The 57120-nt window shown below is 61.0% G+C and carries 52 protein-coding genes, 1 tRNA gene and 1 pseudogene (1 of these 54 cut by a window edge); 33 read left to right on the top strand and 21 right to left on the bottom strand.

The window, feature by feature from the left end:
* The 4 genes from C8K58_RS27575 to C8K58_RS27560 all read right to left on the bottom strand — a co-directional run.
* Positions 1–102, bottom strand: the 5' portion of a protein-coding gene (locus C8K58_RS27575; RefSeq protein WP_065926085.1) for an NAD(P)-dependent oxidoreductase. 267 nt of this gene lie to the left of the window's left edge; only the first 102 of its 369 coding nucleotides appear in the window; its start codon is at positions 100–102; its stop codon lies off the left edge, out of view.
* 54 nt (positions 103–156) lie between these two features.
* Complete coding sequence (locus C8K58_RS27570) at positions 157–1692, bottom strand: amidase (protein WP_108574691.1); 1536 nt, start codon at positions 1690–1692, stop codon at positions 157–159.
* 213 nt (positions 1693–1905) lie between these two features.
* Positions 1906–2538 (bottom strand): ANTAR domain-containing response regulator, encoded by a 633-nt coding sequence (locus tag C8K58_RS27565; protein ID WP_090404594.1) that lies wholly within the window; start codon positions 2536–2538, stop codon positions 1906–1908.
* A complete protein-coding gene (locus C8K58_RS27560; protein WP_108574690.1) occupies positions 2535–3683 on the bottom strand; it encodes a transporter substrate-binding domain-containing protein in 1149 nt (382 codons plus the stop codon). Before C8K58_RS27560 ends, C8K58_RS27565 begins: the two co-directional genes overlap by 4 nt.
* A 650-nt stretch (positions 3684–4333) precedes the next feature.
* Here C8K58_RS27560 and urtA point away from each other — a divergent pair.
* The 11 genes from urtA to C8K58_RS27505 all read left to right on the top strand — a co-directional run bounded on the left by urtA (position 4334) and on the right by C8K58_RS27505 (position 14301).
* A complete protein-coding gene (urtA, locus tag C8K58_RS27555; protein ID WP_065926081.1) occupies positions 4334–5515 on the top strand; it encodes an urea ABC transporter substrate-binding protein in 1182 nt (393 codons plus the stop codon).
* A 79-nt stretch (positions 5516–5594) separates the two neighbouring features.
* Entirely contained in the window at positions 5595–6497 is a 903-nt protein-coding gene (gene urtB / locus C8K58_RS27550; protein WP_027603389.1) for an urea ABC transporter permease subunit UrtB, read from the top strand.
* Between the two features lies 1 nt (position 6498).
* Positions 6499–7647 carry an urea ABC transporter permease subunit UrtC gene (urtC, locus tag C8K58_RS27545; RefSeq protein ID WP_108574689.1) on the top strand — a complete coding sequence of 383 codons (1149 nt, stop codon included), beginning with the start codon at positions 6499–6501 and terminating at the stop codon, positions 7645–7647.
* Entirely contained in the window at positions 7644–8381 is a 738-nt protein-coding gene (urtD, locus tag C8K58_RS27540) for an urea ABC transporter ATP-binding protein UrtD (RefSeq protein WP_027603387.1), read from the top strand. Before urtC ends, urtD begins: the two co-directional genes overlap by 4 nt.
* Before the next feature lie 2 nt (positions 8382–8383).
* Positions 8384–9073, top strand: coding sequence for an urea ABC transporter ATP-binding subunit UrtE (gene urtE, locus C8K58_RS27535; RefSeq protein WP_027603386.1), 690 nt, complete (start codon positions 8384–8386; stop codon positions 9071–9073).
* A gap of 23 nt (positions 9074–9096) precedes the next feature.
* Positions 9097–9537: an urease accessory protein UreE gene (gene ureE, locus C8K58_RS27530; RefSeq protein ID WP_065947803.1), complete on the top strand. Its 441-nt coding sequence runs from the start codon at positions 9097–9099 to the stop codon at positions 9535–9537.
* Positions 9534–10289: an urease accessory protein UreF gene (locus tag C8K58_RS27525; RefSeq protein WP_108574688.1), complete on the top strand. Its 756-nt coding sequence runs from the start codon at positions 9534–9536 to the stop codon at positions 10287–10289. Before ureE ends, C8K58_RS27525 begins: the two co-directional genes overlap by 4 nt.
* Positions 10290–10334: 45 nt before the next feature.
* The gene (locus tag C8K58_RS27520; RefSeq protein ID WP_027603383.1) at positions 10335–11030 is read left to right on the top strand and encodes an urease subunit beta; all 696 of its coding nucleotides are present in this window, start codon (positions 10335–10337) and stop codon (positions 11028–11030) included.
* A gap of 3 nt (positions 11031–11033) precedes the next feature.
* Positions 11034–12746, top strand: a complete 1713-nt coding sequence (ureC, locus tag C8K58_RS27515) for an urease subunit alpha (RefSeq protein ID WP_092359216.1) — start codon at positions 11034–11036, stop codon at positions 12744–12746.
* Between the two features lie 26 nt (positions 12747–12772).
* On the top strand, positions 12773–13426 hold the full coding sequence (gene ureG, locus C8K58_RS27510; RefSeq protein ID WP_027603381.1) for an urease accessory protein UreG: 654 nt from the start codon (positions 12773–12775) through the stop codon (positions 13424–13426).
* Positions 13423–14301, top strand: coding sequence for an urease accessory protein UreD (locus tag C8K58_RS27505; protein WP_081744358.1), 879 nt, complete (start codon positions 13423–13425; stop codon positions 14299–14301). Before ureG ends, C8K58_RS27505 begins: the two co-directional genes overlap by 4 nt.
* A gap of 131 nt (positions 14302–14432) precedes the next feature.
* Here C8K58_RS27505 and C8K58_RS27500 read toward each other — a convergent pair whose 3' ends face one another.
* A complete protein-coding gene (locus C8K58_RS27500; RefSeq protein ID WP_218190479.1) occupies positions 14433–15287 on the bottom strand; it encodes an MBL fold metallo-hydrolase in 855 nt (284 codons plus the stop codon).
* Positions 15280–15840, bottom strand: a complete 561-nt coding sequence (locus C8K58_RS27495; protein WP_092359220.1) for a sugar ABC transporter — start codon at positions 15838–15840, stop codon at positions 15280–15282. Before C8K58_RS27495 ends, C8K58_RS27500 begins: the two co-directional genes overlap by 8 nt.
* Before the next feature lie 157 nt (positions 15841–15997).
* Between C8K58_RS27495 and C8K58_RS27490 the strand changes: the two genes are divergently transcribed.
* Positions 15998–16900 (top strand): LysR substrate-binding domain-containing protein, encoded by a 903-nt coding sequence (locus C8K58_RS27490; RefSeq protein WP_065947806.1) that lies wholly within the window; start codon positions 15998–16000, stop codon positions 16898–16900.
* A gap of 94 nt (positions 16901–16994) precedes the next feature.
* On the opposite strand, the gene C8K58_RS27485 is transcribed toward C8K58_RS27490, so the two are convergent.
* Entirely contained in the window at positions 16995–18020 is a 1026-nt protein-coding gene (locus C8K58_RS27485) for a LacI family DNA-binding transcriptional regulator (RefSeq protein WP_027603379.1), read from the bottom strand.
* A 199-nt stretch (positions 18021–18219) separates the two neighbouring features.
* Here C8K58_RS27485 and C8K58_RS32825 point away from each other — a divergent pair, with 199 nt between their 5' ends.
* From C8K58_RS32825 to C8K58_RS27460, 5 genes are all read left to right on the top strand, one after another.
* A complete protein-coding gene (locus tag C8K58_RS32825; RefSeq protein WP_256221047.1) occupies positions 18220–18348 on the top strand; it encodes a hypothetical protein in 129 nt (42 codons plus the stop codon).
* A 13-nt stretch (positions 18349–18361) separates the two neighbouring features.
* Complete coding sequence (locus tag C8K58_RS27475; protein ID WP_108574687.1) at positions 18362–19390, top strand: Gfo/Idh/MocA family oxidoreductase; 1029 nt, start codon at positions 18362–18364, stop codon at positions 19388–19390.
* A complete protein-coding gene (locus tag C8K58_RS27470) occupies positions 19387–20346 on the top strand; it encodes a sugar phosphate isomerase/epimerase (RefSeq protein ID WP_108574686.1) in 960 nt (319 codons plus the stop codon). The genes C8K58_RS27475 and C8K58_RS27470 overlap by 4 nt, the downstream gene beginning before the upstream one ends.
* Before the next feature lie 96 nt (positions 20347–20442).
* Positions 20443–21861, top strand: coding sequence for a sugar porter family MFS transporter (locus C8K58_RS27465; protein WP_051429288.1), 1419 nt, complete (start codon positions 20443–20445; stop codon positions 21859–21861).
* A 116-nt stretch (positions 21862–21977) separates the two neighbouring features.
* Positions 21978–22727 carry a nitroreductase gene (locus C8K58_RS27460; protein WP_108574685.1) on the top strand — a complete coding sequence of 250 codons (750 nt, stop codon included), beginning with the start codon at positions 21978–21980 and terminating at the stop codon, positions 22725–22727.
* Between the two features lie 90 nt (positions 22728–22817).
* Here C8K58_RS27460 and C8K58_RS32820 read toward each other — a convergent pair whose 3' ends face one another.
* Positions 22818–22943, bottom strand: coding sequence for a hypothetical protein (locus C8K58_RS32820; protein WP_256592556.1), 126 nt, complete (start codon positions 22941–22943; stop codon positions 22818–22820).
* On the opposite strand from C8K58_RS32820, the gene C8K58_RS27450 reads away from it, so the two are divergent.
* Complete coding sequence (locus C8K58_RS27450) at positions 22942–23724, top strand: IclR family transcriptional regulator (RefSeq protein WP_098479905.1); 783 nt, start codon at positions 22942–22944, stop codon at positions 23722–23724. The genes C8K58_RS32820 and C8K58_RS27450 overlap by 2 nt on opposite strands.
* On the opposite strand, the gene C8K58_RS27445 is transcribed toward C8K58_RS27450, so the two are convergent.
* On the bottom strand, positions 23721–25199 hold the full coding sequence (locus C8K58_RS27445; protein ID WP_098479906.1) for a class I adenylate-forming enzyme family protein: 1479 nt from the start codon (positions 25197–25199) through the stop codon (positions 23721–23723). The two genes, C8K58_RS27450 and C8K58_RS27445, sit on opposite strands and share 4 nt — an antisense overlap.
* A gap of 2 nt (positions 25200–25201) precedes the next feature.
* A complete protein-coding gene (locus C8K58_RS27440; RefSeq protein WP_098479907.1) occupies positions 25202–26224 on the bottom strand; it encodes an alcohol dehydrogenase catalytic domain-containing protein in 1023 nt (340 codons plus the stop codon).
* A gap of 148 nt (positions 26225–26372) precedes the next feature.
* Between C8K58_RS27440 and C8K58_RS27435 the strand changes: the two genes are divergently transcribed.
* From C8K58_RS27435 to C8K58_RS27380, 12 genes are all read left to right on the top strand, one after another.
* Entirely contained in the window at positions 26373–27086 is a 714-nt protein-coding gene (locus tag C8K58_RS27435) for an enoyl-CoA hydratase/isomerase family protein (protein ID WP_098479908.1), read from the top strand.
* A gap of 107 nt (positions 27087–27193) precedes the next feature.
* Positions 27194–29719 carry a TonB-dependent siderophore receptor gene (locus C8K58_RS27430; protein ID WP_108574684.1) on the top strand — a complete coding sequence of 842 codons (2526 nt, stop codon included), beginning with the start codon at positions 27194–27196 and terminating at the stop codon, positions 29717–29719.
* Positions 29719–31032, top strand: coding sequence for an MFS transporter (locus C8K58_RS27425; protein WP_222935656.1), 1314 nt, complete (start codon positions 29719–29721; stop codon positions 31030–31032). The genes C8K58_RS27430 and C8K58_RS27425 overlap by 1 nt, the downstream gene beginning before the upstream one ends.
* A gap of 20 nt (positions 31033–31052) precedes the next feature.
* Positions 31053–32237 (top strand): acyl-CoA dehydrogenase family protein, encoded by a 1185-nt coding sequence (locus C8K58_RS27420; protein ID WP_098479911.1) that lies wholly within the window; start codon positions 31053–31055, stop codon positions 32235–32237.
* A gap of 9 nt (positions 32238–32246) precedes the next feature.
* Positions 32247–33569, top strand: coding sequence for an amidohydrolase (locus tag C8K58_RS27415; RefSeq protein WP_108574683.1), 1323 nt, complete (start codon positions 32247–32249; stop codon positions 33567–33569).
* 126 nt (positions 33570–33695) lie between these two features.
* A complete protein-coding gene (locus C8K58_RS27410) occupies positions 33696–34616 on the top strand; it encodes an ABC transporter substrate-binding protein (protein ID WP_027603372.1) in 921 nt (306 codons plus the stop codon).
* On the top strand, positions 34613–35725 hold the full coding sequence (locus C8K58_RS27405) for a phosphotransferase (RefSeq protein ID WP_098479914.1): 1113 nt from the start codon (positions 34613–34615) through the stop codon (positions 35723–35725). Before C8K58_RS27410 ends, C8K58_RS27405 begins: the two co-directional genes overlap by 4 nt.
* A complete protein-coding gene (locus C8K58_RS27400) occupies positions 35722–36594 on the top strand; it encodes a sulfurtransferase (protein WP_098479915.1) in 873 nt (290 codons plus the stop codon). The genes C8K58_RS27405 and C8K58_RS27400 overlap by 4 nt, the downstream gene beginning before the upstream one ends.
* A gap of 127 nt (positions 36595–36721) precedes the next feature.
* Positions 36722–38869 (top strand): TonB-dependent siderophore receptor, encoded by a 2148-nt coding sequence (locus C8K58_RS27395; RefSeq protein ID WP_108574682.1) that lies wholly within the window; start codon positions 36722–36724, stop codon positions 38867–38869.
* Positions 38870–38944: 75 nt separating this feature from the next.
* Positions 38945–39538: a nicotinamide riboside transporter PnuC gene (gene pnuC, locus C8K58_RS27390; protein WP_092359234.1), complete on the top strand. Its 594-nt coding sequence runs from the start codon at positions 38945–38947 to the stop codon at positions 39536–39538.
* A gap of 114 nt (positions 39539–39652) precedes the next feature.
* A complete protein-coding gene (locus tag C8K58_RS27385; RefSeq protein ID WP_108574681.1) occupies positions 39653–41026 on the top strand; it encodes an LLM class flavin-dependent oxidoreductase in 1374 nt (457 codons plus the stop codon).
* A gap of 81 nt (positions 41027–41107) precedes the next feature.
* Entirely contained in the window at positions 41108–41842 is a 735-nt protein-coding gene (locus C8K58_RS27380; protein WP_027603366.1) for a UTRA domain-containing protein, read from the top strand.
* A 128-nt stretch (positions 41843–41970) separates the two neighbouring features.
* Here the strand turns inward: C8K58_RS27380 and C8K58_RS33230 are convergent.
* The 6 genes and pseudogenes from C8K58_RS33230 to C8K58_RS27350 all read right to left on the bottom strand — a co-directional run.
* Positions 41971–42492: pseudogene (locus tag C8K58_RS33230) on the bottom strand (methyl-accepting chemotaxis protein); the annotation flags it as partial.
* A 1802-nt stretch (positions 42493–44294) separates the two neighbouring features.
* Positions 44295–44370: transfer RNA gene (locus C8K58_RS27370), tRNA-Gly, on the bottom strand.
* A gap of 60 nt (positions 44371–44430) precedes the next feature.
* The gene (pgsA, locus tag C8K58_RS27365; protein ID WP_027603207.1) at positions 44431–44991 is read right to left on the bottom strand and encodes a CDP-diacylglycerol--glycerol-3-phosphate 3-phosphatidyltransferase; all 561 of its coding nucleotides are present in this window, start codon (positions 44989–44991) and stop codon (positions 44431–44433) included.
* Positions 44992–45023: 32 nt separating this feature from the next.
* Positions 45024–46847, bottom strand: a complete 1824-nt coding sequence (uvrC, locus tag C8K58_RS27360; protein ID WP_027603206.1) for an excinuclease ABC subunit UvrC — start codon at positions 46845–46847, stop codon at positions 45024–45026.
* Position 46848: 1 nt separating this feature from the next.
* A complete protein-coding gene (gene uvrY / locus C8K58_RS27355) occupies positions 46849–47490 on the bottom strand; it encodes a UvrY/SirA/GacA family response regulator transcription factor (RefSeq protein ID WP_003190387.1) in 642 nt (213 codons plus the stop codon).
* Between the two features lie 151 nt (positions 47491–47641).
* Positions 47642–48007 carry a helix-turn-helix domain-containing protein gene (locus C8K58_RS27350; RefSeq protein WP_027603205.1) on the bottom strand — a complete coding sequence of 122 codons (366 nt, stop codon included), beginning with the start codon at positions 48005–48007 and terminating at the stop codon, positions 47642–47644.
* A gap of 81 nt (positions 48008–48088) precedes the next feature.
* Here C8K58_RS27350 and C8K58_RS27345 point away from each other — a divergent pair, with 81 nt between their 5' ends.
* Positions 48089–48328 (top strand): DNA-binding protein, encoded by a 240-nt coding sequence (locus tag C8K58_RS27345; RefSeq protein WP_065947535.1) that lies wholly within the window; start codon positions 48089–48091, stop codon positions 48326–48328.
* Between the two features lie 35 nt (positions 48329–48363).
* Here the strand turns inward: C8K58_RS27345 and C8K58_RS27340 are convergent, their stop codons facing one another.
* The gene (locus C8K58_RS27340; RefSeq protein WP_027603203.1) at positions 48364–48795 is read right to left on the bottom strand and encodes a GNAT family N-acetyltransferase; all 432 of its coding nucleotides are present in this window, start codon (positions 48793–48795) and stop codon (positions 48364–48366) included.
* Entirely contained in the window at positions 48795–49544 is a 750-nt protein-coding gene (locus C8K58_RS27335; protein WP_027603202.1) for a carbon-nitrogen hydrolase family protein, read from the bottom strand. The genes C8K58_RS27340 and C8K58_RS27335 overlap by 1 nt, the downstream gene beginning before the upstream one ends.
* A 622-nt stretch (positions 49545–50166) precedes the next feature.
* Here C8K58_RS27335 and C8K58_RS27330 point away from each other — a divergent pair.
* Complete coding sequence (locus tag C8K58_RS27330; RefSeq protein WP_108574680.1) at positions 50167–51231, top strand: 3-deoxy-7-phosphoheptulonate synthase; 1065 nt, start codon at positions 50167–50169, stop codon at positions 51229–51231.
* Positions 51232–51402: 171 nt separating this feature from the next.
* Complete coding sequence (gene dkgB, locus C8K58_RS27325) at positions 51403–52221, top strand: 2,5-didehydrogluconate reductase DkgB (protein ID WP_108574679.1); 819 nt, start codon at positions 51403–51405, stop codon at positions 52219–52221.
* Here dkgB and C8K58_RS27320 read toward each other — a convergent pair.
* From C8K58_RS27320 to C8K58_RS27310, 3 genes are all read right to left on the bottom strand, one after another.
* On the bottom strand, positions 52218–52640 hold the full coding sequence (locus C8K58_RS27320) for a chemotaxis protein CheY (protein ID WP_098479920.1): 423 nt from the start codon (positions 52638–52640) through the stop codon (positions 52218–52220). The two genes, dkgB and C8K58_RS27320, sit on opposite strands and share 4 nt — an antisense overlap.
* Positions 52641–52774: 134 nt before the next feature.
* On the bottom strand, positions 52775–56389 hold the full coding sequence (locus C8K58_RS27315; protein WP_108574678.1) for a transporter substrate-binding domain-containing protein: 3615 nt from the start codon (positions 56387–56389) through the stop codon (positions 52775–52777).
* Position 56390: 1 nt separating this feature from the next.
* A complete protein-coding gene (locus tag C8K58_RS27310) occupies positions 56391–57020 on the bottom strand; it encodes a response regulator transcription factor (RefSeq protein ID WP_027603197.1) in 630 nt (209 codons plus the stop codon).
* Between the last annotated feature and the right edge of the window lie 100 nt (positions 57021–57120).

The raw sequence follows: 57120 nt of genomic DNA, 5'->3' as shown, positions 1-57120 counted from the left end.
GCATTCAGTCCAGTGAAAGCGCGGATGGTCGATACCGGCAGCGCGGCGACTCAGCCCCTGCACACGCCAGCCTTCTGCCAGCAGGCGTTGCGCGCTGGCCATTCCAGGCCCAGTCGCCAGCGAACGTATTCGCCAGCGCCTGGGCAGGCCATCGGTTTACAGCGCCGGGGGTTTAGGGAATACGCCACGGGCGTGTTCGTAGGCCTGGGCAACGCGCAGTGCGAGGGCGTCCTGGAAGCGCGGAGCAACGATCATCATGGCGACCGGCAAACCGTCCGCAAGCCCCGCCGGGATCGATGTCGCGGGGTGCCCCGTGAGGTCAAACGGCGCGGTATTGGCGAGCATGTCCAGTGCACTGTGCACGTACTCCTCGACGGGGGCGTCCGCGGCGGTCAACGGCGTGGCTACGAAGGGCATGGTGGGCATCACCAACACGTCAAAATCCTTGAATGCCTCGTCGTACTGGCGCGTCAACTCCGGTACCAGCATCCGCGCCTTGGCGTAGTAGGCGCCATGCAGGTTTTTCAGGCTGTAGTGACCGGTCAACGCAACCGCTCGCACGCTACTGGACAACGCATCGGCGTGTTCGCGGCGTTTTTCGCCGAAGTAACTCATGATGTCCGGGTCGTAATAACCGTCGACGTTCATGCCGTAACCATTGCCCTGCAGCATCTGATACGCCGCGCCGTCAGTGGCAATCACGTTCCACAGATCCAACGCCACGCCGGCGTGCCACGGCGCGCTTGCTTCGCCGACGCTGGCGCCCAGGCTTTCAAGCTGGGCAACCGCCGCCTTGACCAGGGCGTCCACCTGCGGCTCGGACATTCCCGGGATCGCAAAACCTTCTCGCAGCAAGCCGATTTTCAAGCCGGCCACGCCCTGCTCCAGCGTCGCGAGGCAGTTGACCGCTGGCGGATTTTTCTGCCGGGAATCAAGCCCATCGGCCCCCGCAATGACATCGAGCATCGCTGCCACATCGCGTACGTTATTGGCCATCGGGCCCACATGGTCGATGGTCCGCTCAATCGGAAAAGCGCCGGTGTAAGGCACCAGGCCGTAAGTCGGCTTGTGCCCGACGATGCCGCTCCAGGCCGACGGCATCCGGATCGAACCGCCCTGATCGCCGCCGATGGCCATGTCGACTTGGCCAAGCGCCACCAGCACCGCACTGCCGCTGGACGAGCCGCCTGCGTTGCGCGTCAGGTCCCAGGGGTTTTTAACCGGGCCGCTGGCGGAGGTAAAACTTGCCCCGGAAAAACACAAGTCTTCACACACCGACTTGCCCACCACCGTGGCCCCGGCCGCCAGCAAGCGTTTGACCACAGTGGCGTCTTCGGACGGGATATAACCGTCCAGGCTCAATGAGCCGTTAGCCATGGGCACGCCAGCCACCGACACATTGTCCTTGATGACCACCGTCCTGCCGGCCAACGGGCCTTGCGCCGCGCCGACGATTCGGGTTTTCACGTACCAGGCGCCGTGCAGGTTGTCTGCCTCGGCGGCTTTGTTGTATTCGCGTTCAGGCGGTTGCTGCGCGACGTTGGCAGCGTAGAGCGCATCGATGGCTTCGTAGGAATTCAACGTTTCATCGGCCAGGTTGAGGAAGGCCTCCATCTGGCGATCTGTCAGGTGATAACCGTGGTCTTCGGCGGCAATCAGAAAGTCGGCTTTGCCGGGGCGTTTTACGGACATGGTGTTCTCCAAATGACGTTAAGAACCACCCGATCTCGGGCGATCATTGACGCGCGCCACCCGTGCCCACTGCACAGGTTACGGCTCGCTCCGGAGGACTCCATTGTCCACGCCGGTCGCCACGCGGTGATCCATACCTGCCAAGGGAGGCGTATGGCAAACGTCCACGCAGAAGAGGATCAAGCCCTCACAAGCTTGATGCTCAAAGGCTGTTCAGGAACAGGCTTGTCGGAACAACTCATGGGCCTTGACCAGCGCTTCGGCGATTTTTTCCACCGGTTCGCGCTTGGCCATGGCTTGGTCTCGCAAGGCGTTGTAGGCATCGGTCTCCGACATGCCCTTGGTTTCGATAAGGATTATTTTCGCCTGCTGCACGGTGCGCATGACCGCCATGCGCCCTTCCAGGCGCTTGACGTGTCGTTCCCGTTCGCGGGCCTTGCGTGACTGACTCAGCGTGATCGCCAAAGCGGTCAGCAACCCGAACGACTTCACGGGCGAAGGAATGACAGAGCAAGCGTTCAACTGCACCAATGCCTCGACGATGATCGGGTTCTCATAGGCAATCACCGGAATGATCGGCGGCGTGCTGGCGTGGAGCAGCCATGGCGTGTTGGTCGACAGGCTTTCCGGCGACACCGCCAACACGATCACGTCCGCCTCGGCGCTCAAGCGCTCCGGGATCGGCCATTGCACACGCACCTGACAACCGATGCGCTGCAACTGCTCGATCAGGTTGCGTCCATCCTCGTCATCCGGGTGCATTACCAATACGCTGACGTCGCGCAGGTCCTTGATGCCTGTCGCGCTGTCGTTGCGCAGGCGTTTCTTGGCGGCGCGCAAGGTCATGGACGTCTCCCCACCGAGCCGGACCATTCATTGAAATTGGGTGCAATGGCGTAAGGGTCAGGCTTGAGTGCACTCTGGCTTTCGTAAAGGATGTCGAATTGGCCCTCGACGTTGGCCCGGCCGATCCGCGAAAACAGGTACGTGTGGTGATTGTTGGCATCGACCCGAATGCGTCCTTGTGGCGCTTCGAATTCCAGCCCGCGCATGGCCTGCAGCACATCCTCCACTTGCGTGCTGCCAGCTCGAACGATCGCCTTGGCCAGCAAGTGCACCTGAAAGTACGCCGCCTCCCAGCAACGGTCAGTGACCTGGTGTTGACCAAACAACTCCCGGTATTGGGCGATGCATTGGCGGTTGGTCGGCGTGTCCACCGACTGAAAATACGTAGCCGCCGAAATATGTCCCGCCCCCAGGTGAATCCCCATTTGCTGGATGTCGGTTTCGCTGGTCGTCAGGCTGGCAATCGGCATCACCGAGGGGTCAAAGCCTGCGTCGGCGTAGGCCTGGTACAAATGCCCCATGGTTTCGCCGACGACCGTCGAGAAAATAAACGAGGGCTGGAGCTCCCTGGCCTTGACCATCAGCTTGGCAAAATCTTCCGGACGCGCGTTTTTCAGCGGCAGATAATACTCGCCCAGCTTGGTACCGCCACGCTCGTACAACAGGTCGCTCATCAAGCGATTGGTTTCGTACGGGTAGACGTACTCGGAACCGATCATCAACACGCGATTGCCGAAGTTGTCGAGCATGTAATTGCCCAGCGGCAGGGCATTGTGATTCGGTGTGGCGCCGGTGTAGATGATGTTGCGCGAATACTCGAAACCTTCGTAATACACCGGGTACAGCAACAGGGCGTCGTAGCGCTCGACAATCGGCAGTGCCGCCTTGCGTGCAGCCGAAGTGTAGCAACCAAAGAAAAACCGCAGGTGTTCTTCGCGGATCAGCGATTCGATGTGCATGGCGTACAGCGCAGGCGTTGAATCGGGGTTACGGGTGATCAACTGCAGCGGGCGACCATCGACCCCGCCTGCCGCATTGATCTGCGCAATTGCGAACTGCGCGCCGCGCATCGTCGAGCCCTCGGCAGCCGCCGTGACACCGGTATCGGAAAACAGACCGCCTATGCGGATCGACTGGTCAACCATGCCTATCAACCTTGTTCAACGTGAGAAAAGACACCCGCTCGTGGATGGGGGTCTGGAGGCCTGTGCAAATAATGATTGAGCGAGACGCCGTATAACAAAATGGCTGCTCTCAGGCGGGTTGTGCCTGGGGCTGGCGCGACAACACTGTCAGGGCCAGTCATGCGAGGGGCCTTCCACACCTGCCGAGGATGGGCGTGTGACAAGGGACCCTGCGAGGGTGTTGCCTGTCGCTCATGCAGATAGTGGGCCACACGCCATGGACGAGCTGCACCCGCGGCGCCGGCCGGTTTCAATCCTTGCCGTGGAGCCCATCCATGCCGCCCACACGCTCACGGTATTGGTGCATTCAGGGTGCATTCGCGCCAAAGCAGCGCAGGCCAGTGACACGCGGCAATAGATGCAGGCGTCACTCGCACGCCCCTTCGACTGCCCGGAAAACGCCCTGATCGCAATTGGCACTGCCCTTGCTATAACTCTCCAGAGACATCGCGCCAGCTGTTTGCCCTACGCCCCCTTGGCAAGTAGGGAAGCACCTCGCGTACGACTGGATCGGACACAGCTGTCCCGCCAGATTCGGCACAAGAAGCCTGATTTCCCGACTATTGATTTAGCCGGGATGTCGGGCTTTTTTTATTCCTGGAGAGAAGTGAATGCACAACGACAAACGCCGTTTGATCAAGCATGCCCTGTTGCTGGGCGCCTTCAGCCTGTTGCCGTTTTCCCTGGTCAGCCAGGTGCAGGCAGCCGAGACCGTGAAGGTCGGTATCATCCACTCGCTGACCGGCACCATGGCCATCAGTGAGGCCTCGGTGGTGGATGCGGAAAAACTCGCCATCGACGAAATCAACGCCAGCGGTGGCGTGCTCGGCAAGACCATCGAACCGATCGTCGAGGACGGTGCCAGCGATTGGCCGACCTTCGCCGAGAAGGCGCGCAAGCTGTTGGAAAACGATCACGTTGTCGCCACGTTCGGCGCCTTCACCTCGGCGTCGCGTAAAGCGGTGTTGCCGGTGTTCGAACGCAACAAGGCGTTGCTGTATTACCCGACGTTCTATGAAGGCCTGGAAAAATCCCCGGCCATCATCTACACCGGCGCCGAAGCGTCGCAGCAAACCCTGGCAGCCGTCAGCTGGTTGATGGCCAACAAAGGCAAGACCGTCTACCTCGTGGGCTCGGACTACATCTGGCCGCGCACCACCAACAAGCTGGCACGGGCGTCGGTGACCAAGCAGGGCGGATCCATCGTTGGTGAGGATTACCTGCCCCTGGGCAACATCGAGTTCTCCTCGGTGATCAACAAAATAAAGGCCGCCAAGCCCGACATCGTGCTGTCCACCATCGTCGGTGGCTCAAACGTGGCGTTCTACAAACAGCTCAAGGCCGCCGGCATCGACAGCAGCAACCAGACACTGATGGCGCTGGCCGTCACCGAAGAAGAAGTCACCGGCATCGGCGCCGAAAACCTCACCGGTTTTCTCACCTGCATGAGCTACTTCCAGAGCCTGAAAAACCCGGTCAACGAGAAATTCGTCGCCGCCTTCAAGGCCCGCTATGGCGACAAACGCGTAGTCGGCGACCCGATGGCGGCCGCGTACACCGCCGTGTACCTGTGGAAGAAAGCCGTGGAAAAAGCCGGCAGTTTCGACGTCCCGGCCGTGATCGCCGCGTCCTCGGAGCTGACCCTCGACGCGCCTGAAGGCGAGGTCAAGGTCCACAAGGACAACCACCACCTGTGGAAGCGCGCGCGCATCGGCACCCTCAACGCCCAGGGCCAGGTTGACGTGATCTACGAGTCCGCGCCCATCGAGCCCAACCCTTTCCCGAAACTGTGATGCAGGATCGGGCGCGATCTGACTCGCGCCCTCTCCCGCCCACGCGGTCCGCCAACGTGCAGCGACAGGTAGCGACGCAATGACTTTCGATATTTTGGTGATGCAGGTCTTCAGCGGGTTTTCGCTGTTCTCGGTGTTGGTGCTGATGGCCCTGGGGCTGACCATCGTGTTCGGCCTGATGGGCGTAATCAACATGGCCCACGGCGAGTTGATGGCGATGGGGTCGTACATGACCTACGTCACGTCCGTGGTGTTTGCGCGCTACTTTCCCGACTACATGGGCTGGTATTTCGTGATCGGCATCGGCGTGGCCTTCGTCGTGACCTTCGCGTTCGGTTTCCTGCTCGAACGCTGCTTTATTCGCTTCATGTACAACCGCCCGCTCGACACGCTCCTGGCGACCTGGGGCCTGTCGCTGGTGCTGCAGCAGGTGTTCCGCCAGGTCTTCGGCCCCAAGGAAGTCAGCGTGCCCACGGTGCAATGGCTGCAAGGCGCATGGAAGATCAGCGAAGGCCTGGAACTGCCGCTCAATCGGATTTTCATCATCGGCCTGACACTGGTGATCGCCGGCGCCGTGTTTCTGTTTTTGTACCGCAGCCGCTGGGGGCTGCGCATTCGCGCGGTGACCCAGAACCGCGCCATGGCGGGGGCAGCCGGCATTAACACCGCCCGTGTCGATGCGGTCACGTTTGCCCTGGGCTGCGGGCTGGCCGGGATCGCCGGCAGCTCGTTCACCATGCTGGCCTCGACCGGCCCGGTCAGCGGCCAACAGTACCTGGTCGACACCTTCATCGTCGTGGTGTTTGGCGGGGTAGAGAGTTTGCTGGGCACCTTCCTGTCGGCCTTCGCCATCGGCCAGACGCAGATTTCGCTGGAATACCTCACCACCGGGTCCATGGCCAAAGCCATCACGCTGCTGGTGGTGATCGTGCTGCTGTTCTTCCGCCCCAACGGCTTGTTCGCCGCGAAAGTGAGACGCTGAGATGAACGATATGACTGAGACGCCCCTCACCCGCCCCAACACGTCGACGCAGACCACGCGCCGGCTGCGCACCGGGTTGCTGCCGTTGCTCGAGCGCCACAGCCTGGTCTGGCTGTCGCTGCTGTTGCTGGTGATATTGCCCCTGAGCCTGGGCGACTTTCGCCTGGGCCTGGCCGGCAAATACCTGAGCCTGGCGTTCTGCGCCGTGGGCATGGTGATGATCTGGGGCTACGGCGGGATACTCAGCCTGGGCCAGGGCATCTTCTTTGGCCTCGGCAGCTACATGATGGCGATGTACCTGAAACTTGAAGCCACCGCCAACGACGAAGCGGCGAGCGCGCTCGCCGCCTTCTACGGCTCGGCGTTGCCGGACTTCATGATCTGGAACAGCGTCGACGCGCTGCCCTGGTGGTGGAAGCCTTTCGAGTCGGCGACATTCACCTTTGCGGCGATCCTCGTCCTCCCGGCATTGCTCGCGTTTGTGTTCAGCTACGCGTATTTCAAGAAGCGCGTGGGCGGCGTGTACTTCTCGATCATCACCCTGTCGTTGGCGGCGATCATGTCGATCATGATCATCGGCCAGCAAGGCTACACCGGCGGTGTCAACGGCCTGACCGACTTCAAGACCGCCTTTGGCCTGAGCCTGCAAACGCCTCAAACGCCCTGGATTCTGTACCTGATCACCACCCTGTTGCTGCTGGGCTGCGTGGCGTTGTGCGGGTTCATCCTGCGCAGCCGGCTGGGCAAAGTGGTGGTGGCGATCCGTGACCGTGAGGACCGCGTACGGTTTTCCGGCTACAACACGGCGCTGTTCAAAGCGTTCATCTTTGCCGTGGCGGCACTGATCTCGGCGCTCGGCGGGGTGATGTTCACCCTGCAGGTCGGCCTCGCGTCGCCGTCGCTGGTGGGCATCATTCCTTCGACCGAAATCGTGATTTACGCAGCCCTCGGCGGGCGTCTGTCGCTGGTCGGTGCGGTGTACGGCACGCTGTTGATCGGCGTGGCCAAAACCTACCTGTCGGAAAATTTCGTCAACTTCTGGCAGTACTTCATCGGTTTCCTGTTCATGGGCGTGGTGCTGTTCTTGCCGACCGGGCTGGCCGGTTTGCTGCAACGCCTTGGCCACAACAAACAGGAGGTGCCGTCATGAGTGGCCTGTTGCTGAGTGTCGAAGACCTCACGGTGTCGTTCGACGGTTTCAAGGCAGTGGACAGCCTTAATTTCTACGTCGAAGAAAACCAGGTGCACGTGGTGATCGGGCCTAACGGCGCGGGCAAGACCACCCTGCTTGACATGATCTGCGGCAAAACCCGCCCGAGTGCCGGCAGCATTCGTTTCAAGGACCTGCAACTGGCCAACATGATCGAATACCAGATCACCCGCGCGGGCGTTGGGCGCAAGTTCCAGAACCCTTCGGTGTATGAAGACCTCACCGTGCGCGAGAACCTCGACATCTCGTCGCCCGGCAAACGCGGCATTTTCAACTGCCTGTTCGCCCGCAAAGACCCGGCCCTGCAAGCAGAGATCGAGCAGACCGCCGAGATGATTTTCCTGCAGGACCAGCTGGGGCGCAAAGCCGGGCTGTTGTCCCACGGGCAAAAGCAGTGGCTGGAGATCGGCATGCTGCTGATGCAGCGCCCGGAACTGTTACTGCTGGACGAGCCGGTGGCCGGCATGAGTGCAGGCGAGCGGGAAAAGACCGCAGGCCTGCTCAAGCGCATCGCCAAGGGCCGCGCCATGGTGATCATCGAGCACGACATGGAGTTCGTGAAGTCAGTGGCTGACAAAGTCACCGTCCTGCACCAGGGCAAAACCCTGGCCTACGGCTCGATGGATCAGGTGCAAAACGATCCTCGCGTCATCGACGTCTACCTGGGGCACTGAGCATGCTGACCGTCAATAACCTGAACGTGTATTACGGCGACAGCCATGTGCTGCGCAATCTCGACCTGACCCTCGCACCGGCCGAGTCCCTGGCGATCATGGGTCGCAACGGCATGGGCAAGACCACCCTGCTCAGAAGCCTGGTGGGCATGCTGCCGGCGCGCAGCGGCAGCATCACGCTGGCGGGCCGGGAACTCACCGCCAGCAAGAGCTATGAGCGGGTCGCCGCCGGGGTGGGCTTCGTGCCGCAGGGGCGGATGATTTTTCCGTACCTGACGGTGGAGGAAAACATCCTCACCGGCATGCAGGGCGCCCCTGCCGCACCGATTCCCGACTACATCTACGAGTACTTCCCGGTGCTGTTCGAGATGCGTCGACGCAAGGGCGGCAACCTCTCCGGCGGCCAGCAGCAACAGCTGGCGATTGCCCGCGCGCTGGTCTCCAACCCCAAAGTGTTGATCCTGGATGAGCCGACCGAGGGCATTCAGCCGTCGATCATCAAGGACATCGCCCGGGCCCTGAACCTGCTGAAAAAAGAACGGGGGTTTTCGCTGATCGTCTCCGAACAGGTGCTGTCGTTTGCGATGGCGGTGGCCGACCGTTACCTGATCATCGAGAAAGGCGAGTTCGTGCACAGCGAGGTCCGCGAAACCGTCGACCGCGAGCGCATCCTGCGCTACCTGACCATCTGAAACCGGACCTGGGAGCACACACCATGTTGATCCTCGACCGCATTCTGGGCCAGGCCAGCGACCCTGCCCTCGCCGACCGTTTGCATGACCTCAGCCACGCAGGCCTGGTCGAAACCCTCAGCCTGTCGGCCAGCGACATTCAGCGTCATCGCCTGCGCCTGGCCAGTGATCGCGGCACCGACTGTGCGATTCGACTGGAGCGCCATCAGCAACTGCGTAACGGCTCGGTGCTGATGCTCGACGGTCAGCGCGCCATCGTCGTGCACATGCAGGACGTGCACTTTCTCGACCTGCAACCGCGGGACGCTGCCGCAGCGCTGGAGCTGGGGTATTTCGCCGGCAACATGCACTGGGCCGTGCGCTTTGCAGGCACTGCGTTACGAATCCCGCTGAATGGCCCGGAGGCCGACTACCTCGAGCGTCTGGCGCCGCTGCTCGCGGACGGCCGGGTGCTGCGCCTATGAACGCCGCACCGGCCGAGTTGCGCAGCAGCCTGTTGGCGCTGCAACAGGCAGACAGTTTTTTCCCCGGTGGCGCGGTTGCCTGGTCATGGGGGCTGGAAACGCTGGTGGCCGATGCGCGCCTGGGGCAGAACGACTCGTTGACCGACCCCGTCCCTGTCAGGCGCCGTCAGCGCGGCCTGCAGAATGATCGCAGCATTCAGGTGCGGGCCTTCGTCGAAGGTCAATTGCGTCATCGCTGGAACAGTTTTGACCGGGTGTTTTTATGCGCCGCCTGGCATGCAGCGGCTGACCTCGCCACTCTGATGGACCTGGACAGTCACATCGAGGCCCTGACCCTGGCAGAGGAACTGCGCCAAGGCTCACGTCGAGTCGGTCAATCGTTGCTGGGCGTGCATGTCGCGCTCGGTACCCCCGGCGCTGCCGCTTACCAGCAACACGTGCTCGCCCGGGCAACACCGGGGCATTTGCCGGTGCTGCAAGGGCTGCTGTGGCAACAACTCGGCATGCAACTCGAGCACTGCCAACTCGCTGCCGCCCATGGGTTATGCACCGGACTGGTCAGTGCCGCTGTGCGCCTGGGCGTAATAGGGCATGTGGATGCGCAGCGGGTGCTCACCGACATCCAGCCCTTGCTGCTGCAACTGCTTGCTCAGGCGCCGCTCGCCCTCGACGACGCCAGCGGCTTCACGCCCATGGCCGAGATCGCCGTGATGCGGCACGAAACCCAGGACCTCCGTCTTTTCGCCAATTGAGGTGGCGGGCACGAAAACGCCTGCTGCCGACACAGGAGCTTGAACATGCTGCTGACGCCCACCGAACTTGAGCGGCTGACGCTGTACACCGCCGCCGAACTCTCGCGCAAACGCCGCGCCAAAGGGCTGCGCCTGAACTTTCCGGAAGCCTCGGCGCTGATTGCCGATGAAATCCTCGAAGGCGCCCGTGAGGGGCGCAGCGTGGCCGAGCTGATCGGTTTCGGCTCGACACTCCTCAACACTGACGACGTCATGCCCGGCGTGGCCGAGCTGCTGCCGGTACTGCAGGTGGAAGGTACGTTCCCCGATGGCACCAAACTGGTCACCGTGCATCAGCCGATTCGACCCGGCCGGTTGCCGTTGGCCGTCATGCCGACGCCTGGCGAAATCATCTCGCCCGAGGGCGATATACAACTCAACAGCGGTCGCCCCACGACCACCGTACGGGCCATCAATACCGGCGACCGGCCGGTGCAAATCGGCAGTCACTACCACTTTTTCGAAGTCAACAAGGCGCTGGATTTCCCGCGCGCCGCCGCCTTCGGCATGCACCTGGACATTCCTGCGGGCACCGCCGTGCGTTTTGAGCCGGGGGAGCTGCGCGAAGTGCAGCTGGTGCAATTCGGCGGCACGGGGGACATCCACGGTTTCAGCGGTTTGACCAATGGCAACCTGCACGATCCGGCCTGCAAAGCCATCGCGCTTGATCGAGCCCGCGCACAACAGTTCAAGGGGGCATGACCCATGGCAACGATGACGCGCAAGGAATACGCCGCGATGTACGGCCCCACCACTGGCGACGCGGTGCGCCTGGGGGATACGTCGCTGCTGGCCGAGGTGGAATTCGACTACGCGGTGCCCGGCGATGAATGCCTGCACGGCGGCGGCAAGACCCTGCGTGACGGCATGGGCCTGATGCCAGGGCATGACAGCGCAGACGGCGCGCTGGACATGCTGATCTGCAACGCGCTGATCATCGACCCGGTGATCGGCATCGTCAAAGGCGACATCGGCATCAAGGACGGCAAGATCGTGGCCATCGGCAAGGCCGGTAATCCGCAGGTCATGGACGGTGTCCATGCGCAATTGATCTGTGGCGTCGCAACCACCGTGCGCGACGCAGAAGGCCTGATCGTCACGCCGGGCGGGATCGATGTGCACGTGCATTTCGACTCGGCGCAACTGTGCGATCACGCGCTGGCGGCGGGCCTGACGACGCTGATCGGCGGCTCGCTCGGGCCGATTACCGTGGGGATCGACTGCGGCGGCGAATGGAACGTCGGCAAGATGCTGCAGGCCTCTGAAGCCTGGCCAATCAATTTCGGCTTTCTCGGCAGGGGCAATTCCAGCAAGCCGGAATCGCTGCTAGGCCAACTGCGCGGTGGCTGCCTGGGATTGAAGATCCACGAGGACTGGGGCGCGATGCCCGCCGTGATCGATACCTGCCTCAAGGTGGCCGATGAATACGACTTCCAGGTGCAGTTGCACACCGACACCTTGAATGAATCGGGTTTTCTCGAAGACACCCTGGCCGCCATCGGCGACCGCACGATCCACATGTACCACACCGAAGGCGCAGGCGGCGGCCACGCCCCGGACATCATCAGCGTGGCGGGAAAAGCCAACTGCATCCCCTCCTCGACCAACCCGACCAATCCGTACACCGTCAACACCTTCGACGAACACCTGGACATGATCATGGTCTGCCATCACCTTAATCCGGACGTGCCGGAAGACGTGGCGTTCGCCGAATCCAGAGTGCGTCCGCAGACCATCGCCGCCGAAGACATCCTGCACGACACCGGCGCAATTTCGATCCTGGGTTCCGACAGCCAGGGCATGGGGCGCATCAACGAGGTGATCTGCCGCACCTGGCAACTGGCCTCGAAGATGAAAGAGCAACGCGGCCGTCTACCGGAAGAAAAAACCGGATTGGGCGACAACGAACGCATCAAGCGTTACATCGCCAAGTACACGATCAACGCTGCGCGGGTGTTCGGCATCGACAGTTACATCGGCTCGCTGGAGCCGGGCAAGCTCGCTGACCTGGTGCTATGGCGGCCGGCCTTTTTTGGCATCAAGCCGGAGCTGGTGGTCAAGGGCGGGTTTATCGTGCACGGCGTGATGGGCGACTCGGCAGCCTCGCTGTACACCTGCGAACCCCTGATCATGCGCCCGCAATGGGGGGCCTTTGGTGAGGCCAAACAGGCACTGTCGGTGAATTTCGTCAATCGCCTTGCGGTGGAGGCCGATACCGCTGAGAAACTGGGCCTGAAAAAAGCCCTGTTGCCGGCCTTCGGCACCCGCACGCTGCGCAAGTCCGACATGCTGCACAACGACGCCTGCCCGGACATTCGCGTCGACCCCCAGACCTTCGATGTGTACGCCGACGGTGAGCGCCTGACCTGCGAGCCGGTCAGCGAAGTGCCCTTGGCCCAGCGCTACATGCTGCGCTGATCACAGCCAATAAAAGGAACCTGCTAATGAGCACTGCATTCAACGCCGCACCGCAGCCGCAACCCCACCCCGGCGCCGCGCGCGTCGGGATCGGCGGCCCGGTCGGCTCGGGCAAGACTCGCCTGCTGGAGCAACTGATTCCGCGCTTCATCGCGCGCGGCACCGAGCTGGCCATCATCACCAACGACCTGGCCACCCGCGAGGACGCCGAACGCGTGCAGCGCAGCGGCCTGATCGACCCACAACGGGTGCTCGCGGTGGAAACCGGCGCCTGCCCGCATACGGCGATCCGCGAAGACCCGACGCTGAACCTGCAAATGGCCGACGAGCTGGAAGCGCGATTCGAGAACCTGGACCTGATCCTGATTGAGTCCGGCGGCGATAACCTGGCCTCGACCTTCTCGTTGGATCTGGTGGATTACTGGATCTTTGTCATTGATGTCGCCGGCGGCGATGACATCCCGCGCAAACGAGGGCCCGGCGTGTTGAGCTGTGATCTGCTGGTGGTCAACAAATATGATCTGGCGCCCTATGTGGGCGTGGATCTGCCACGCATGCGTCGCGAATCAGCCGAAGCCCGCAACGGCCGGCCCGTGCTGTTCACCAACTGCGCGACGGGTGACGGGGTCGACGCGGTCGTCGACGCCATCAGCCGCGCCGTGTTGTTTGACCGACCATGAACGCGCCGCAGGAACTGTTTCGCCCGTTGATTGCACCGCCCAAGGCATCCTCGCAGGTGCAGGCCCGGATTGCCTTCAGCAAAGCGCCGTCCGGCGCCAGTTATATCAGCGAACAGCGCGTGGGCTATCCCTTTCACCTGGGCCGCACCCTGAAGCTGCCGGACGACCCGAAAGGCATGGCGGCCGTGTATGTGCAGTCGTGCTCGGGCGGGATTTTCGCAGGCCAGGAGTTGCGGATGCACCTGCATGCCGGGCCGGACACTCAAGTGCATGTCAGCACTGGCGCGGCGACGGTAGCCCACAGCATGCTCGAGCAATCGGCACGCCAGACCGTCAACCTCACTGCAGAACGCGGAGCATTACTGGAGTACCTGCCTATGGCGACGATCCTGTTTCCCCAGGCAAAACTGCACAGCCAGGTAAGGGTGAATCTGCACCCGGGCGCCAGGGTGATGCTGTGCGACGCGTTTTGCCTGCACACCCCCCAGGACAGTGCCGGCCTCTTCGATGTCTACCGCGCCGACCTGGAAGTGCGCTGCCCGGCAGGCCGTTTGCTGGCCGGCGATCGCCTGGCGCTGAACGGGCAAGACCTGCTGCGGCAATTACCGGGCGTCGGTGGTGCCTTCCAGACCCTGGCGACATTCATGCTCGTGGGTCAGGGCTTGCCTGTCGAAGCGCTGAAAACCGCATTGCGCAATGCCCTGCCCACTCACCCCGACAGCTACCTGGGTGTCAGCGCATTGCCCAACGACTGCGGGGTTTCATTACGCATCATGACCCTTGATGCCGTGTCACTGCGCAACAGCCTTCACAGAGCCTGGGCGTGTGTACGTGAGCATCTGACCGGTGTGGCACCACGTATGCGCCGCAAATGAGGAGTGACGATTGCAGCCCACGCCGGCTGACGGCGTTCAGCGATTTTCTGTTCGACCGCTGGCAGGAGGCGCCGTAGGATCAATGACCTCATTCGCCGCAGCCGATGCATCGTAGGCATCTCGAACAGCCGCTAAGTTTCGTAGGAAATTTTGTAGGTCTTGCCTATCCGCTCGACATGTGCAAATCCAAGCTCGCCAAGGTGCATACCCGCGATAAGAATCTTGTCCGAGCTGACGACATCCAACAACTTTGAACGTGTGGCGGCGGAAAGCAGCGGGTCTTGGTCAAATGCAATGGATACGTCGGGACGGGCAATCTGGACTTGAGGGAAATGAACGATATCCCCCCAGATCAACAGACTCCTCTCATCGGATTCGAGGCGATAACCGGAATGCCCCGCCGTATGCCCCAGAAGGGGCGTCGCACTGATGCCAGGGAGGACTTCGTTATCAGTAAACGTGCGCATTTTCTCTCGGTACTGATCGAATACCTTCCGAGCAAACAGAAAGTTGCCACGAGCACGCTCACTCGCTCGGCTGAGATTGCCGTCGTCTTCCCAGAAAGAAACCTCACGCTGGTGCACGACTAGCTCTGCATCGGGAAAGGCTACCGCCCCTGAAGCGTCAAGCAGCCCCCCAACATGGTCGGGATGTGCGTGGGTCAGAAGAATGGTGTCAATGTCAGCGGGTTGCACGCCAGCAAGCGCGAGATTCGCCTTCAGCTTTCCGCCCCACTGCTTGAAACCACCAGCCCCCGCATCGATGAGAATCGTGCGGCCCCTTCCACGCACCAGGTAACAGTTGATGTGGATCGAGGATGGGTCGCTCACGCCTGCGTCCTGCTGCAACTTGGACGCCTGCGCAGGATCGATATTGGAGAGGAGATCCAGACTTGCGCAAAGGTATCCGTCACTGATGGCCGTAATCGAAAACTCGCCGATCTGCTGGCCCGGAAATTTCATGTCGAAGATTGTCAGGTTAGGCATGTCGGTTTTGCCCCGGCGTGTGGGGCAGTGCGCCACTGCCACTCGTCAACTGCGCGGTCATCGGAGCATAGAGGTGTACGGCGTTCGGAAGGGTATCCACATCGAGACGGATGGAGCTATCCAGCTTCGCCAGCCATCTGATTTCAGGGCACTTCTCCAATGCGACGGCGCGCATACGATCAGGCGCCAGCCCCCTCTCGATGAGCGGCTCGGGACCGACTGCGCTTACGATCAGATGCTCGCCTTCACCGATGGCAGGCGCACGTTCAAGGGCGCCATACAGATTGCGGTGCCAATGGGTGATGTGCTGCTGCCAGCGTGCAAAATTGCCGCCGCCCTTCTGGCGATACTCATCGCCCTCAAGCACGGCCAGGCCGTCGATCGAATGCATGGCAAGGTAGACAGGGCAACCCGTGCTCAACGCCTTGAAGCGCTGCGAGGTATGGAACCCGCTCACGGAAATAAGCGCGGGTAGTTTTTCCAGGCTATAGAAATCATTCCACTCGGCTTCGCTGGCGGGGTCGGCAAAGCTGCACTCGACGGTATAGATCATGGATAACGTCGCGACCGGACACCTTGTGTCCGGCCCTCCTTGTTGATGTTCCATCACGGTATGGCCTTGACATCAACGAATAAAGCGATTTTTCGGTATGCTTCAGTGATAAAAGATCAAGCTTAGCTGGATCACCACCCTTAGACCGAGAACGCTTATGCGAAAGAAGATCCCGAGCAGCACGGCATTGACAGCATTCGAGGCGGCCGCTCGTCACGGCAGCTTCGCGCGCGCGGCAGAGGAACTGTCTTTGACTGAAGGCGCCATCAGTCGCCAGATTGGCCGGCTGGAAGCCTTCCTCGGTGTCGCGCTATTCGAACGAGTCGGCAATCGTGTCCGGCTCCTGCCCAACGGGGAACGCTACGCGGCCCAAGTTCGCGAATCGCTGGACCGCCTGGATCGGGACAGTCAGTACTTAATGGGGCAGCCGAACGATGGCGCGAGCCTGGACATCGCCACTATCCCGACGTTCGCGATGCGATGGCTCATTCCTCGCTTGACACGATTCCAGCAAAAGCATCCGAACATCACTGTGCATTTGGCCGAGCGCATGGACCCCTTCGTCCTGGCCGGGAGCGGATTCGATGCTGCCATCCATTTCGAGCACCCAGCGTGGACGGGTATGCGGACTCACCACCTTTTGCATGAAGTGCTGGTTCCTGTTTGTCATCCTGCATTGCTCCAAGAGAGCACAGGAGCAGCAACACTGGACATGCTTCCACGCCTGCACCGACGGCAGAACCCGGATGCCTGGCAGCGCTATTCCCTGGAAACGGGGATCCCACTTACCAATCCAGCGATTGGTGCGCGCTACGATCTTCACGGCATGTTGATCGAGGCGGCATTGGCCGGCCTCGGTGTTGCGCTGGTCCCGCGTCTTTACGTTGAAACTGAACTGGCGTTAGGACGTCTGGTCGCTCCGTGGCCAGAGGGGAAAACCATTTCCAAAACCTTCTGCCTCATCCTCCCCGAGCCCATCGCATTGAGCAGAGAGCCAATACAAGCGTTTGCTCAATGGATGCTGGACGAAGCGAAGAAAGCAACGACGGTTGAGTCGTAGGGAACCTCCTTTTGCAGGCCTGCCACCAGGCTGTCCCATACGCTTTTATGTATGCATCGATGCATGCAAATTAGATACCGACCGCAACCTGGCCTTACGTACCACAGTTATATCGAGTGTGAATCAAGATCTGTGTTGAAGGTGGCGTTGTCGCCGCTCCCTCAATCGCTCCTCGTATCCAGCGCACCGCTGCGGCAGTCTCGCCAACGAAATCATGAGAGATAACATAATCCATGACGCCGGACTCAAGCATCGCCCGCGTATGAACCGTAAGCTCATGACCGACAAAAATAGGCCGATCCTCAACCGCAATGGTATCTATCGCTTGAGCAACGCCCCGATTGGCGCCGGCCACGTTGTAGATGGCTGCCGGGTAGTAGTGCTTGGAAAAATAACGCGTCAATTGCTCAGTAGTGGTATAGGGGCGATCATCGGAAATCACCCGCTCGTCGATCTTCAGATAGGGAAACTCCGAGCGAAGCACCCTGCGAAACCCCATCTCCCGCTCTTGCTGGCAGCGAAACGGCACACTGGTCACTAACAGAATTTTTGCCGGCTCCTTGGGTAACGCATTGCCTATCAGTAGCCCGGCGACACTGCCTGCCGCATATTGATCGTTGCCTACGTAAGCGCTTCGTCCGGAATTAGGCAGGTCGGTGGTCAGGCAAACGACGGGGATACCCAGGCTGCACAGTTTGCGAATCGCTCGGTTGATCGCCGGATGCTCGCGCGATACGACAATCACACCATCCGCTGAGGCACCCTCAGCCTGAACCTGATCAGCAAACGCGGCGGGATCGACCTGGTTAGTCGGTACATAGTAGCCATGCACGACGACACCAGGTGTCGAGGCGTTCACCACTGTCTCGGCGCCGGCCAGCGTCGCATTGAAGGTTTCGCCCGAGTCGCAGAATAACTTGATCTGCAACGTTGCCATGCCGTCAGCCAAATCTTTCTTTAGCTTATCCAGCGCCGCCAGCACTTTCAGACGAGTATTTTCCCGTACGCCGGGGCGGTTATTCAGCACACGATCGACGGTCGCTGCCCCGACCCTGGCCACCTTAGCGACCTGTTGAACAGTGGGGCCCTTCCATAAGCGCGCCGATGTTTGCATGGTCATATAGCCAGCCCTTTTTTGATGTTCTTTACACCATATACGCATTGCTGATGATTGTTTTCAAGAGCAATTACAGGCATCAATGCATCTTCGCATTTGAGGTGTTTTACATCATAAACCGCCTATGGCGCTGCTTGATGATTGCTTTTTCGGTGCTAATAATCGAGGCATAACAAACACAACAAACCGCCAGGATCGCCCCATGAGTAACTCGTCCCCACCGGTTGATTTCGACCGCCACGGCTACGCCGCTTGTGCCCTATTGCGCACCTCCTTTCTCAATCAACACGCTCGCGAGTTCGACGCGGCGTTGATGACTTTCGCCCATTGATAGGTAGTTGAATATGAGCATACGAATCGCCGTTATCGGCGCAGGGATTATGGGGGAAGATCACGCCCGCATCATTGCCCAGGACCTTCCGGGAGCCACTTTGCATGTGGTGTGTGATGCGTCGCCAGAGCGAGCGAAGCTGATAGCTGACCGTTATGGCGCCGCTGACGTTTCCACTGATCCACTGTTCACGCTTTCAAGGTCCGATGTCGATGCAATCATCATCGCCAGCCCGGACGAAACCCATGCGGTCCTGACCATGGCAGCCATCGATGCAGGGAAACCTGCACTGTGTGAGAAACCGCTGTCTCAAATCCCGGACCAGTGCCTGGCGGTCATCGACAAAGAAGCCTCCCGGGGTCGCCAATTCGTGCAACTGGGCTTTATGCGCCGGTTTGACCCTTCGTACAGGGAAATGAAAAGTGCCTTGAGCGACGGCGTGATCGGTCGGGCTGTGATGATGCACAATTTCCATCGCAACGTAGAAGCTCCCGCCAACTTCAGCGGGCAAATGGCGATCAGTAACTCCGCGCCTCATGAATTCGATGTGGCACGTCACGTGCTCGATACTGAATACGTTGCCATTTCAGTGTTCCAACCCACCCACACGTCTAAGGACGGCGTCGGCGCCCCGGTATTCATGGTGCTGGAAACCCGGGAAGGCCATCTGGTGAACATCGAAATCAACAACAACGCCCATTACGGGTACGACGTCCGTGGCGAGCTGGTGGGCGAGCTGGGTTCCGTGCAACTGGCCAGCCCCGTACATGCTCGCTTCAACACCTGTCTTCAGGGTTTTGAACGGTACGCTGCCGATTGGCGGCCGCGTTTCGCCGACGCCTACCGCCTGCAGAACAAAGCATTCGTGGAGTTCATCACCACAGGAAGGTTCCCCGTCCATGCCGCGAGTGCCTGGGACGGCTATTGCGCAGCCATTGTCGCTCAAGCTGGCATCGAGGCGCTCAATCAGCGTCGCCGGGTCGTTTTGCCGACGCTGGAAGCACCGCCCCTCTACCGATCGAGAGAAGGAGCTACGTCATGAAGCTGGGATTCGTCACCGATAGCCTCGGTCACCTGCCATTGCGGGAGATGCTCAAGCAGGCGGAACGCCTGGAAGTGTCGGGCCTGGAGATCAACACCGGCGGATGGTCGACCGCACCACACTTTAACTTGGCACAGATGCTCGCCAGCGCCGACGACCGCAAGGCACTCAAACGCAGCTTCCAGGAGCACAATCTGGAAATCATTTCCCTGAACGCCAACGGCAACCCTTTGCATCCTACACAGCCCGAACAAGGCCAATGCCTCCGGGACACGATACGCGTAGCCGGTGAACTGGGAGTCAAGACCGTCTGCACCATGTCTGGCTTACCGGAAGGTCGGGCCGGCGACAGGATGCCGAACTGGGTGGTTGCCTCATGGCCTCCCGAAACCCAGACAATGCTGCGCTATCAATGGGAAGAACGCCTGCTGCCCTTCTGGAGCGAGATCGCTGACCTGGCCAAGGAAAATGGTGTGGAGCGTATCGCGTTGGAATTGCACGGTAACCAATGCGTCTACAACGTCCGTTCGCTTCTGAAACTACGCCATGCGATCGGACCGGTGATAGGCGCCAACCTGGATCCCTCTCATCTGTTCTGGATGGGCGCTGATCCGCTGGTAGCCGCCGAGGCACTGGGCGCTGCCATCTACCACGTACATGCCAAGGATACCTTGCTTAATGCGCCAGTCCAGGCCGTGGACTCACTCCTGGAAAATCGCTCATTGATGGATATCTCATCCCGTAGCTGGTCCTACATCACACTTGGATTCGGCCACGGCGAGCAATGGTGGAGGCAGTTCTGCTACCGCTTGAAAATGGCTGGCTACGATGGCTGGCTATCGATTGAGCATGAGGACGTTTTACTCAACAGCCTCGAGGGCTTGGAAAAGTCCGTAAGACTGCTAAAGAGCGTCATGCCGGTTGCCGCCAGCGATTTCAAACCCCAGTCCATCTGAATCGCACCACGAGAAAAAACCAATGTAATTCCATATTAAATCGCTCACCGCAATGGCGAGTGAGCCTCCCCATGAGTTTCAGTCAGGAATATCACAATGACAATTAATTCCTACGGAAATACGGCAGACACTTCAGCCGCCTATGTAAGTCCTGAAAAACGCCAGGCACAGCGCTACCTGCAAAAAGTGACTTGGATCGCCACGTTTGGCGGCCTGCTGTTCGGCTTCGATACCGGCGTCATCAATGGCGCCCTGCTCTACATGAAGGATGACCTGGGCCTGACGCCATTTACGGAAGGCTTGGTCGCCAGTGCCTTGTTGATCGGCGCAATGATGGGGGCGCTGTGCAGCGGTCGCTTATCAGACCTCAAGGGGCGCCGCCGTATCATTCTTTTCCTCGCCGTGCTGTTTTTTCTTGGCGCATTGGCTTGTGCGCTGGCGCCCACCCTCGATGTCATGGTGGCCGCCCGCTTCACGCTCGGGTTAGCGGTGGGCGGCGCATCGGTCGTCGTGCCGGCGTATCTTGCAGAGATGGCTCCGTCCAGCATCCGCGGTCGCATCATTACCCGTAACGAGTTGATGATCGTCACCGGGCAATTCCTGGCCTTCACCACTAACGCCACATTGGGCAATTTGTTCAGCGATCTCGATGGTGTGTGGAGATGGATGCTTGCCTTGGCAACCCTGCCAGCAGTGGCACTCTGGTTGGGAATGCTCTACATGCCCGAAAGCCCGCGCTGGCTGGCAACCAAAGGCCGCTTCAGAGAGGGCCTGGAAGTACTGAAACTAGTACGGGAAGAGTACTATGCCAAGGCTGAAATGGAGGCCATTACCCAACAGATCAGCAACGAACGATTCATCAAAAAAGGTGGCTGGCGCGACCTGTCTCAAAAGGGCGCGCGACGAATCTTTTTGATTGGCATCGGTATCGCTGTTACGTCGCAGCTGACCGGAGTCAATTCAATCATGTACTTCGGCACCCAGATCCTCACAGAAGCAGGCCTGGAACAACGTAGTGCACTGATCGCCAATGTCGTAAACGGCGTTATCTCGATTGGCGCAACGTTCGTGGGTATTGCTCTGCTGGACCGCGTGGGCCGTCGCCCAATGATGCTGCTCGGTTTCACCGGCACTACATTGTCTTTATTGTTGATTGGCCTGGTCTCAGTTTTTGTCGACCCCTCCGTTACCCGCGCCATGCTCATTCTCGGAGCCATGGCGATGTTCCTTGCCTCCATGCAAGGGCTGATCGGGCCTGCTTTCTGGGTACTTTTGGCAGAAATTTTCCCAATGCGCATCCGCGGCGGATGCATGGGTATGGCTATCGCAGCCTTCTGGTTGACCAACGTGATGATCGGCATGTTCTTTCCAACTCTGGTTGCGACAATCGGGATCGGCCAAACCTTCTTTGTATTCGTGGGAGCGGGACTTCTGTCACTGACCTTTGTCGCTGTGTGGGTACCGGAGACACGAGGCAGCACGCTCGAAGAGATTGAACAGCGGTTGTATGGTTAGACGAGATCGAGTATGACGCGCCCATGACCATGGTCAGTTTCGACGAAAAATCCCTCGACATGAAAATCGCGCAGTCGCCGGCCGACGACTCCCCCTGAACGGAACCCGCTAAAAGGATGCGTATCTTGAATCGCTTATCACCACCACCGCTGTCTGCGCTAGAAACCCAGCGCACTGTCGATTGGGCAATCATGTCACGGCGCAGCATCAGGGCCTTTTTGCCGACAGCCGTGCCCCATGAGGAAGTCGAAGCGATTCTGGATGTCGCACGCTTCAGTGCCTCGGGTGTGAACATGCAGCCCTGGCAAGTGCACGTTGTAACCGGTGAAGCGAAAGAGCGCCTGTCAATGGCCATCAGCGCGATCGACAACGACCCACGACTCAGCAGCGATATGCAGGAGCCCTACGCCTACTACCCGAACGAATGGATCACGCCTTACATCGATCGCCGGCGCAAGGTGGGTTGGGATCTCTACGGGCTGCTTGGGATTGCCAAAGGTGAAAAACAACGCATGCACCGACAGCACGGGCGCAATTACCGGTTCTTCGACGCGCCGGTTGGCTTGCTGTTTACCGTGGACAACGTGTTGGAGCAAGGCAGCCTTCTGGACTACGGCATGTTTTTGCAAAACATCATGCTGGCGGCACGCGGGCGGGGGTTGCACACGTGCCCGCAGGCCGCCTTCCTCAAATACCACAACGTCATTTCAGAGATGTTGAGCATTCCCGCCGACCAGATGCTGGTGTGTGGCATGAGCCTTGGCTATGCCGACCCCAAGGCCGTTGAAAACACTCTGGTAACAGCCCGGGAACCGGTCAGCGCTTTCGCCGTTTTTCACCATAATAATAAGGAGACCCAGCCATGATCAGTGGTGCATACGCAGCCAGGGCATCGGCGTCGGGCCATTGGGCGTTTTGCAGTAGGGACTTGAACACATACAGACGATTGCGACGGGTCAGGTGTTCTTCGACACGTAAATCAAGGCTTCACCCAGCAACGGATCGCGGCTAACCTTGGCCACCGGCCAAGCCTGCGATCCGCGCTTGCCGAACATAATGATTTCGGAAGCTGCTGCCACCATGGATATTTCTTCGACGCCTTCTCCGCCTGCCAGTAACAAGGAAAATACCGGTGGGCGCGTACAGGTCATCGACCGCTCGATTGTACTGCTGCGCACCCTCTCGGGGCTCAAGCATGGCGCCAGCGCTCTGGACCTGGCGCGGCTGACCGGTATAGACCGCACCACCATTCATCGCCTGCTCAAGACCCTGACCCACTGGAGCCTGATCGAGTCCCAGGGCGGCACCTATCGCATCGGCCCGGAATGCCTGATCTATTCGGCGGCGTACCTGAACCGCCTGAACCTGCGCAAGATCGCCCTGCCCTACGCCATCGAGTTGCAACGGGTGATCGGCGAGCGCCAGGCGATTGTGTCGCTGTCGGTGCCGGTAGGTGACCAGGTGGTGTTGATCGAGCGGATGTGGACGCCGACCACGCCGCTCAACGTGATTGTCGACCTCGCCGACCAGTTCCCCATCGACGGCAGCCCCAGCGGGCGTGCGGTGCTCGCCACCTACAATGAGGCGGCCGCGCAGGCGATCCTGGGCGAAGCGCGGTATGCCAAGGTACGGCCGGCGTTGGAGTTGATCCGCAGCCAGCAGGACTTCGCGTTTGGCCATGGCGAGTTCAAGCCTGGCCTGTCGTCGGTGGCGTTTCCGATACGCGTGGAAGCCGGGCAGGCCATTGGCGCGGTCGTCGTGGCCGGGCTTGAGATGGAAGACGAAACCCACCCCGGCTCGTCCCTGGCCAGCCATGTGCGCCGCGCCTGTGAAGGTATCGCGGCGCAGTTGGGCAACCTTTAGGGCCTGAGGCCCAGGGCGGCGAGCAGGCGGTTTTTCTGCACCTTGCCGTAGTGGGAGCGCGGTAGTTCGTCGATGAAGTAAATGCGGCGCGGCACCTTGTAGCGCGACAAGCCGGCGCGGCAGTGGTCCATCAACTGCTGCGCCGACAGGTCTTGCGAACCCTCTAATACCACGGCTGCGCACACTTGCTCGCCCCATTCCAGGTCCGCCAGGCCAAACACGTGGGCGTCCTGCACGCCGGGATGGCTCAGCAGGTTCTGTTCGACTTCACCGGGCTGCACGGATTTGCCGCCGCTGCGGATGATGTCCTTGCAACGCCCCAGCACGCGCAGCAGCCCATCGGCACCAATGCGCCCGAGGTCACCGCTGCGCAGCCAGCCGTTGTCCAGGGTCTTGGCACTGAGGCCCTCGAGCTGCCAGTAACCACTCATCAATTGCGGCCCGCCGAGCAGAATCTCGCCCACACCGTTTGCGTCCGGTTGATCGATGCGGATCGCGGCGCTGAACAACGGTCGGCCCACCACGCCTTCACCACTGTCGCCGGCCGCGCGCACCGTCGCCATTTGCGCGGGCGAGAGGTAGCAACTCCAGGGCGCTTCGGTCATGCCGTAGAGCACGCCGATGCGTTCACTGAACAGGCTGCATGAGCCTTCCAGCACTTCGCCGGTCAACGCGGCAGCGCCGACATCGAGGCTCTTGAATACCGGAAGATCCGCCGCTGCAGGGCCGGTTTCGCGCAACAGGCGCAGTAATTGCGTCGGCACCAGGGAACTGAACGCCACCCGGTACTCAGTAAGCTGAGCGATGAAGGCCTTGCCGTCGAAGCGACCACCCAACACCACTCGGCCGCCGCTGAGCAAATGGGCCAGCACCGCCACCGCTGCAATCGGCCATAGCGGACGGACGTTGAGCAGTACATCGCCAACCACCGCGCCCCGGCCCATGACGATGTTCTGCAACACCGCGCACAAGCTGGCATGCCGATGCATCACCGCCTTGGGCGTGCCGGTGGTGCCGCCGGTGTAGTTGAGCGAGGCGAGTGCCTGAGGGGATTGCGCCGGGCGTGGGAGGATGTCGACGGGGTTGGATTCGGTGACGGTGTGCAGCGGCAGGCAACGGATGCCCAAGCCTTGCGCCACACCGGTGTACTGCTCGGAAAACAGCAGCAAGGCAGCGCCCGCGTCCTGTAGCTGAGCAAGCAATTCGTCAAGCACCAGGGCCGGGTCCAACGGCACGCGCACGCGGCCGCTGGCCATGCAGCCATAGTCGGCCAGCAGGTAGTCGATGCTGGCGTCGGCCAGTAAGGCCACCCGCGCACCGACCGGGATTTGCAACCGCTCCAACGCTTGGCCGACGCCGCTGAGGGCGCGGTCCAATTCGTCAAACGTGAGGGTGCGAGCACTGGCCGGTTCGTGCAGTGCGATGTGGTCCGGCCATTTAAAGGCCGCCTGGCTGAGCAGCGTACTGATGTCCATGCTTACCACCCGCTCAACACAATACGCCCATTGACCTGACGCGACTCCAGCAGCGCATGGGCCTCAGCCACTTGGTGAAACGCCAGCACCCGGTCGATCAGCGGCTTGACCTGCCCGCCCTTGATCAACGCCAGTGCCAGGCGCACCTCTTCCAGCGTCGCGCTGCCCGAACCCTGCACCCGCAGGCGTCGGCCGATCAACAGCCCCGGGTTGATCGGCACACTGGCGGGCGTCACATTGCCCAACACCACCACGCGCCCTCCGAGGGTCATGCTACGCAGGGTGTCTTCGAGGGTGCTGCCGAGGTTTTCCATGGCAACGTCCACGCCGCGTTTGCCGGTGAGTTTCCAGACCTCGGCGCTGTAGCTGCCGCTGCTCACAATCACGTCATCGGCGCCCAGGCTGTGGAGAAAGTCACGCTTGTCCGCACTGCCCGTGACGGCAATGACCCGCGCGCCCGCTGCCTTGGCCAATTGAATCTGATGGGCGCCCAGGCCACCGCTGGCGCCATTGATCAACACGCTTTCGCCGGGTTTGAGCGCGGCCTCGCCGTGCAAAGCGCGCACGCTGGTGCCGATCGGGCAGGACGCCAAGGCGGCCTGGATGTAGTCCAGACCGTCGGGCAGTTCGATGGCGGAGATCGCCGGTACTCGCAGGTATTCGGCATAGGCGCCTTCAGTATCCACCGATGGCAGGCCCAGGGCCCGGCACAGATCCTGGCGACCGCGCAGGCAGTCACGACACTGACCGCAAAAGCGTCGCTGGTAAACCACCACCCGGGCGCCGACCGTCAAGTGGTGCACACCCGCGCCCACCTCAACCACTTCACCCGCCACCTCATGGCCCAGTACCACGCCGGTATGGGCTCCCGGTAACCGCCCGGCACGATGCAACAGGTCGTGATGGCAAACCCCTGCTGCCGCGACCTGGACCAACACTTCACCCGCACCAACCTGCGGGGTCGGCACCTCCTCGACCTGCAATTGCTCCGGCCCGCCGAAGGCTTTTAGAACTATGGCTTTCATTTTTTATAACCGTTTTTGACCCGATAAGAATATGTTCATATAACAAACATATTGTTTGCATTGTGCACATCGATTAAGTTTTCCTCACTTTGACGCAGACCTCAAGGGGCAATCGCGTCTTTCTTTCTCTCTCAATGAAAAGCACACCATGACAGTCGAGTACCAAGCTATTGGCGAAGGAATTCTGGTCGTCACCCTCAACCGCCAGGAGCGCCTGAACGCACTGGACAGCCAGGCCAAGCACGAGTTGGCCGAGGTTTGGCAACGCGCTCAACACGACCACGCGGTGCGCGCCATCGTGCTGCGCGGTGCCGGCGAGCGGGCGTTTTGCGCCGGCTCCGACCTCAAGGAAATCGACGCCACCGGCGAGACGGTCAGCAGTGACGTCTTGGCTCGCGCCCTGCCCGGCGTCGGCAACGACCTGAGTAAACCGGTGGTTGCCGCGTTGCACGGCCACACCTTGGGCCTGGGCATCAGCCTGGCGATTCATTGCGATTTCCGTATTGCGCGGCATGACACGCGGTTCCACTTTCCGGAAGTGCAGCACGGCATGTTGTCGGGTTTCAGTGCGATCACCCTGCCCAGCCTGATCGGCGAAGCAGCAGCCCTGGACATCATGCTCAGCGCGCGCAAGTTCAACGCCCAGGAGGCGCTGGCCATCGGCCTGGTCAATCAGGTGGTGGACGACGCCTACGCCAGCGCGCTGGAACTGGCCGCACGCCTGGCCAACCATTCCTCTAAGGCCGTGGAATGGACCAAGACCTTGCTGCTGGCCGAACGCAAAGCCCGACTGACGCGGCAGATGGCACTGGTCGACCAGGCTCGCCAGGACGTGATGCTAGGGCGCGATGCGAAGGTGTAGCCCCCACCCCTATAACTAGAAACAGCCAACACATAAGCCTCCCCAGTACTGTCAGGAACTCCCACCATCAGGAATGGAAAGCGGCACCTAACCATTGGAGCCTCACCATGTCTCGCCCTTACACCCGCTTTCGTCCCAGGCTCAGCCTGCTGACTGTCGGCATCCTCGGGCTGTGCGCCCAACCGACAGCCCACGCTGAAGAGAACCCGTCACGACCGTCGGCGGCCAGTGACACGGCCCTGCAAACCGTGGTGGTCACCGGTGCCCGGGACAGCGGTCGCACCGTGGCCAAGAGCCTGGCGCCGATCGATGTGATCAGCGCCGACGACCTCGCCCGCTCCGGTAAACAGAACCTGCGCGACGCCCTGGCCGCCAGCGTACCGTCCTATACCAATGCTGCAGGGTTTACCGGCGGCACCGGGTTGTCGGTCAAGTCCGCGACTTTGCGCGGCCTGGGCGGTAACCATGTGCTGGTGCTGGTCAACGGCAAGCGCCGCCACAATACGTCGCTGATCTTTGTGCAGACCGCCGCCACCTCAAGCGGCCAGTCGCCCGCCGACCTCGACCTGATCCCCATCGCCGCGGTGGACCACGTGGAAGTGCTGCGCGACGGCGCGGCGGCGCAATACGGTTCGGACGCGATTGCCGGGGTGATCAACATCATCCTCAAGACCAACCGCTCCGGCGGCAGCGGCAGCGCCCTATATGGGCAGTACGCCAACCGTGTGGGCGGCAAGGGCAATTTCGGCGCGCGGGGCCAGGGCCAGATCAACCAGGGCTTTGAGCTGCCCAATGACGGCTTTTTCAGCCTCAGCGCCGATATCGGCCTCCAGGAAAGCTCCAACGTGGCCGGCGCCGTGCCGGACCGCACCAGCATCTATTTCCGCCAGAACGGCCAGCCCGACCCGCGCGAAACCAGTGAAAGCCGTTACCGCCAGCAACTGGGCCAGCCCCGTTCGCAAACCTATAACTTCGGCTACAACGCCGAACTGCCGCTGAACGAGGACTACACGCTGTACTCGTTCTCCACCCTCAGCCACCGCAACTCCACCAGTTGGGGCACCTACCGCACCGCCAACTCGCCGCAGAACATTGTCTCGGTGTACCCGGACGGTTTCTCGCCGCGTTTCGTGGTGGAAGAAGACGACTTCCAAACCGTGTTCGGCGTGCGCAACGACGACCTGCTGGGCTGGGCTTGGGACCTAAGCAGCAGCTACGGCTACAACAACGCCAACACCCGCAACGAGCGTTCGCTGAACCCGTCCCTGGGACCAAACAGCCCTCAGGATATGGACGGCGGCAACCTGATCGCCAGCCAATGGACCAATAACCTCGACCTGACCCGTGCGTTCGATACCGGGCTGTTTGCCAAGCCGCTGAACGTCTCGACCGGCCTTGAGTTCCGCCGCGATGGGTTCGAGATCCAGGCCGGCGAATACGCCTCTTATGCCGATGGCGGCTACGTGTTCCCTGCCGGCAGCCCACTCGCCGGCCAACGCCCCAACCCTGGCGCGCCTGGGCTGGTGGGTTTCACCCCGGCCGACGCGCACAACTACTCACGCACCAACACCGCAGGCTACGTCGACTTCAGCCAAAGCCTGACCGACCAATGGGACGTGAGCCTGGCCGGGCGTTTCGAGCACTACAGTGATTTCGGCGACACCGGCAGTGGCAAGTTCTCCACGCGTTACGCGTTCACCCCGCAATTCGCCGTGCGCGGCACCGTGAACAACGGCTTCCGCGCGCCGTCCCTGCAACAGCAGTTCTATTCGTCGTCGCTGACCGCCTGGCGCACCAGCCCGCTCACCGGGCAACTGGAGCAGGCCACCACGCGCTACGTCACTGTCAACGACGCCGCCGGCCAGGCCCTGGGCGCCAAGGAGCTCAAGCCTGAACGCTCGATGAACTACAGCCTCGGCTTTGTCGCCACACCGACCGAGAACCTGGACATTACGGTCGACCTGTACCAGATCGACATCAAGGATCGCATCCTGCAGACCAGTAACCTGCAAGGCACGGCGGTCTCCAACGTGCTGGCCGCCCAGGGCCTGAACCCGAACCAGATCGTCTCGTACTTCGGCAACCTGGCCGATACCCGCACCCGTGGCATCGACCTGGTGGCCGACTACCGCTATGACCTGGGCCGCTACGGCAAGACCAAATGGACCTTGCTCAGCAATCAGAGCCTGCAGACCATCGAGAAGATCAAGGAGCCCGCAGCACTGGCCGGCACCGGCGTCAGCGTGATGGGCCGTGACCGCCAGGGCAACCTGACCTCGGCCTACCCGAAAAACACCACGTCGCTGAATGCCGCCTGGCAACTGGGGGATTTTGAGGTGAATCTCAAGGAAACCCGCTATTCCAAGGTCACCGGGCGTAACCAGATTTCGGCCAGTCGCGATGAAAAAATTCGCCCGGCATTCATCACCGATCTGAGCGTGGGTTACTGGTTGAGCGACGCGGTGAAAGTCACCGTCGGCGGCGAAAACATCTTCGACCGGCGCCCGCAGCAACTGAATGATGAGGCCAAGCGCTTCTACTTCTTCCCCACCGACAACCCCACCTACAGCTGGTACTCGCCCTATGGCCTGGAAGGCGCCTACTACTTCGCTAAAGTCGACGTGAGCTGGTGATGACGAACTTCGAACGCCCGCAGGCGACCTTCGACCAACGCCTGTATCGCAAACTGGCGTGGCGGATCATGCCGTTCCTGTTCCTGTGCTTCGTGCTCAACTGGCTGGACCGGGTCAACATCAGCTTTGCGCATTTGCAGTTCAAGACCGACCTGAACATCAGCGACGCCACGTTCGGCATCATCGTCGGGGTGTTCTCCATCGGTTACCTGCTGTTCGAGATTCCCAGCAACCTGCTGCTGGAAAAGATCGGCGCGAAAAAAACCATGATGCGCATCATGGTGCTGTGGGGACTGGTGACCATCGCCACCGCGTTTGCCCAGACCCCGGCGCAGTTCTATGTGCTGCGGGTGTTGCTGGGCGCCGCCGAAGCCGGATTCTTCCCTGGGGTAATCCTGTACCTCACCTACTGGTTCCCGGCCAGCCACCGCGCGCGCATTACCTCGCGCTTCATCATGGCGATTGCGGTGTGCGGAATTATCGGCGGGCCGCTGTCGACCAGCATCATGGCGCACTTCGCCGGTATCGGCGGCTTTACCGGCTGGCAATGGCTGTTCGTGATCACCGGCATTCCGCCGGTGCTCGCGGGGTTGTTCGCCTGGTACTGGCTGGACGACAAACCGGCGTCGGCCAAGTGGTTGAGTGCGGATGAAAAACGCGCCATCGAACAGGCCCTGGCCCAAGAACGCCAGCAGCGCAAACCCGGTGGGCACTCGCGTTTTGTAGAGGCGCTGAAGGATCGCAAGGTGTGGTTTATCACCCTGGCCTACTGCCTGACCATCATGTGCACCGGCAATGTCACCAACATCTGGGCGCCGTCGATCATTCGCGATTCCGGGGTCAGCAACCTCGGGCAACTGGGCTTGCTCTCGGCTTTGCCCTATGTGATCGGCGTGTGCGTGATGCTGTGGGCGTGCCGCCATTCGGATGTGAATCAGGAGCGGCGCTGGCACTTCGCGCTGGGCGGCCTCACGGCGGCGCTGGCAATGCTGGTGCTGCCCAACTTTCTGTTCAGCCCGTACTCGGCAATCGCCGTACTGACCCTGATGACCAGCGGCTACCTGGTGGCCACGGCGATTTTCTGGACCATCCCCACGTATTACCTGTCGGACCACGCCAAGGCCGCAGGCCTGGCGCTGGTCAATTGCTGCGGGCAGATCAGCAGCCTGCTGACACCCATCATGATCGGTGCGATCAAGACCTCCACCGGCAGCATCAGCCTGGCGCTTTATATCGTGGCGGCGCTGGTGGCCTGCGGCACCTTGATCCTGTTGCTCGGCGTCCCGCGCAGCGCTCTGCGCGACGCTTCCTGACCTCTTTGATGGACCTTTCCATGACCGATTACCTTGCCCTCGCCCACCAACTCGCCGCGCAGATCCAACCCGGTGCCGCCGAACGCGACGCCGGCAGAATCCTGCCTTATGCGCAGCTCGACCTGATCCGCGAATCCGGCCTGGGCGCCGCCCGGGTCCCCACTGAGCTGGGCGGCGGCGACGTCAGCCAACTGCAGGTGGCACAGATTTTCATCACCCTGGCCAAGGCCGATCCGAGTGTGGCCCAAGCGCTGTTTCCGCATTTCGCCACGGTAGAGCACCTGCGCCTGATCGCCAACCCCGAGCAGCAGCGCGAGTACCTCGGTGCCTTTGCCGAGCGCCAGTTGTCATCGGGCGCGATTGCCGAACGCAGCGGCACCTTTCGCGGTGAAATCCACACGCGCCTGGAGCGTCGCGGCGATCAACTGGTGCTCAATGGCAGCAAGTTCTACAGCACCGGTTGCCTGTTTGCCGACCTGCTGAAGATCCAGGCCGTGGACGAAGCCGGCAACGCGGTCTACGTGATGCTGCCCGTCGATACCGCCGGGATCACCCTGCTGGATGATTGGGACGGCATGGGCCAGCGCGTCACCGCCAGCGGCAGTACCCTGCTGGACAATGTGCCGGTGCGCCCCGAGCAAGTGATCCCGTTGGCGCAGTGGTATCAACGCCGCAACTATGTCGGCGCCAGTGCGCAACTGATCCACTGTGCCCTGGATGTCGGCATCGGCCTGGCAGCCTTGGATGACGCGGTAGCATGGGCGCGCACTGGCTCGCGACCGGTGCGCGAAAGTGGCGTGGACCAGGCGCGCCACGACCCGTACATCCTGCACACCCTCGGCGATCTGGCCGCGCGCATCCATGGCGCCGAAGCGCTGGTGGAGAAAGCCGCCGGGGCGGTCGACCTGGCCGCACGCACGCAGTTGCAGGGGCTGGCGCAGGGTGAGGAATTGGAAGCTATTTTGGTGAAGTCCTCGATTGCCGTGGCCGAAGCCAAGATCGCCTCAACCCGCGCCGCCCTCTTCGTATGCGAGCGCCTGTATGAAGTCGGCGGCGCAGCCACCACCCAGTCGCGCTACAACTTCGACCGTCACTGGCGCAACGCACGCACCCACACCACCCATGACGCCCTGGCGTACAAGTACAAGGCAATTGGCGATTATTTGCTGAACGCGAAAGCACCGCCGATTGCGTTTACTTATTGAGCCCTGGATATGTTGAAGCTACCGATTTCCCTGCTGCTTCTGTCTGGCTCCGTGTCGGCCGCCGAGCCTTGGGACGACCTGGACGCGCAGATCAGCCAGGCATTGCCCGGCGTGATAGAGCTGCGCCACGCGATTCACCAACAACCCGAGCTGGGCAATCGCGAGTTCCACACCGCCGAGCGCATCGCCCAACGCCTACGGGCACTGGGGCTGGAGGTGCAGACCGGCATCGCGCATACCGGTGTCATTGGCATTTTGCGTGGTGGCAAACCTGGCCCGGTGGTCGCGATTCGCGCCGAACTGGACGCGCTGCCGCTCACCGAGGAAACCGGCCTGCCGTTCGCGTCGACAGTGCGCAGCAAAGATGAAGGCGCTGACTTTCGCAGCCGTGGCAAGGACGTCGGGGTGATGCACGCTTGCGGTCACGATGCGCATATGGCGATGGCGCTAGGGGTTGCCGAGGTGTTGGCGGCCCATCGCGAGCAGTTGCCGGGCACCCTCAAGCTGATCTTCCAACCGGCCGAAGAAGGGCCGCCGCTCGGTGAACAAGGCGGCGCGCAATTGATGATCAAGGACGGCGCGCTGCAAAATCCCGCGCCAGCGGTGATCTTCGGCATCCACGTAACTGCGGGTACGGCGGGGACTTTCACGCTCAGCCGGCAACGCACCACGGCGGCAGCCGACACCTTTGTCGCGCGCATCATCGGCCGCCAGACCCATGCGGCCTTCCCGTGGACCGGCATCGACCCTGTGCCCGTCGCCGCCCAGGTGATCCTGGCCTGGCAGACCATTCCCAGTCGCCAATCCAACCTCAGCCTGTTGCCAGCACCGGTGATTTCCGTGGGCCGTATCGAAGCCGGGGACCGCCACAACATCATCCCCGCCGAAGTGCGCCTGGAAGGTTCGATTCGCACCGTCAGCGATGAACAGCGCGAGGACGTGTTGCAGCGCATGACCCGCACCGCCGAGCACATCGCCGAAGCCTCGGGGGCCACCGCCAAGGTGGACTACCTGCCGGGGAATTACCGCGCCGGCTACAACAACACTGCGTTGGTCGACCAGTTGATGCCGGTGCTGCAACAGGTGTCGACCACGCCAGTACGGATCGACAACGGCACTTACGGTGCCGATGACTTCGCTGAATACGCCCGCCAGATTCCGGGGATTTTCATGCGTATGGGCGTGACACCGCCTGCGCTGGAGGGCAAAAACGTGTGGCCTACCCATTCGCCGGGCTTCCAGGTGGATGACCCGAGCCTGGCGGTGGGGATCCGGGCACTGAGTCGGATGACGTTGAGCTACATGATTGACGCTCCTCGGTTGTCGCCCTAGGGTCCGGAACGGTGAATTCAGACCGCGCTGCGGTTATATCCATAGCAATAAAGGATATTGGTATATACCAGATCACTCCCTTATAAATCGCTTCCATCAAAACACGTTGGACTGGAGTGGCAAGCGATGGTGTCGGTAAAGGTAATGCTCGAGTACTTCCATCCCTGGCCGAATTCGGCGGGTTTGTACCTGGCGCGGGAGCGCGGCTGGTATGAAGAGCTTGGCCTGGATGTGGAATTGGTGGTGCACGACCCCTACCGTGGCGACACCCTGCAGCACCTGCTGGCCGGTGCGGCGGATTTTGGCGTATTTCCCAGCAACCGCCTGCTGGTGCGCCGTGCCCTGGGCCAACCGTTGCAAGGCATCGCGGCGATCAACCATGCGGGCCTGGAGTCGATCCAGACCCTCACCGATTCCGGCATCCGTCGCCCGCGAGACCTGGTCGGCAAGCGCCTGGCCCTCAACCCGACACCACGTGGCCTGGCCATGGTGCGCCACTTGGTGAGCCGCGACGGAGGTGACTTCGACGCGGTGATCCTGGTGGACAGCGGTGTGCGCGAACTGCGCCCCGAGCAGCTCGCCGAAGGTATCGCCGACGCCAGTTTTGGCGGTTACTGGGCCTGGGAAGCGTTGATGCACAGTCCTATCGAAGCGGCGCGCCGCGTGGTGTTGCCGGTGGACGACATCGGCGCTCCGGCCTATCACAGCTACCTGCTCGGCACCCACGAACGCACCCTCGCCGACAAACCTGAAGTGGTGCGTGACTTCCTCGCGGCCACCGCCCGCGGTTACCTGGCCGTGGCGCAGGATCCGGCGATTGCCCTCGCCGCCTACGAACACACCACGCCGTATTTCCCGGCCGAATTGCTAAGTGCCTCGCTGCATAAAATCGCCCCGACCTGGCTGCATGAAGGCCGCTGGGGTGAGCAACGCCAGGCGCTGCTGGCACCCTACGCCGAATGGCTGCACGAGCATGCGGTGCTCGACGATCCGCAGGTGTGGCAAGGCGCAACCAGCAACGCTTATCTGCCCGAGGTGAGCGCATGAACCCCCAACGCACCGCTCACGGCCTGGGGCTGGAGCCGGTTGCCGCCGATTGGCCGGCCCTGCACGAAACCGACATCGCACACCTGCTGCGGGAGTACCCGCAACTGGGTCCGCTGCATAGCCTGCATTGGCATAGCCCACGGCCGTTTTCCGCCGCCGGATTGATCACCACCGGTAACGCGACGCTGTTCGTCAAACGACATCACCAACGGGTGCGCCAAGCCGCGTGGCTGCAAGAAGAACACCAACTGATCGCCCACCTGCATCGCCGGGGCGCGCCGGTGGCGGCGGTAGTGCCGAATCGACATGGCGCGACGGCCACGGTGCAAGGTGAGTGGACCTATGAAGTGCACCACGTTGCCAAGGGCCTGGACCTGTACCGCGATGCGCTGTCGTGGTCGCCGTTCCAGAATCTTCAGCATGCCTTCGCCGCCGGCCAGGCGTTGGCGCGTTTGCATCAGGCCGCCGAACACCACGACGCGCCCCGACGCCGGACCCATGTGCTTCTGGCCAACGCACGGCTGATCGAACAGTCTGCGCCCCTGGAAGCCATCGCCAACATCGCCAGCCCTTACCTGGCAGGCAAGGATTGGCGAGCCCAACTCAGCGAACTGTTGTTGCCGTGGCACAACGCGTTGCACCCGTTGCTACGTGAACAACCACCGTTGTGGACTCACAACGACTGGCACGCCTCCAACCTGTTATGGAATGCTGATGGCAGCGTTTCGAGCGTGCTGGATTTCGGCCTGGCCGACCGCACTTTCGCCCTCTTCGACCTGGCCACGGCCATCGAACGCAACGCCATACCCTGGCTGGAACTGGACACTGGCGGTGCGGCTCGCGCCGATCTCGACAGCGTCGATGCGCTGCTTGCCGGTTATCACCAGGTGCGCCCGCTGGGCGCGAAGGATCTACATACCCTCAGCGCCTTGCTGCCGTTGGTGCATGTAGATTTCGCGCTGTCCGAAGTGGCGTATTACCAGGATGTGGTGGGCTCCACGGCCAGTGCAGATGTGGCGTACTACAGGTATCTGCTGGGCCATTTGCGCTGGTTTGCCGGGCTGCAAGGGCAACGTCTGCTCGGCCATATCCGACGTAAAACCGTATGAGTATTCTGGTCGATAGCCAATGGCTGCAGGCGCATCTGGACGACCCTGGAGTAGTGGTGCTGGATGCCACCGTCGTGCTGCCCTCACCCGAGTTCGATGGCGATTACCGCGTCGATAGCGGTTACGACGGCTGGTTGCAGGCACATATCCCAGGCTCGCGGCATGCCGACCTCTTGACTGAACTGGCGGACACCCAGGCCAGCTTCAGCTTTGCCTTGCCGCGCCCCGAGGCACTGGTGAGCGCCCTGGCAAACCTTGGCGCAGGCGAAGAAAAAGCCGTGGTCATCTATGACCGTGCCGACGGCTTCTGGGCCGCACGGTTGTGGTGGATGCTGCGTGGAGCAGGTATCGACGCCAGGGTGCTGGATGGCGGTTTCAACGCCTGGCGTGAAGCCGGTCTGCCCGAACACAGCGGCTCTGCCAAGCCGATAACGCCTGTGTCCCCTTGGTCAATCAACCCACGCCCAGAGCTATGGATTGACCGCAGCGGCGTAGAAGCAATCGTCGCTGGCAACGCACGGGGACAACTGATCTGCGCCCTCGGCGCGGCCCTTTTTGAAGGTACCGCTGCCACCCGCTACGCCCGACGCGGGCATATCCCCGGCAGCCTTAACCTGCCGGCCCGCCTGCTGTTCGACGCCCACGGCCGCTACCTGCCCAAGGATGCCCTGGCCCTGGCGATTGGCCCCACGCTGCTGCACAGCGAAGGCCCTTTGATCCTGTATTGCGGCGGCGGTATCTCCGCGGCTGCCAACGCGCTGGCCCTGACCCTGCTGGGTCGCCAGGACATCGCGATCTACGACGGCTCCTTGCAGGAATGGGCCGCCGACGCACGTTTACCAATGACTACCGGAGCAGCTCCGGCCTGACGCCACTTTCGGCGAATTCGGCTTTTTCATCACGAACTGGCAACCCGTCCGTTGCGCAGCGCTGGGCCCCTTTGCGCCCGATAAAGGCGTACGGCAATGGCCGGCAGACCTTTGGAGCGCTCTTTATATGGCTACACCTTACCGTCACACGCTGCTCGCCCTGAGCATCACCCTCGCCGCTGCGGCGGCCCATGCCCAGGATGCGACGCTGGACACCGTTACCGTCGTCGGCCAGGAAACCACCGACTATCAGGCAAAAAAAGCCGCCGTGGCCGGCTTCGATAACGCGCCGTTGCTGGACACCCCGGCGTCCGTCGCCGTGATCACCGAAGCGCGCCTGAAAGACCAGCAGGCACGCCTGCTCAGTGAGGTGTTGAAGAATGACGCCTCGGTGGGCGACAGCTATGCGCCGGTCGGCTACTACGAGAATTTCGTGATCCGTGGCTTCGCCCTCAACCCGGCCAGCAGCTACAAGATCAACGGTCGCACCATCACCGGCGAGCAGAACGTGGCGCTGGAGAACAAGCAGCAAGTGGAAGTGCTCAAGGGCCTGGCCGGTTTGCAAAGTGGCGTCTCCGAGCCCGGCGGACTGGTCAACTACGTGAGCAAGCGCCCGGAAAATGTGCGCTCGGTGACGGTGTCGACCAACGAACAGGGCGAGCGTTACCTGGCCACCGACATCGGTGGCTGGCTCGGCACCGAGCAGCAGGTGGGCGTACGCATCAACCTGGCCCACGAAGACATTCGCTCCTACGTCGACCACGCCGACGGCAAGCGCGACTTCGCGTCGTTGGCGCTGGATTGGAACATCAGCCCCAACGCCCTGCTGCAACTCAACGCCGAGTACCAGGACCGCGAGCAGCGCTCGGTGCCGGGCTATCAATTGCTCGGCGGCACCGACGTGCCGCATCACGTTTCGCCCAAGGACCTGCTGGCGTACCAGAGCTGGTCGAACCCGGTGGGCATCCGTTCCCTGAACCTCGACGGGTTGTTCGAATACCGCTTCAACGACGCCTGGAAGGTCAGCTTCAGCGCCTCCCGCAGCCGCGTGGTGATCGACGACTACAGCACCTTCGCCTGGGGTTGCTACGGTGCCGCCAGTTGCGCCAATACTGCTGTGCCCAACCACTTCAGCGCCGAGGGCGACTATGACATCTCCGACTACCGCAGCCCCGACGACACCCGCCGCAACGAAGAGGCCCAGGCTGCACTCAATGGCCAGTTCGACACCGGTTTCCTCAAGCATGACCTGACCTTCGGCACCACCGCGTTCCGTCGCCTGGTGGACCGGCGCACGTCGGTCAACGCGTACATCGGCGAGGGCAATATCTACCAGCCGTCACCGGTACTGGAACCCTACGACGGCCCGCTTGGCCACACCTACCGGCGCCTCGACAGCCGCCAGTACGGCCTGTTCGCCAGCGACCGCATCAGCTTCAACGAGCAGTGGCAAACCATCCTCGGCGGGCGCCAGGTACGCCTCGATGAAGAGACTTACAACCAGGCCGGCGCCACCACTCGGCACACCCAGCGCAGCGTGTTCCTGCCCCAGGTGGCGCTGATCTATAAACCGCGCCCGGACACCTCGTTGTACGCCAGCTACAGCAAGGGCCTGTCCCTGGGTGGCGAGGCCGCGTGGTTCAGCAGCAACGCCGAGGAGGTGCTGCCGCCGACCACCTCGCGCCAGCTGGAGGTGGGGGTCAAGCGTGACTTCCAGCGCCTGAGCCTGACCGCGGCGCTGTTCCAGATCACCCAGGATTTGCAATACAACCGACCGAACGACGACGGCACCATCACCTTCGTGCAGCAAGGCAAGCAGAAAAATGTGGGCCTCGAATTGTCCGCCAACGGCCACCTGACTTCCGACCTGCAAGTGTCGGCCAGCGTTGCAGCGATCCGCGCCCGGGTCAGTGGCAGCGGCACCGACGACTACGACGGCCACCAGGCAATCAACGTGCCCAAGCTGCGCGCCAGCCTGCACGGCGACTACAGCATTCCCGGCGTCCCTGGCCTGGCCTTGCTCGGCGGGGTGCAATACAGCGCGAGCAAATACGCCAACCGCGAAGCTACGGTGAAGGTCGACGACTACGCGGTGTTCGATGTGGGCGGTCGCTACAGCACCAAGGTGGGCGATTACGCCACTGTGCTGCGCCTGACTGTCGACAACCTGTTCGACAAACGCTACTGGCGCGATGTGGGTGAATCCGCAGGCGACGGCTACCTGTTCCTGGGTGCGCCGCGCACGGCGCGATTGTCCGCCACCGTCAATTTTTAAGGCCGAGCGTTACCCTGGCCGACCAGCTCAAGCAACAGGCGTTGCACCTGGAAAATTGGTTTTTGAGAGAACCCTATGTCGCCACTCGAAATCGTCGCCGTACTCTTCAACATCGCCGGGGTCTGGCTCACCGCACAACGGGTGCGCTGGTGCTGGCCCGTCAGCGTGGTCGCGGTGTTGTTGTATGCCTGGATCTTCTTCGATGTGAAGCTGTATTCGGACATGCTCCTGCAACTGGTCTTTGCCGTGCTGCAAGGCTATGGATGGTGGCGCTGGAGCACCGGCCGCGTTAATGCCGGCAAGGTGCGGGTGGAACGCCTGCCGCTTCAGGAAGCGTGGCGGCACGTGCTCGCGGGCGTGATCGGAGCCGTGGCCCTGGGTGCGGTGATGCACCACTTCACCGACGCCGCCCTGCCCTGGCTGGATTCGCTGCTCACGGCCTTCAGCCTGGTCGCCAGCCTATGGGCGGCGCGCAAGTACGTGGTCAGTTGGTGGCTGTGGATCGTGCTGGACGCGGCCTATGTGGGCTTGTTCCTGTACAAGGACCTGCAACTGACCGCTGCGCTGTATGCCGGTTTTGTGCTGCTGGCCGCCTACGGTTTGCGTGCCTGGCAACGTGACCTGCAGCAGCAGGAGCATATAACCAAAGTGTCGGCTAACAGCGTTTAATATCATTAAACATAAAGCATTTATCACGTTTAAATATAAACAAACGCCCGGCTGTTCTTAGGCAGCAGACCTGCCCCCGCGTGTCCCCCAACCTTTTTTCCTGCAGGAAGCACCATGTCCGATCCCACCCCGCTGTTATTCGGCCTTTATGAACAAGCCAGTGTCGGCTGCGGCGGCGCGCCCAGCCTGTGGACCCACCCGGCGGATGAACGGCTGAACATCAACACCCTCAAATACTGGTCGAACCTGGCCCGCACGGCGGATGAAGCTAACCTGGACCTGATGTTCTTCGGCGATGTGCTGGGCTTTTACGACGTATTTGGCGGCTCTGAAGCGATGGCATTGAAATGGGCCGTCGAAGCCCCCGCCAACGACCCGCTGACGATCATTCCGGCGCTGGTGGCCCTCACCGACAAACTCGCGTTTGGCGTCACCGTCACCACCAGCTACGAGCACCCGTTCACCCACGCCCGACGCTTCAGTACGCTTGATCATTTGTCCGATGGGCGCATCGGCTGGAACATCGTCACCTCGTATCTGTCCAGCGCCGCGCGCAATTTCGGCCTGGAGCAGATGATCAAGCACGATGACCGCTATGAGCGCGCCGAAGAATTCCTGGAGGTGGTCTACAAGCTCTGGGAAGGCAGCTGGGCGGATGACGCCGTGGTTGCCGACAAACGTTCGCAGACCTACGCCAATGGCGCGCGGGTGCGCCCGATCCAGCACGCGGGTGAACATTACCGCGTCGCCGGCCCGCACCTCAGCTCGCCGTCGCCACAGCGCACGCCGTTGCTGATCCAGGCCGGCTGGTCGGCACGGGGCCGGGAGTTCGCGGCCAAGCACGCGGAACTGGTGTTTATCGCCAAGTCCAACCCGCTGGATATCCGCGAGGGCCTTGAAGATATCTGGCGCCAGGCCGAAGCCCGTGGCCGTCAGGCCGCCGATGTGAAGTCGCTGACCGTGCTGCGCATCGTCACCGCTCCCACCGCCATCGAGGCACAGAAAAAATACGACACCCTGCAAAGCAACTATCACCTGCAAGCACAGTTGGTGAGCTATGCCGGCGACACCGGCATCGACATCAACCGCTACGCCGAAAACGAAGCGCTGTCGACCCACACCGAAGGCATGACCTCCTACGTGATGCGACCCGATGGCAGCGGCAAACCGTTGACCGCAGGCGAGGTGCGCCAACGCTTTGCCAATGTCACCCGTGGCAGCGACCTGATCCTGGTGGGCACCCCGGAGCAGATCGCAGAAAAGATCGAGGAGCACGCACGCATCTCCGGCACCAGCGGCTACATGCTCAACCCGCTGATCAGCCCAGGTTCGTTGAATGACTTCGTCGAACTGGTGATCCCGGCCCTGCAAAAACGCGGGCTGTACCGCACCAACGCGCAAAGCGGCACACTGCGCTCGCGCCTCAGCGTCGATGGCAGCGATCGCCTGCCAAGCTCGGCCCATGGCGCTTCGTTCCGCTTTGCCTGAAGCCTGCGTGGGACCAGGTGACCTGCGCCAACAGGAACGGTAGAGTCACCCCCACGCCATGCCTGCACACGGAACCCCAGGATGCCTTTCGACCCTATTTCCCCGCACTACCAGCGTATCCGCGAACAGATCGCCAACGACATCGCCGCAGGCAGGCCCCAGGCCGACGAGAAATTCCCCTCCGAGCGGGACATGATCGAACGCTTCGGCTGCACCCGCGTCACCTTGCGCCAGGCCCTGCAGCAACTGGAAGCAGAGGGCCTGGTGTATCGGGAAAATCGCCGGGGCTGGTTTGTCAGCCCGCAGCGCATCCGCTACGACCCGACGCGCATCAGCGGTTTTATGGATTACGTCAGTGCCCAGGGTCGCACACCGCGCACCGAGTGCCTGCACGCCGAACTGCGCCCGGCTGGCCCGTGGCTGGCCAAGCGCATGGGTTTGGCTTCGGTGGATGAACCGGTGTTTTTCCTGCAACGCCGCCGCTGGATCGATCGTCGCCCGGTGCTGCTGGAATTCAACGCGCTGCTGGCCAGCTGGTGCCCAGGCCTGCTGGAAGCCGACCTCAATACCTCACTGACCCAACTGCTGCGCGAGCGGTTTGCACGGGTGCAATCCCGTTGCGAGCTGGAGATGCACATCGGCACGGTGAATGAAGAACAGGCCGAGCTGCTACAACTGTCGCCGGGTTCCACCAGTGTGTACCTGGAGCGTTTGAATTTCGGTGAGGACAACCGGCCGGTGGAATTCGACCAGGAATTCTGGCGCCCGGATGCGTTGTCGATTGTGATGGAGACTCGGTACCCGGGAACTCACTGAGACGTCAACACGTCGCTGACAAGTCCAGTGCAGTTGATATTTATCACTTCTTGTCGAAGCATCCTGCTGAGTAGCCCAGCGGTCGCGCATAAACGTCAGTCCGGCTGTGAAAAGCTGTCCTGAATCCACTAAGCCGCAGAGAAGAACGCCACTTTAGCGGTAAGACGATCCGCTAAATCTGATAGCTCGATGCTGGCTGCTGCCACTTGGCGCGCGCCATTGGCCGACTCAACCGTCGAGCCATGAATGCGGTTGATGTTTTCAGCGACCTCGTCGGTCACGCTACTCTGCTGCACGGAGGCACTCGCGATCTGGGCGTTCATATGACTGATAGCGGCCACCTGCTCACTGATCCTCGCCAACGCCTCCTGCGCACTGCGCGTTTGTGTGACCGTTTGGCTCGCCAGCTCACAACTATCGCGCATGGTTTGAGATGCTGTTTCGGTACCCGATTGCAACGTACTGATCATCTCTCGAATTTCTTCGGTCGACTGCTGTGTCCGGTTGGCCAAGGAACGTACTTCGTCCGCTACCACCGCAAATCCACGTCCGTGCTCGCCAGCTCTAGCAGCCTCGATAGCTGCGTTCAAAGCAAGCAAATTGGTTTGCGAGGCGATGGAGTTGATTACGTCGATCACTGACGCAATATTTTCACTATGTTTGGAGACCTGGTTCACGGTAGCAGTCGTTTGCTCGAGGGTTAATGCCAGCTGTTCGATAGCAACCGTGGTGCTTGCAACCAATTTGTTCCCACTTCCCACGTCAGTATCAGCCAACCGGGAGGCATCAGCTGCCTGCGCGGCATACCCGGATACTTCATTAACCGTCGCCGCCATTTGCATGATGGCTGCGGCTACCTGCTCGGCTTCGCGGGTTTGCAAGCTGGTCTGCTCATTATTAGCCGATGATGCGGCAGACAACTGGGTGGCCGAGTAATTGACTTCTTGGGCCGCCTTGCGTACTTGACGAATGGTCTCTGCGAGATGGCCCAGCGTGTCTTTCAGGACGCCCATGACACTGCCGGGATACTCTGTGGAAATCGTTTGATTCAGATCACCAGCTGCCAGTCGCTCGATGGCCAATGCAACGTCTGTGGGCTCAGCACCCAGCGTGGATTTAACAAAGCGAATAAGTACGGCCGACAACGTGATGCTCAGCAGCAGGGCAATACCTGTCGCGATAAGCATCAGCGTACTGAACTGGCTGGCGGTTGCCTGCACTGCGCCCAACTTCGCCTTGATTGATACTTCCTCGTAGTCGATCAATGCATTGACGCGCTTGAGCCACTCACTGTAATCCAAAGACGTTTGACGCATCAGCAGCGCCTGAGCCCCTGGTATGTCACCCGCCTGGCGCAGGGAGATTACCGCCCTGGTGGAGTTAAGGGTTTGTTGTTCGATGTCCTTGATAGCGCTCAGTAATCGAACCTCCTCGCCAGTTACGCTTGCGCCCTTGAACAACTGATCCATTGGAGCTGCCGAGTCAGAGTAGGCCTTTTCCAAGGCTGAGACTTCCGATAAGTGTTTTGCCAAATCCAAATCAGTCGTTACCAGCACGGCATCCCGAATAGCGATGGCACGGTTATGGACACTGCCTCGGAAATTGATTGCGTAGCGCTGCACCTTTGCGGCATTTTCGCTTACGTCGCCCAAGGTGGAGTCAATGAACGCAACGCGGTGAATGCCGATGGTGGTTATCAATATGAGCAGCGCCAGGATGGCCGCGAAACTAAGCCCTATGCGTGTGGCCAACGAAAGCGTTTTCTTCATGGAAATCTCGGAAACATGACCTGTACAGGCCTGTGTTGATTTGGAAGACGCGAACGGTGCTACCGGCCCATCACGCTTAATACCTCTACGATACGTAGACGCAGAATGGTCATCTAGTGAGTAATACGCACGGCCATGATAGCTCATAGCTATCATGGCCGTGCGCATGCTTCACAGTGGGCCTCGCGAGTTAGGCAGCAGGTACCAAGGCAGAGAGCGTATGGGTAACCGTGCGGTAGACACGTATTGACGAAATCATCTTAGGCCGGGCATTTACGAGCTTTTGGTGTCCGGGAGAGAGCCTTTAGCCCAGTGGTCAGATGCTTCGGCAGAGCCTCGCGGGCCGCATCTGCGAACCGAGTAGTCCTGTTCGCTCCTTGCCGTTGTCTTTTGGAATGCGCTTTCCCGTAGAGGTGGCGGGAAATACGACCCTGAACACAACCGGTTCCAGATGCGGTAGAGGTTATGATCGCGTTGCCGATCAAAGTCCGTGTGCTCTACCGCATTACGCACAGAGCGACGTAAACCGATTCAGTGTGCGTCCGAACTCAAGACTCTCATTCAGGACTTAAAAACACTGGATGGTGCTGGATTTCAGGGGTTCCCGCCGGAACGAAAAAAGGACCCGAAGGTCCTGATTTCAATCGCTTGCAGAATTCAATGGAACTCTGCAGCGCTATATTTGGAGCGGGAAACGAGACTCGAACTCGCGACCCCGACCTTGGCAAGGTCGTGCTCTACCAACTGAGCTATTCCCGCTTGGTGATGCGCATTCTATAGAATCCTCAGCACCCGTCAACCCCTTGATTCAAAAAAGTTTTATTTCTTTTCAACGGTGGTGCGCAGATGCGGCCAGGCGGCGCGCAGATATTGGAGCATCGACCACAGGGTGAGGCCCGCGGCGATCAGCAGCAAGGCATAACCCGTGAGGACCCAGAACGAGAAGTCCGACGGGTTGGCCAGCAGGATAACCAGCGCGAGCATTTGCGCGGCGGTTTTCCATTTGCCCATGTTGGACACGGCAACGTGGGCGCGGGCACCGATTTCGGCCATCCATTCGCGCAGGGCCGAGACGACGATCTCGCGGCCGATGATGACCGCGGCCGGCAGGGTCAGCCACAGGTTGCCGTGTTCCTGCACCAGCAGGACCAAAGCGACGGCCACCATGAGCTTGTCGGCCACCGGGTCGAGGAACGCGCCGAAGGGCGTGCTCTGTTCCAGGCGGCGCGCCAGGTAGCCGTCGAGCCAGTCGGTGGCGGCGGCAAAGGCAAACACTGAACTGGACGCCAGATAACTCCATTCGTACGGCAAATAGAACAACAAAATGAAAATAGGGATGAGCAGGACGCGTAGAACGGTGATCAGATTAGGGATATTCATCGGCACAACTGGCTACGAGGTGGAAAGGCATTCTATTCGCTATGCAGATTCGCATAAATCAACTCAGCGAGCTTTTTACTGATACCGGGTGCTTTGGCTATCTCGTCAATGCTGGCACGGGACAGCTCCTGCAAGCCACCAAAATGTTTAAGCAAGTCGCGACGTCGCGTCGGGCCAACCCCTGCCACCCCTTCCAGGGTTGAGGTTCGTCGGGTTTTGCCACGGCGGGCGCGGTGGCCGGTAATGGCGAAACGGTGGGCTTCGTCACGAATCTGCTGGATCAAATGCAACGCGGGTGAGTCGCCCTTCAAAGTGAACTCATGGGCGGCATCATTCAAGTACAACGTCTCGAAACCCGCCTTGCGCGTCGTGCCCTTGGCCACGCCCAGCAGGATCAGGTCAGGCACCGCCAGCTCATTGAGCACGTCACGGGCCATGGACAGCTGGCCCTTGCCGCCGTCGACCAGGAGGATATCCGGCAACTTGCCCTCGCCGTCCTTCAACTTACTGAAGCGGCGCGTGAGGGCCTGGTGCATGGCGGCGTAGTCATCGCCGGCAGTGACGCCTTCGATGTTGTAGCGCCGGTAATCGGACTTGATCGGCCCTTCCGGCCCGAACACCACGCAGGATGCCACCGTGGCCTCGCCACTGGAGTGGCTGATGTCGTAGCACTCCAGGCGCTGGGGCGGCTCCTCCAGGTTAAGGACTTCAGCCAGGGCGTCAAAGCGGGCGGCGACGTGCTGTCGGTTGGCTAGGCGCGCGCTCAGGGCTTGCTCGGCGTTGGTCACCGCCAGTTGCTGCCAGCGTGCGCGGGTGCCACGCACGCGGTGGCTGATGTCCAGCTCGCGACCGCGCAGTTCGTGGATGGCTTCGATCAACGCGGGGAAGTCTTCGTGCACCACATTGACGATCAACTCCGACGGCAGGTCGCGCTCGGGGCTGCTCACGTAGTATTGGCCCAGGAAAGCGGCCATGACTTCGGCGACCTCCTCGTCAATACCGGTCTGCGGAAAGAAGTTCTTGCTGCCCAGCACTCGCCCACCGCGCACGCTGATCAGGTGCACACAGGCACCGCCCGGATTGACGAAGGCCGCGATCACGTCGACGTCGCCGGTGCCGCCTTCCATGCTTTGCTGGTCCTGGACACGGCGCAGCAGCGAAATCTGGTCGCGCAGCTCGGCGGCCCGCTCAAAATCCAGGGTGCTGGCCGCCTGCTCCATGGCGGTGGAAAGCTCATCGGTGAGGGCATTGCTGCGCCCTTCGAGGAACATCACCGAATGGCGCACATCCTCGGCGTATTCGGCCGGCTCAACCAACCCCACACAGGGCGCCTTGCAGCGCTTGATCTGGTACTGGAGACAGGGCCGGGTGCGGTTCTTATAGAAGCTGTCTTCGCACTGGCGTACAAAAAAGGTTTTTTGCAGCAGGCTCAGGCTTTCCCGAATGGCCCCGGCGCTGGGATAAGGCCCGAAGTACTTGCCCTTCGCCTTCTTCGCCCCACGGTGAATGCTCAGGCGCGGGAAGTTGCCGTCGGATAAAAACACATAGGGATAGGATTTATCGTCACGCAGCAGAATGTTGTAGGGCGGTCGCCATTCCTTGATCAGCGTCTGCTCAAGCAGCAGCGCTTCGGTTTCGTTGGCGGTGATGGTGGTTTCGACCTGGGCGATACGCGCCACCAGGGCGGCGGTTTTCGGCGCGAGACCGGTCTTGCGAAAGTAGCTCGCCAGACGACTCTTGAGGTTTTTGGCCTTACCGACATACAGCAGGCGTGCCTCGCTGTCGAACATGCGGTACACGCCAGGGCGGCCACTGCAGGTTGAGAGAAAGGCACTCGGATCAAACGGTGTGGTCATGTCAGGCGCTGGCGTCCACCATGCCGTGGCGCACCGCGAGCAGGGTCAATTCAACATCACTGCTGATGGCGAGCTTCTCGAAGATGCGATAGCGGTAGGTGTTGACGGTCTTGGGCGACAGGCACAGCTTGTCGGAGATCGTCTGTACCTTCTGGCAACCGACGATCATCAGGGCAATCTGGATTTCCCGCTCCGACAGCGCATCAAACGGCGAGTCGCTGGTGGGCTGGAAGGACTTGATAGCCAATTGCTGGGCGATCTGCGGGCTGATATAGCGCTGGCCGGCAAACACCAGCCGAATGGCCTGGACCATTTCCGCCAGGCCCGCACCTTTGGTGAGGTAACCGGCAGCGCCAGCCTGCAGCAGGCGTGTCGGAAACGGGTCTTCCTCGCACACAGTCACCACCACGACCTTGATGTCCGGATGGCTGCGCAGCAATTTGGTCGTCGCGCCAAGACCGCCGATACCAGGCATCTTGACGTCCATCAACACCACATCGGGTTTCAACTCCCGGGCCTTGATCAGGGATTCCTCGCCTGACTCGGCCTGACCGACTACTTGCAGGCCATCGATGTCAGCCAGCATTCGTGTAATGCCTGTACGAACGAGATCATGGTCATCGACTACTAGCACCCTAATCAAGCAGACACCTCGCGAAATGGTCTTATAGGTTGCTGAACACCTTAGCAAAAAACCAAGGCACAGACCTAATAGCACGCGTCATATAGAGAGAGATTGATTGAGCGACAGCCATCCGCCGGGCGGCAGATGGCTCAATTTGCTGGGCGAAGGGTCAGGAATCCTGGGGCTGTGGCTTGGGTTTTCCATTCATCGCAATCGAGTGCTCGGCCAACGTCGAGGTCAGGCGACGGATCGCAGCCTGGTCTTCCTTGAACATTGCGCGATAATCCCCGAGGACTTTTTCTTCAATCTGGCTCAGATTCTCCAATTGAATCGGCGTGGCTGCGCCGGTCAACACGTAAAGTACATCCACGCCTCTTTCGGCGACACGAGACAGGTAATCCGCTTTAGGCGCACGCCCTCCACTTTCATATTTACCTTGTGCGTTGGCTTCAACGCCTCCGATTTCACCAAACACTTTTTGCGACAGGCCAAGTCGCTCCCTTTCTTGCCGTAAACGCGAACCGATTCCACTCATTTGGATGTATGATCCTATTTGGCACACCCCAAGAGGTGACACATTCATCTCTTATTAAACAAACTTGAACGGTTTTGAACTATGCCCGGAATCCGTACCGCTGCACAAGCCAAGGCCTGGCTGGAACATCAAGGAAAGTCAGTTCAAGCGTTCGCCCGTGAACACGGCGTAGATCCGGCAACCACCTATCAAGTGCTCGCTGGGCGCAAAAAGGGACGGCGTGGGGAAGCCCATAAGGTAGCGGTCCTTTTGGGCATGAAAGAAGGGATCATCCTTGCTGAGACGGGAGACCTGAACAACGATCAGGAAGTCGGCGCCTGAGGCCAGTATGCGCTTATAAGGAGTGGGTGCACGTTTTAGCTTGAGCGACAAACACGCTCCATACGCCAGAAGCAGTCTTCTTCACCTACGATGCTGAGCCCCATGCGCTGATAGAGCCTCCTGGCCGGGTTGGTCTTGAATACGGTCAAACGCAACAGTCCCAACGTTTGCGCCCTGAGCGCCATCTGCTCCAACACCCAGCCACCCGCACCCAACCCGCGATACGCCTCGAGCAGATGCAACTCGCGAATATAGAGGGCCCGGCTGTCGCGGCTCAGGCTGATAAAGCCCAAGACACTGTCGTCCCGGCAAATCAGCCAGTTTTCCCGATCGGCCCAGGCCGTATCAAAGCCGTCGTTGGACCACCACAACCCGTACTGCACGTAGTAGCGGGCCATGGCCTCGTGGGTCAACTTCCGCGCAAAGGGCAGGTCCTGGTCCGTTGCAGCGCGCAGGTGAAAAGCCATTAGACAGCCATCACGTGGCTGACCCAACCCCCGCCATCGCGACGGGCAATCAGCAACGCATCCCCCACGCCAGGTACAGCAGCAAGCAAACGGCCATTGGCGGCCCAGATCGCACTGCGACCGGCGCAGGCCCAGCCACCCGACGGGCCGCCATGATTGGCCATCAACACCAGCAGGCCATGTTCAGCGGCATAGGCTTGGAGCAGCGCACTGTCCGTGGCGTAGCCGCCTTCACTGATCAACACCCCGGCGGCATACACCGTGGCGCCCGCTCGCGCCGCGGCACGGGGATGGCTGGCCTGGGAAAAATCTGCGCACACCGCCAGCGCAATCCGTTCATCCCCACGCTCAAGGACCGCACCGCCCTGCCCTGGGACAAACACAGCCTCTTCGCCGGCATGCAGATGCTGCTTGGTGTAGACCGCCAGGGAGCCATCCGCTCCCAGCACCAACGCACCGATCAGCACGCCCGCCTCTGGCGTCAGTCGGATCGGCATTCCCACCACCGCCGTCAATCGCAGCTCACGTGCCATCTCGCGCAGGGGTGCCAGCACCTTGTCCCACGGCGCAATCGCCAATTCAGCGGCCAGCGACGGCTCATACCCTGTCAACGACAACTCGGGGAACACCAGTAATTGCACACCCTGTTCCGCCGCCGTGCGCATAAATACGAGGTGCCGTTCAATATTGGCTGGGACATCGCCCGCGATGGAAATGGATTGAGCAGCAGCAAGGGTGAAGGCAGTCATGGTCGCGTCCAAGCAATCAGTATCAAAGTGCAAACAGCATATCGGCACTCCCCCCATAGCCGTAAGTCCCCCACCGCAATAGAAATTACTGATTGAATCTGCCTGCGTGCCTCGAGTAAGCTCCCCCATACATTTGGAGACACACCATGTTGCAACTCACCCACACTCAGGTTTGCCCTGCTGCCAGCGCCCAGCGCTCGGTGTCGGCTACCCGTGTGAACGGTTCGAGCGCACTGGTCAGCTTTTATTTTGGGTATTGGTTTAGCCACTGGCGCGCCTGATACCTGAAATCGGCGCCCACTTACCAAGGGGTCGCCTACCAGAGAAATCTAACCCCCGGTCGGCTCCCCGACCGGGGGTTTTGTTTTTCAGGTCTCCATAAACTTTTCAACTTGATCAAGAACACTTAGAGGAATCACGACATGAACTACGCCACCTATTACCGCTACGACATGTGCACTGCATGGCGATTTAGCCAGCTCCGCTCGGGACAGCCTGCCGCCTCCGATCGGTCACCTATCGGTGGCAAACCAACACACGTCGCCGATACGGCGAATTGTCGAACACCCCAGTAGGCCGAGCGCGCGGGAATAGCCCGCCGCTTGCCCAGGAAACCTTGAATATGAACTCCTCCGTCGCCGCTCTGCCCCTCTCTACCTTGAACAGTGCCAATGAAGCCCTGACCCAGCGCCTGCCCAGCTCGCTTGAGCTCAAGCACCAGTTGCCCCTCAGCCCGTTCCTCAACGAACAGATCCACGCCCACCGCCAAGCCGTGCGCGCCATCCTCAATGGCGAAGATTCACGCTTGCTGGTCATTGTCGGTCCGTGCTCGATCCATGACCCGGAATCGGCCATGGAATACGCCCGTAACCTGAAGAAGCTGGCCCTCGACGTCGGCGACCAGATGCTGCTGGTGATCCGCGCCTATGTCGAAAAACCCCGCACGACGATCGGCTGGAAAGGCCTGGCCTACGACCCTCGCCTGGATGGCAGCGATGACATGGCCGCCGGCCTGACCCTGTCCCGCGAGCTGATGCGCGAAATGCTGCGCCTGGGCCTGCCGGTCGCCACCGAGTTGCTGCAACCCATGGCCGCCGGCTACTTCGATGACCTGCTCAGTTGGGTGGCGATTGGCGCGCGTACCACCGAGTCGCAGATCCACCGCGAGATGGCCAGCGGCCTGGGCATGCCCGTGGGCTTCAAGAACGGCACCGATGGCGGCGTCGCGATTGCCTGTGACGCCATGCGCTCGGCGTCTCACCCGCACCGCCACTTCGGCGTCGATAGCCAAGGCCATCCGGCGATCATCCAGACCCCGGGCAACCCCGACACCCACCTGGTGCTGCGCGGCGGGCATCACGGGCCGAACTACGATGTGCAGAGCGTGGCGCGGGTAAGACACGACCTGGCCAAGTCCAAGGTCACCCCGCGGATCATGGTCGACTGCAGCCATGCCAACAGCAACAAGGACCCGTTGCGCCAACCGGCCGTGTTCAACGATGTGCTGGAGCAGCGCTTGCAGGGTGATACCTCGCTGATCGGCATGATGCTCGAAAGCCATTTGTTCGAAGGCTGCCAGCCATTGAGCCCGTCGATGAAATACGGGGTGTCGGTGACCGATGGCTGCCTGGGCTGGACCGCCACCGAGCAGTTGCTGCGTGCGGCTGCCGAGCGCCTGCGCGCTTAAGGCTGATGGATCGAGGCGCTGCTGCCGCAGGTACAGCGCCTCATGAGAACCTGCGGCACACAGGCCATTCGTGACGTGCAGGCAAGAGTCCTTTTCGGCGTCGACGGTGTTTCCGAAGCAACGACGAGGGGATACTCAACGCCATTGCCTACGGCCCTATTGGAGTTACCGATGTCTACCCTCACGCCAAAATTCCCTGCCTTCGGCCTCGGCACCTTTCGCCTGCAAGGCCAGGTGGTGATCGATTCCGTCAGCACCGGCCTGGAACTGGGCTACCGTGTCATCGACACCGCGCAGATCTACGAGAATGAAGCAGACGTTGGCCGGGCCATCGCCGCCAGCGGCATCCCGCGGGACGAGCTGTTTGTCACCAGCAAGATCTGGATCGCCAACCTTGCTGAAGGCCGGCTGATCCCAAGCCTCAAGGAAAGCCTGCGCAAGCTCCAGACCGATTACCTGGACCTGACCCTGATCCACTGGCCATCGCCGGAAGACCAGGTGCCCGTCACCGAATTCATGGGGCAGTTGCTGGAAGCCAAACGCCTGGGCCTGACACGCCAGATCGGTGTTTCCAACTTCACCATCGCCCTGATGAAGCAGGCCATCGCAGCCGTGGGTGCCGAGCACATCGCCACCCACCAGATCGAATTGCACCCTTATCTGCAAAACCGGCAGGTTGTGGATTTCGCAACCGCCAACGGTATCCAGATCACCTCGTACATGACCCTGGCCTACGGTGAAGTGCTCAAGGACCCGGTGATCCAGCAGATCGCCGAGCGCCATCAGGCCACCCCGGCGCAAGTGACCCTGGCCTGGGCCATGCAATTGGGCTATGCGGTCATCCCGTCCTCAACCAAGCGTGCCAACCTGCAAAGCAACCTCAAGGCCCTGCAACTGACCTTGAGCGCAGCTGACATGGCGCACATTGCCGGGCTGGAACGGGGCCAGCGCTTGACCAGCCCCAAGGGCATCGCGCCGAAGTGGGATTAAACCCCCGCCACCGGTGTGCGGGATAACTCGCGCAGCCATGGCAACACCCGCAGGCCGGCAGTGGCCTCGGGGGGATCGATGATGTCCATGAAGTGTTCGAGATTGACGTTGTCCGGCACGCCGGGCAGCCGCACCAGCACCGCCGGCGTTACGCCGGGATGTGCGCCCACATCCAGGTGATCGTAGACCAATACATGGCGCACCTGGGGCTGGGGCCCACGGGCCTGGGCCGTCAGCCCCGCATTGATGATCAGCACGTCGAAGGGTTCGGCCGGGATGGCCGTGAGTATCTGGACTTCCTCGAAGGTTTGTACCGGCACGATCCGGTGGTACCCCAACTGATTGAGCATTTTTTCGATATACAACCGTTGCAGGTGTTGTTCATCGGCAATCAGGATGGTCAGTGCTTTGTTCGGCATGGCAAACCCCTGGGCAGGCAGCGCTCGTCAGTGAGCGAGGCCCATTTTCCAGACATATCCCGAAGACAAAATCAGGCATGTTCCCCCTTCTTGTAGGAGTTCTCCCAAATCAACCGAATGACCACATTCTGCGGTCAAGCCTGATTGCGGTAACGGCCCAGGCTGTGATGCAACTCTTCGATGGCCTCTTCCAGCGCCGCTACCGCAGCGCCCAGTTCCCCGCTGTCACGTCGTTCACAGACGCTTTCCAGGATCTCGCAACAGTTGATCAACGCCTTTGCCCTGACCATACGCGCGCCCCCTTTGACCCGATGAGCCAGGTCATGGAGCCTGGCGAAATCAGCCTGGGATTTCAGCGGCTGCAACAGCGCACAGTCCTCGTTGAGGCTGCCGAGCAACGGCGTCAGCAGCTCGTCGAGAGCATCGTTATCACCCTCCGTCAGCGTGATCAGCGAGCTTAAGTCAAACGTAAGCCCAGCCTCAGTCGTTGAAACGTCGGCGGTGCGTGACGCCAAGGCCAGGCGCAAGTCCTCAAGCCCGGTCGGCTTGAACAGGCAACCGTCCATGCCTGCTTGCCGGCAGCGTTCGGCTTCCTGCGGCAAGGCATTGGCGGTGAACCCGAGGACCAGGCACGGCGCCAGCCCACGCTGGCGTTCCTGTGCGCGAATATCACGCGCCAATGCGTAACCGTCCTTGAAGGGCATATTGCAATCGGTGATCACGCCGTCAAAATGCCCGGCCTGCCACAGTGACAATCCTTGGGCGCCGTCCTCGGCCAAGGTGATGCGATGCCCCAGGAAACTCAGCTGTCGAGCCAGCAACAAGCGGTTGGCCGGGTAGTCATCCACCACCAGGATATTCAACCCGCGCGCTGGCGGAACGTGGCGGACCGGTACATTGGCAGGCATGGCCGTGGTCAGCGCCAGCGTCAACGTCACATCCACCCGCGTACCCTTGCCCAGCACACTGCTCAAGTGCAATTGACCGCCCATCATCTCGCACAGGTTGCGACTGATCACCAACCCCAGGCCCGATCCGCTTCGCGCCGGCTGTTCGTTATTGCTGCCCTGGATAAAGGGGTTGAACAAACGCTGCTGATCTTCGGCACTGATGCCAATACCCGTGTCCTCCACCCACAACCGCAGGTGCAACTGGTCGTCGGTCAATACCGGTGCACCCTGGGCGCCCAGGCGCACATGGCCGGAGGCGGTGAACTTGATCGCGTTACCCAACACATTGGACACCACCTGCTTGAAGCGCAGCGGGTCAACCAGCACCGGCCGGTCGATCAAGGGGTCGAGTTCCACCTGCAGCACCAGGCCCTTGTCCCGCGCCAGCCCCTCGAACACCCGCGCCACTGAGGCCAGCAGTTCGTGCAGATTGGCCGGTTCCAGGCTCAGGGACAGGTGGCCGGATTCGATTCGCGCAATGTCGAGAATATCGCCGATCAACTCCAGCATGCTCCGGGACGCCACCGACGCAACCTCCAGCGCATCGCGGTCAGCCACGCCCTGCTCGGCGTTTTTCAGGGCCAGCTCGATCATGCCGATCACGGCATTCATGGGGGTACGGATCTCATGGCTCATGGTCGCCAGGAAGGTGGTCTTGGCACGGTTTGCGGCGTCGGCCTCCTCCTTGGCTTCCTGCAACTGCCCCAGCAAGCGCTGGCGCTCGCTGACATCCACCCAGCCGGCGATCATGCCCACCACGCTGCCATTGCTGTCACGGTACGGGAGCATCCATTGGTAGATGGTCAACACCTCGCCGCCGGGCACCTTGAGCACGCGGTCATGAACCTGCGGCTCGCCCAACGCCATCAAACGCAAATAGTCGGCGTGGAACGACTGGGCCTGGGGCGGGTTCCCCGTGTCGGTTTCCACCACGGTCTTACCGATGACGTCTTCCAACTTGAAGCCGAACACATCCAGGTAGGCATTGTTGCAGGCCATCAGGCGCCCCAGGCGATCGCGCACATAGATCGGGTGCGGCGTGCCGTCGATCAACACACTCATGAACCGCATCTGGTCGCTCAACGCACGCTCGGCCTGGGTGCGCTTGCGAATCAGGCTGCGCAGGTAGAACACCCATCCCAGGGTGACCAGCAGCAGCAGCGCGGCCAAGCCAAACCCCTGGAGGATGATGTTGCGGTGACGTATCCAGTAGTTGTCTTCGATGATGATCTCGCTGCGCCAATGGTTGGTCAGCTCGTCCATTTCTTCTGGAGTAATGCTCAATAACGCCTTGTCGAGGATCGAGTACAGCTCCAGTTGGCTGCGGTTGACCCCAAAGGCAATGCGTGCAGGCTCACTCCCGACAGTGCTGGTGATGCGCAGCCGCTTGCGGTAATTGCGGGCGATCATGTAGCGCGCGCTCATCAGTGAAACCGCAGTCGCATCGACACTGCCGTTGACCACCAATTCCATGGCCTGCTCCGGGTTCTCCACGTCGACAAACTCGATGCCTGGGTAGTCCCGGCTGATTTGCCCGGCCAGGCTGTTGCCGCGAATAAGCGCCATGCGTTTGCCAGGCATATCTTCCAGGGTCACCAGATGCTCGTCGTGGGTGCGCACCACCAATACATAGGGACTGGACAGATAAGGGCGAGTAAAGCGGATCTTTTCGGACCGCTCGACACTGGGCGTGACGACCGCCAGCATGTCCACGCGACCGGCACTGGCCTGTTCAATTTGCCGCGGCAGCGAACTGCCCCGTTCCACATCAAACCGCAAGCCTGTACGCAGACTGATACGCGAGAGAACCTCGGAGCTCAATCCCTCGAATTGCTCTTGTTCGTTGAAAAAAGACAACGGCACGAATTTATCGAGCACCGCCACTTTCACCCGCGGGTGCTTCTCCAGCCAGCGCTGTTCACTTGCGCTCAAGCGCAGTTGCTCCGCCTCCAGGAACCCGCTGCCGCCAGCACTCCAACGGCGCAGGATTTCCATCTGCTGGTTGGCCGGAACGGCGGCCAGTGCGCTATTGATGATGCCCAACAGGCGGGTATTGTCCTTGGCGAATGCGAACCCGAACGGGTTGACCTCCAATGCGGAGAAGTCCGCCATGCGCACGTTATTAAGGTGGTTCTTGTTGATCAGGTAGCGGGTGCTGATGGCGTCACCCAGGTACACATCCGCCTGGCCGAACGCAACGGCACCAATGGCTTCGAAGGTCGAGGCAAACAAGAGCAATTGCGCATCGGGGTAAAAGGCCTGGACGGCCTCGGGCTGCATGTAGTGGTAGAGCATCGCCAGGCGCTTGCCGGCAAGGTCAGCCTTCAGCACCTGATTCTCCCCCGCGCGTGTCACCAGCGCGGGTTGGTCATTGGCGTAGGATCGGGACAGCACCAGCTCCGGGTCGGCCGCCTCGAACCCATTGGCCGATCCCACAAAATCCACGGCGCCGGTCTTCAGGGCTTCGATCACCTCATCACGGGTGTCGTAGCGCTTCACGTCGATGGTGATATTCAGCGCCTCGGCAACCAGTGCCGCAAAATCGGCCGTGATGCCCTCGAGCTCGTCATTGTTGCTCAAGTCAAAGGGCGCGTAGTCGGGGGCCGACACCCCCATCAGGAGCGTGCGGCGCTCGCGTAGCCAGCGCCAGTCGGCTTCGTCCAACACCACCGAGGGATTTTCAAGAGTGGAGTGACCCAGCAGTTTCAGATCGTGGGATTCCTCCAAGGCCATCACCGCCCAGGGCAACAGCCCCATCAGCAGGATGGCCGCGCGTTTCACCCGCCGGGAGGTGAGCATTTCAGATCAGATGATTGCGCTGGGCGAACTTGGACAGATGCACCACCGACGACATACGCAACTTCTCCTTGAGCCGCGTCTTGTAGGTACTGATAGTCTTGTGGCTCAACAGCATGTCCTCGGCAATATCCTTGTTGCCCAGGCCCAGGGCCAGCTTCTGCAGCACGGTCAATTCGCGATCGGATAACGCCTCCACCAACTCCTGCTCGGTCGATTGCAGGTCGTCGCGACGCACCGAACTGGTGGGCAGGCTGGGGAAGCAACTGTAGCCGGACCTGATCGCCCTGATCGCCTTTTGCAGCTCATCCAGTTCACCGGTCTTGGCAACAAAACCCATCGCCCCGGCGCGCATGCAGCGAGTGGAAAAAAACACCGCCAGATACGAGGTCAGCACCAGGATCCGGCAGGGCAACTCCAGCGCCTTGATCCGGCTGATCACCTCCAACCCACCGAGCTTGGGCATCGCCAGGTCGAGAATGACCAGGTCCGGACGTTCTTCGCGAGCAATCTGCATGGCATCAGCGCCATTACCCGCTTCGTAGATAGTATCGAAACCTTCCTGTCTCAATAGATACTTCACGGTAGCGCGTATAAAAGGGTGATCATCCACGATTAAAGCTTTGTTGCTCATAAGACTCCCCTGGGAAGATCAGTACGCTTACATATCACTCGAGACCCCACTACCTGTGAAAAGTAACAGTTCCGACAAGCGGCACTGATTACTCAGTCAA

The sequence above is a fragment of the Pseudomonas sp. GV047 genome (assembly GCF_003058245.1).
Lineage (GTDB): Bacteria > Pseudomonadota > Gammaproteobacteria > Pseudomonadales > Pseudomonadaceae > Aquipseudomonas > Aquipseudomonas marginalis.
The sequence above is the reverse complement of the archived record's forward strand: the minus strand, read 5'-3'. Positions and strand labels throughout refer to the sequence as shown.

Bases quoted from the DNA above. Each gene is read 5' to 3' on its own strand.
- C8K58_RS27570 (WP_108574691.1), bottom strand. From the start codon at position 1,692: ATGTCCGTAAAACGCCCCGGCAAAGCCGACTTTCTGATTGCCGCCGAA.
- C8K58_RS27565 (WP_090404594.1), bottom strand. From the start codon at position 2,538: ATGACCTTGCGCGCCGCCAAGAAACGCCTGCGCAACGACAGCGCGACA.
- C8K58_RS27560 (WP_108574690.1), bottom strand. From the start codon at position 3,683: ATGGTTGACCAGTCGATCCGCATAGGCGGTCTGTTTTCCGATACCGGT.
- urtA (WP_065926081.1), top strand. From the start codon at position 4,334: ATGCACAACGACAAACGCCGTTTGATCAAGCATGCCCTGTTGCTGGGC.
- urtB (WP_027603389.1), top strand. From the start codon at position 5,595: ATGACTTTCGATATTTTGGTGATGCAGGTCTTCAGCGGGTTTTCGCTG.
- urtC (WP_108574689.1), top strand. From the start codon at position 6,499: ATGAACGATATGACTGAGACGCCCCTCACCCGCCCCAACACGTCGACG.
- urtD (WP_027603387.1), top strand. From the start codon at position 7,644: ATGAGTGGCCTGTTGCTGAGTGTCGAAGACCTCACGGTGTCGTTCGAC.
- urtE (WP_027603386.1), top strand. From the start codon at position 8,384: ATGCTGACCGTCAATAACCTGAACGTGTATTACGGCGACAGCCATGTG.
- ureE (WP_065947803.1), top strand. From the start codon at position 9,097: ATGTTGATCCTCGACCGCATTCTGGGCCAGGCCAGCGACCCTGCCCTC.
- C8K58_RS27525 (WP_108574688.1), top strand. From the start codon at position 9,534: ATGAACGCCGCACCGGCCGAGTTGCGCAGCAGCCTGTTGGCGCTGCAA.
- C8K58_RS27520 (WP_027603383.1), top strand. From the start codon at position 10,335: ATGCTGCTGACGCCCACCGAACTTGAGCGGCTGACGCTGTACACCGCC.
- ureC (WP_092359216.1), top strand. From the start codon at position 11,034: ATGGCAACGATGACGCGCAAGGAATACGCCGCGATGTACGGCCCCACC.
- ureG (WP_027603381.1), top strand. From the start codon at position 12,773: ATGAGCACTGCATTCAACGCCGCACCGCAGCCGCAACCCCACCCCGGC.
- C8K58_RS27505 (WP_081744358.1), top strand. From the start codon at position 13,423: ATGAACGCGCCGCAGGAACTGTTTCGCCCGTTGATTGCACCGCCCAAG.
- C8K58_RS27500 (WP_218190479.1), bottom strand. From the start codon at position 15,287: ATGCCTAACCTGACAATCTTCGACATGAAATTTCCGGGCCAGCAGATC.
- C8K58_RS27495 (WP_092359220.1), bottom strand. From the start codon at position 15,840: ATGATCTATACCGTCGAGTGCAGCTTTGCCGACCCCGCCAGCGAAGCC.
- C8K58_RS27490 (WP_065947806.1), top strand. From the start codon at position 15,998: ATGCGAAAGAAGATCCCGAGCAGCACGGCATTGACAGCATTCGAGGCG.
- C8K58_RS27485 (WP_027603379.1), bottom strand. From the start codon at position 18,020: ATGACCATGCAAACATCGGCGCGCTTATGGAAGGGCCCCACTGTTCAA.
- C8K58_RS32825 (WP_256221047.1), top strand. From the start codon at position 18,220: ATGAGTAACTCGTCCCCACCGGTTGATTTCGACCGCCACGGCTACGCC.
- C8K58_RS27475 (WP_108574687.1), top strand. From the start codon at position 18,362: ATGAGCATACGAATCGCCGTTATCGGCGCAGGGATTATGGGGGAAGAT.
- C8K58_RS27470 (WP_108574686.1), top strand. From the start codon at position 19,387: ATGAAGCTGGGATTCGTCACCGATAGCCTCGGTCACCTGCCATTGCGG.
- C8K58_RS27465 (WP_051429288.1), top strand. From the start codon at position 20,443: ATGACAATTAATTCCTACGGAAATACGGCAGACACTTCAGCCGCCTAT.
- C8K58_RS27460 (WP_108574685.1), top strand. From the start codon at position 21,978: ATGCGTATCTTGAATCGCTTATCACCACCACCGCTGTCTGCGCTAGAA.
- C8K58_RS27450 (WP_098479905.1), top strand. From the start codon at position 22,942: ATGGATATTTCTTCGACGCCTTCTCCGCCTGCCAGTAACAAGGAAAAT.
- C8K58_RS32820 (WP_256592556.1), bottom strand. From the start codon at position 22,943: ATGGTGGCAGCAGCTTCCGAAATCATTATGTTCGGCAAGCGCGGATCG.
- C8K58_RS27445 (WP_098479906.1), bottom strand. From the start codon at position 25,199: ATGGACATCAGTACGCTGCTCAGCCAGGCGGCCTTTAAATGGCCGGAC.
- C8K58_RS27440 (WP_098479907.1), bottom strand. From the start codon at position 26,224: ATGAAAGCCATAGTTCTAAAAGCCTTCGGCGGGCCGGAGCAATTGCAG.
- C8K58_RS27435 (WP_098479908.1), top strand. From the start codon at position 26,373: ATGACAGTCGAGTACCAAGCTATTGGCGAAGGAATTCTGGTCGTCACC.
- C8K58_RS27430 (WP_108574684.1), top strand. From the start codon at position 27,194: ATGTCTCGCCCTTACACCCGCTTTCGTCCCAGGCTCAGCCTGCTGACT.
- C8K58_RS27425 (WP_222935656.1), top strand. From the start codon at position 29,719: ATGACGAACTTCGAACGCCCGCAGGCGACCTTCGACCAACGCCTGTAT.
- C8K58_RS27420 (WP_098479911.1), top strand. From the start codon at position 31,053: ATGACCGATTACCTTGCCCTCGCCCACCAACTCGCCGCGCAGATCCAA.
- C8K58_RS27415 (WP_108574683.1), top strand. From the start codon at position 32,247: ATGTTGAAGCTACCGATTTCCCTGCTGCTTCTGTCTGGCTCCGTGTCG.
- C8K58_RS27410 (WP_027603372.1), top strand. From the start codon at position 33,696: ATGGTGTCGGTAAAGGTAATGCTCGAGTACTTCCATCCCTGGCCGAAT.
- C8K58_RS27405 (WP_098479914.1), top strand. From the start codon at position 34,613: ATGAACCCCCAACGCACCGCTCACGGCCTGGGGCTGGAGCCGGTTGCC.
- C8K58_RS27400 (WP_098479915.1), top strand. From the start codon at position 35,722: ATGAGTATTCTGGTCGATAGCCAATGGCTGCAGGCGCATCTGGACGAC.
- C8K58_RS27395 (WP_108574682.1), top strand. From the start codon at position 36,722: ATGGCTACACCTTACCGTCACACGCTGCTCGCCCTGAGCATCACCCTC.
- pnuC (WP_092359234.1), top strand. From the start codon at position 38,945: ATGTCGCCACTCGAAATCGTCGCCGTACTCTTCAACATCGCCGGGGTC.
- C8K58_RS27385 (WP_108574681.1), top strand. From the start codon at position 39,653: ATGTCCGATCCCACCCCGCTGTTATTCGGCCTTTATGAACAAGCCAGT.
- C8K58_RS27380 (WP_027603366.1), top strand. From the start codon at position 41,108: ATGCCTTTCGACCCTATTTCCCCGCACTACCAGCGTATCCGCGAACAG.
- pgsA (WP_027603207.1), bottom strand. From the start codon at position 44,991: ATGAATATCCCTAATCTGATCACCGTTCTACGCGTCCTGCTCATCCCT.
- uvrC (WP_027603206.1), bottom strand. From the start codon at position 46,847: ATGACCACACCGTTTGATCCGAGTGCCTTTCTCTCAACCTGCAGTGGC.
- C8K58_RS27350 (WP_027603205.1), bottom strand. From the start codon at position 48,007: ATGAGTGGAATCGGTTCGCGTTTACGGCAAGAAAGGGAGCGACTTGGC.
- C8K58_RS27345 (WP_065947535.1), top strand. From the start codon at position 48,089: ATGCCCGGAATCCGTACCGCTGCACAAGCCAAGGCCTGGCTGGAACAT.
- C8K58_RS27340 (WP_027603203.1), bottom strand. From the start codon at position 48,795: ATGGCTTTTCACCTGCGCGCTGCAACGGACCAGGACCTGCCCTTTGCG.
- C8K58_RS27335 (WP_027603202.1), bottom strand. From the start codon at position 49,544: ATGACTGCCTTCACCCTTGCTGCTGCTCAATCCATTTCCATCGCGGGC.
- C8K58_RS27330 (WP_108574680.1), top strand. From the start codon at position 50,167: ATGAACTCCTCCGTCGCCGCTCTGCCCCTCTCTACCTTGAACAGTGCC.
- dkgB (WP_108574679.1), top strand. From the start codon at position 51,403: ATGTCTACCCTCACGCCAAAATTCCCTGCCTTCGGCCTCGGCACCTTT.
- C8K58_RS27320 (WP_098479920.1), bottom strand. From the start codon at position 52,640: ATGCCGAACAAAGCACTGACCATCCTGATTGCCGATGAACAACACCTG.
- C8K58_RS27315 (WP_108574678.1), bottom strand. From the start codon at position 56,389: ATGCTCACCTCCCGGCGGGTGAAACGCGCGGCCATCCTGCTGATGGGG.
- C8K58_RS27310 (WP_027603197.1), bottom strand. From the start codon at position 57,020: ATGAGCAACAAAGCTTTAATCGTGGATGATCACCCTTTTATACGCGCT.